44 protein-coding genes and 5 tRNA genes (1 of these 49 cut by a window edge) are annotated in these 53,646 nt (G+C 56.0%); 25 read left to right on the top strand and 24 right to left on the bottom strand.

All coding sequences use genetic code 11. The features are described from left to right. Positions 1-190 precede the first annotated feature (190 nt). Positions 191-2,821, bottom strand: coding sequence for a mannosylglycerate hydrolase (gene mngB, locus ACOTXF_RS07760; protein ID WP_047745278.1), 2,631 nt, complete (start codon positions 2,819-2,821; stop codon positions 191-193). A gap of 23 nt (positions 2,822-2,844) precedes the next feature. Then, positions 2,845-4,761, bottom strand: a complete 1,917-nt coding sequence (gene mngA / locus ACOTXF_RS07755; protein WP_048962397.1) for a PTS 2-O-a-mannosyl-D-glycerate transporter subunit IIABC — start codon at positions 4,759-4,761, stop codon at positions 2,845-2,847. A gap of 170 nt (positions 4,762-4,931) precedes the next feature. Here mngA and ACOTXF_RS07750 point away from each other — a divergent pair, with 170 nt between their 5' ends. Next, positions 4,932-5,648: a GntR family transcriptional regulator gene (locus ACOTXF_RS07750; RefSeq protein WP_048962395.1), complete on the top strand. Its 717-nt coding sequence runs from the start codon at positions 4,932-4,934 to the stop codon at positions 5,646-5,648. Positions 5,649-5,731: 83 nt separating this feature from the next. Here the strand turns inward: ACOTXF_RS07750 and sucD are convergent, their stop codons facing one another. From sucD to sdhC, 8 genes are all read right to left on the bottom strand, one after another. Further along, positions 5,732-6,601, bottom strand: coding sequence for a succinate--CoA ligase subunit alpha (gene sucD, locus ACOTXF_RS07745; protein ID WP_048962393.1), 870 nt, complete (start codon positions 6,599-6,601; stop codon positions 5,732-5,734). Then, the gene (sucC, locus tag ACOTXF_RS07740; RefSeq protein ID WP_047745275.1) at positions 6,601-7,767 is read right to left on the bottom strand and encodes an ADP-forming succinate--CoA ligase subunit beta; all 1,167 of its coding nucleotides are present in this window, start codon (positions 7,765-7,767) and stop codon (positions 6,601-6,603) included. Before sucC ends, sucD begins: the two co-directional genes overlap by 1 nt. A 95-nt stretch (positions 7,768-7,862) precedes the next feature. After that, a complete protein-coding gene (gene odhB / locus ACOTXF_RS07735; protein WP_008501093.1) occupies positions 7,863-9,083 on the bottom strand; it encodes a 2-oxoglutarate dehydrogenase complex dihydrolipoyllysine-residue succinyltransferase in 1,221 nt (406 codons plus the stop codon). Positions 9,084-9,097: 14 nt separating this feature from the next. After that, positions 9,098-11,905, bottom strand: coding sequence for a 2-oxoglutarate dehydrogenase E1 component (sucA, locus tag ACOTXF_RS07730; protein WP_047745273.1), 2,808 nt, complete (start codon positions 11,903-11,905; stop codon positions 9,098-9,100). Between the two features lie 248 nt (positions 11,906-12,153). Continuing rightward, on the bottom strand, positions 12,154-12,870 hold the full coding sequence (sdhB, locus tag ACOTXF_RS07725) for a succinate dehydrogenase iron-sulfur subunit SdhB (RefSeq protein WP_008501090.1): 717 nt from the start codon (positions 12,868-12,870) through the stop codon (positions 12,154-12,156). A gap of 15 nt (positions 12,871-12,885) precedes the next feature. Beyond that, a complete protein-coding gene (gene sdhA / locus ACOTXF_RS07720; RefSeq protein WP_008501089.1) occupies positions 12,886-14,652 on the bottom strand; it encodes a succinate dehydrogenase flavoprotein subunit in 1,767 nt (588 codons plus the stop codon). Continuing rightward, positions 14,652-14,999 (bottom strand): succinate dehydrogenase membrane anchor subunit, encoded by a 348-nt coding sequence (gene sdhD / locus ACOTXF_RS07715; RefSeq protein WP_008501088.1) that lies wholly within the window; start codon positions 14,997-14,999, stop codon positions 14,652-14,654. The genes sdhA and sdhD overlap by 1 nt, the downstream gene beginning before the upstream one ends. Further along, positions 14,993-15,397, bottom strand: a complete 405-nt coding sequence (gene sdhC, locus ACOTXF_RS07710; RefSeq protein WP_020684965.1) for a succinate dehydrogenase cytochrome b556 subunit — start codon at positions 15,395-15,397, stop codon at positions 14,993-14,995. Before sdhC ends, sdhD begins: the two co-directional genes overlap by 7 nt. A 639-nt stretch (positions 15,398-16,036) precedes the next feature. Here sdhC and ACOTXF_RS07705 point away from each other — a divergent pair. Further along, on the top strand, positions 16,037-17,320 hold the full coding sequence (locus tag ACOTXF_RS07705) for a citrate synthase (protein ID WP_008501086.1): 1,284 nt from the start codon (positions 16,037-16,039) through the stop codon (positions 17,318-17,320). Between the two features lie 85 nt (positions 17,321-17,405). On the opposite strand, the gene nei is transcribed toward ACOTXF_RS07705, so the two are convergent. The 7 genes from nei to ACOTXF_RS07670 form a co-directional block, all read right to left on the bottom strand. Continuing rightward, on the bottom strand, positions 17,406-18,197 hold the full coding sequence (gene nei / locus ACOTXF_RS07700) for an endonuclease VIII (RefSeq protein WP_039024415.1): 792 nt from the start codon (positions 18,195-18,197) through the stop codon (positions 17,406-17,408). An 18-nt stretch (positions 18,198-18,215) separates the two neighbouring features. Continuing rightward, the gene (pxpA, locus tag ACOTXF_RS07695; protein WP_025912732.1) at positions 18,216-18,956 is read right to left on the bottom strand and encodes a 5-oxoprolinase subunit PxpA; all 741 of its coding nucleotides are present in this window, start codon (positions 18,954-18,956) and stop codon (positions 18,216-18,218) included. Continuing rightward, complete coding sequence (pxpC, locus tag ACOTXF_RS07690) at positions 18,943-19,875, bottom strand: 5-oxoprolinase subunit PxpC (protein WP_232926732.1); 933 nt, start codon at positions 19,873-19,875, stop codon at positions 18,943-18,945. Before pxpC ends, pxpA begins: the two co-directional genes overlap by 14 nt. After that, the gene (gene pxpB / locus ACOTXF_RS07685; RefSeq protein WP_021241020.1) at positions 19,869-20,525 is read right to left on the bottom strand and encodes a 5-oxoprolinase subunit PxpB; all 657 of its coding nucleotides are present in this window, start codon (positions 20,523-20,525) and stop codon (positions 19,869-19,871) included. The genes pxpC and pxpB overlap by 7 nt, the downstream gene beginning before the upstream one ends. 14 nt (positions 20,526-20,539) lie before the next feature. After that, the gene (locus ACOTXF_RS07680; RefSeq protein ID WP_045407780.1) at positions 20,540-21,283 is read right to left on the bottom strand and encodes a type 2 GTP cyclohydrolase I; all 744 of its coding nucleotides are present in this window, start codon (positions 21,281-21,283) and stop codon (positions 20,540-20,542) included. 10 nt (positions 21,284-21,293) lie between these two features. Then, the gene (phrB, locus tag ACOTXF_RS07675) at positions 21,294-22,706 is read right to left on the bottom strand and encodes a deoxyribodipyrimidine photo-lyase (RefSeq protein ID WP_126324888.1); all 1,413 of its coding nucleotides are present in this window, start codon (positions 22,704-22,706) and stop codon (positions 21,294-21,296) included. A gap of 340 nt (positions 22,707-23,046) precedes the next feature. Further along, the gene (locus ACOTXF_RS07670; RefSeq protein WP_008501079.1) at positions 23,047-23,253 is read right to left on the bottom strand and encodes a YbfA family protein; all 207 of its coding nucleotides are present in this window, start codon (positions 23,251-23,253) and stop codon (positions 23,047-23,049) included. 309 nt (positions 23,254-23,562) lie between these two features. Between ACOTXF_RS07670 and kdpF the strand changes: the two genes are divergently transcribed. From kdpF to potE, 9 genes are all read left to right on the top strand, one after another. After that, a complete protein-coding gene (gene kdpF, locus ACOTXF_RS07665) occupies positions 23,563-23,652 on the top strand; it encodes a K(+)-transporting ATPase subunit F (protein WP_014069365.1) in 90 nt (29 codons plus the stop codon). Continuing rightward, entirely contained in the window at positions 23,652-25,331 is a 1,680-nt protein-coding gene (gene kdpA, locus ACOTXF_RS07660; RefSeq protein ID WP_047745261.1) for a potassium-transporting ATPase subunit KdpA, read from the top strand. The genes kdpF and kdpA overlap by 1 nt, the downstream gene beginning before the upstream one ends. A gap of 18 nt (positions 25,332-25,349) precedes the next feature. Then, entirely contained in the window at positions 25,350-27,398 is a 2,049-nt protein-coding gene (gene kdpB, locus ACOTXF_RS07655) for a potassium-transporting ATPase subunit KdpB (protein ID WP_232926734.1), read from the top strand. A 12-nt stretch (positions 27,399-27,410) separates the two neighbouring features. Further along, positions 27,411-27,986 (top strand): potassium-transporting ATPase subunit KdpC, encoded by a 576-nt coding sequence (gene kdpC, locus ACOTXF_RS07650; RefSeq protein ID WP_023343593.1) that lies wholly within the window; start codon positions 27,411-27,413, stop codon positions 27,984-27,986. After that, the gene (gene kdpD / locus ACOTXF_RS07645; RefSeq protein ID WP_008501075.1) at positions 27,987-30,674 is read left to right on the top strand and encodes a two-component system sensor histidine kinase KdpD; all 2,688 of its coding nucleotides are present in this window, start codon (positions 27,987-27,989) and stop codon (positions 30,672-30,674) included. It abuts the gene before it with no gap. Next, a complete protein-coding gene (kdpE, locus tag ACOTXF_RS07640) occupies positions 30,671-31,348 on the top strand; it encodes a two-component system response regulator KdpE (RefSeq protein ID WP_232926735.1) in 678 nt (225 codons plus the stop codon). Before kdpD ends, kdpE begins: the two co-directional genes overlap by 4 nt. A gap of 278 nt (positions 31,349-31,626) precedes the next feature. Further along, positions 31,627-31,731, top strand: a complete 105-nt coding sequence (gene speFL, locus ACOTXF_RS07635; protein ID WP_003858645.1) for a leader peptide SpeFL — start codon at positions 31,627-31,629, stop codon at positions 31,729-31,731. Between the two features lie 254 nt (positions 31,732-31,985). Next, a complete protein-coding gene (gene speF / locus ACOTXF_RS07630) occupies positions 31,986-34,184 on the top strand; it encodes an ornithine decarboxylase SpeF (protein ID WP_234115183.1) in 2,199 nt (732 codons plus the stop codon). Beyond that, on the top strand, positions 34,181-35,494 hold the full coding sequence (potE, locus tag ACOTXF_RS07625; RefSeq protein WP_008501072.1) for a putrescine-ornithine antiporter: 1,314 nt from the start codon (positions 34,181-34,183) through the stop codon (positions 35,492-35,494). The genes speF and potE overlap by 4 nt, the downstream gene beginning before the upstream one ends. Positions 35,495-35,584: 90 nt before the next feature. Here potE and pgm read toward each other — a convergent pair whose 3' ends face one another. Beyond that, positions 35,585-37,225 carry a phosphoglucomutase (alpha-D-glucose-1,6-bisphosphate-dependent) gene (pgm, locus tag ACOTXF_RS07620; RefSeq protein ID WP_023343591.1) on the bottom strand — a complete coding sequence of 547 codons (1,641 nt, stop codon included), beginning with the start codon at positions 37,223-37,225 and terminating at the stop codon, positions 35,585-35,587. Between the two features lie 24 nt (positions 37,226-37,249). Further along, complete coding sequence (gene seqA, locus ACOTXF_RS07615; RefSeq protein WP_048962377.1) at positions 37,250-37,798, bottom strand: replication initiation negative regulator SeqA; 549 nt, start codon at positions 37,796-37,798, stop codon at positions 37,250-37,252. A 183-nt stretch (positions 37,799-37,981) separates the two neighbouring features. On the opposite strand from seqA, the gene ybfF reads away from it, so the two are divergent. The 4 genes from ybfF (at position 37,982) to fur (ending at position 40,595) form a co-directional block, all read left to right on the top strand. Next, the gene (ybfF, locus tag ACOTXF_RS07610) at positions 37,982-38,755 is read left to right on the top strand and encodes an esterase (RefSeq protein WP_048962375.1); all 774 of its coding nucleotides are present in this window, start codon (positions 37,982-37,984) and stop codon (positions 38,753-38,755) included. Between the two features lie 128 nt (positions 38,756-38,883). Continuing rightward, positions 38,884-39,171, top strand: coding sequence for a LexA regulated protein (gene ybfE / locus ACOTXF_RS07605; RefSeq protein WP_045371892.1), 288 nt, complete (start codon positions 38,884-38,886; stop codon positions 39,169-39,171). A gap of 155 nt (positions 39,172-39,326) precedes the next feature. Continuing rightward, positions 39,327-39,857 carry a flavodoxin FldA gene (fldA, locus tag ACOTXF_RS07600; protein ID WP_008501067.1) on the top strand — a complete coding sequence of 177 codons (531 nt, stop codon included), beginning with the start codon at positions 39,327-39,329 and terminating at the stop codon, positions 39,855-39,857. A 291-nt stretch (positions 39,858-40,148) separates the two neighbouring features. Then, on the top strand, positions 40,149-40,595 hold the full coding sequence (gene fur, locus ACOTXF_RS07595; RefSeq protein WP_008501066.1) for a ferric iron uptake transcriptional regulator: 447 nt from the start codon (positions 40,149-40,151) through the stop codon (positions 40,593-40,595). A gap of 91 nt (positions 40,596-40,686) precedes the next feature. Here the strand turns inward: fur and chiQ are convergent, their stop codons facing one another. From chiQ to nagE, 4 genes are all read right to left on the bottom strand, one after another. Then, the gene (gene chiQ / locus ACOTXF_RS07590) at positions 40,687-41,013 is read right to left on the bottom strand and encodes a ChiQ/YbfN family lipoprotein (RefSeq protein ID WP_025912725.1); all 327 of its coding nucleotides are present in this window, start codon (positions 41,011-41,013) and stop codon (positions 40,687-40,689) included. A gap of 47 nt (positions 41,014-41,060) precedes the next feature. Continuing rightward, complete coding sequence (gene chiP, locus ACOTXF_RS07585) at positions 41,061-42,458, bottom strand: chitoporin ChiP (RefSeq protein WP_234115182.1); 1,398 nt, start codon at positions 42,456-42,458, stop codon at positions 41,061-41,063. A gap of 446 nt (positions 42,459-42,904) precedes the next feature. Next, complete coding sequence (gene glnS / locus ACOTXF_RS07580) at positions 42,905-44,572, bottom strand: glutamine--tRNA ligase (protein WP_021242997.1); 1,668 nt, start codon at positions 44,570-44,572, stop codon at positions 42,905-42,907. 179 nt (positions 44,573-44,751) lie between these two features. Beyond that, a complete protein-coding gene (nagE, locus tag ACOTXF_RS07575) occupies positions 44,752-46,704 on the bottom strand; it encodes a PTS N-acetyl glucosamine transporter subunit IIABC (RefSeq protein ID WP_232926737.1) in 1,953 nt (650 codons plus the stop codon). Between the two features lie 326 nt (positions 46,705-47,030). Here nagE and nagB point away from each other — a divergent pair, with 326 nt between their 5' ends. The 5 genes from nagB (at position 47,031) to asnB (ending at position 52,977) form a co-directional block, all read left to right on the top strand. After that, a complete protein-coding gene (gene nagB, locus ACOTXF_RS07570) occupies positions 47,031-47,831 on the top strand; it encodes a glucosamine-6-phosphate deaminase (protein ID WP_008501061.1) in 801 nt (266 codons plus the stop codon). 55 nt (positions 47,832-47,886) lie between these two features. After that, positions 47,887-49,035, top strand: coding sequence for an N-acetylglucosamine-6-phosphate deacetylase (nagA, locus tag ACOTXF_RS07565; RefSeq protein WP_008501059.1), 1,149 nt, complete (start codon positions 47,887-47,889; stop codon positions 49,033-49,035). An 8-nt stretch (positions 49,036-49,043) separates the two neighbouring features. Then, the gene (nagC, locus tag ACOTXF_RS07560; protein ID WP_021242995.1) at positions 49,044-50,264 is read left to right on the top strand and encodes a DNA-binding transcriptional regulator NagC; all 1,221 of its coding nucleotides are present in this window, start codon (positions 49,044-49,046) and stop codon (positions 50,262-50,264) included. A gap of 46 nt (positions 50,265-50,310) precedes the next feature. Beyond that, a complete protein-coding gene (gene nagD / locus ACOTXF_RS07555; RefSeq protein WP_008501057.1) occupies positions 50,311-51,063 on the top strand; it encodes a ribonucleotide monophosphatase NagD in 753 nt (250 codons plus the stop codon). Positions 51,064-51,312: 249 nt separating this feature from the next. Beyond that, entirely contained in the window at positions 51,313-52,977 is a 1,665-nt protein-coding gene (gene asnB / locus ACOTXF_RS07550) for an asparagine synthase B (protein ID WP_021242994.1), read from the top strand. Here the strand turns inward: asnB and ACOTXF_RS07545 are convergent. After that, on the bottom strand, positions 52,968-53,162 hold the full coding sequence (locus ACOTXF_RS07545; RefSeq protein WP_232926738.1) for a hypothetical protein: 195 nt from the start codon (positions 53,160-53,162) through the stop codon (positions 52,968-52,970). The genes asnB and ACOTXF_RS07545 overlap by 10 nt on opposite strands. 42 nt (positions 53,163-53,204) lie before the next feature. Here ACOTXF_RS07545 and ACOTXF_RS07540 point away from each other — a divergent pair. The 5 genes from ACOTXF_RS07540 to ACOTXF_RS07520 form a co-directional block, all read left to right on the top strand. After that, a tRNA-Met gene (locus ACOTXF_RS07540) sits at positions 53,205-53,281 on the top strand. Positions 53,282-53,290: 9 nt separating this feature from the next. Next, positions 53,291-53,375: transfer RNA gene (locus ACOTXF_RS07535), tRNA-Leu, on the top strand. 23 nt (positions 53,376-53,398) lie between these two features. Then, positions 53,399-53,473, top strand: a tRNA-Gln gene (locus ACOTXF_RS07530). A 32-nt stretch (positions 53,474-53,505) separates the two neighbouring features. Next, positions 53,506-53,580: transfer RNA gene (locus ACOTXF_RS07525), tRNA-Gln, on the top strand. Positions 53,581-53,597: 17 nt separating this feature from the next. Further along, positions 53,598-53,646: transfer RNA gene (locus ACOTXF_RS07520), tRNA-Met, on the top strand; it runs 28 nt beyond the window's last position.

The raw sequence follows: 53,646 nt of genomic DNA, 5'->3' as shown, positions 1-53,646 counted from the left end.
GCTGAACAGGAGGGACAGCTGATAGAAACAGAAGCCACTGGCGCACCTCAAAAACACCATCATACACTAAATCAGTAAGTTGGCACCATTACCTATTTTACTTTTGTCACCCCATAACTTAACACCGCGGAGTGACTATTTAATGAAAAAGGCCGCAAACAGTGCAGCCTTTTAATGATATCAGCGATTCTCAGGCAAGAAGAAGGCTAAAGGTTCGCGACTGTCCCGGTCTGAACGCCCCGACAATGCCTTCGTCTTCACCGTGGTCCATCAGCCGTTCATTCATGTCCGTTTCGCAGCACCGCTTCACCGCCGGATTGACGGATAGCGTCGCGTCACATGCGCTGGACTGTGAAGGGTTGAACAGACGAAGAATGAGCTCATCACGATCTTCCGCTTTTTTGATCGCACTGAGTACGCATCCCGTTGGCGAAAGCGCTAACAGGCTGTAACTTTCCGGCGTGGTCAACGACGCGCGATTCAGCTTCATTGCATCCCAGGGGATCTTGTTATAACACTGCACCGGCGTTAACCACGATTGAGCCTGCTGCGCGACACCCGCGTTTTCCGGCGTGCCGCTGAAGCTGAAGAGGCTAAAGCGACAGCTTAGCGGACCACGCACCTGAGCGTCCGGGACCGGCATTTTGATACCGGATGGTCTGCCGGGGCGCAGGAGCAGATCTTCTTTGCCGAGTACCCCCACGCCGCGCAGCAAGGTCAGAGCAAATGCCTTTTGTTCATCACCCACGACTTCAAATTCACGCAGCCCCTCGGTAAATAGCGCAAGCCCGTTTCGTTTTTCCTGCAGGACGGCGTAGTTGAGTAAATTCCAGACGGGAACCGGCGCTTCTTTCCACCCCTCCTCCTGCCAGTTTTGCATCGCCGCGTCCTGCACCGGACGAGAGATCGTGCCAAACTGTGTATCCGCTAACACCTCCCGGGTCGCAAACGGCGTTGGGATGAGCACGCGAACGCGGTGGTCGTCGGCCTGATTATCCAGGCGCACCGCCACGTCAATGCGTCTGCTGTTGCGGCTTAGCGTAATTTCAAATTCAGCGTCGAGGTAGCCGTTTCGCTGGCGCGCCGCGCGTTCCGCCAGGTTCGCCGGAACGGCGATTCGATGGCGGATAACTGCCCTGCTCTGCCAGCCTTCATGCGTAACCTCAAATTCATGCTCGCCCTGCGCGGAAGTGAGTCTCCACTCTTCCCGCGAAGGCGAGTAGTCGTACTCATCGCCATCATCCGAGCTCTCTTCGATTTCCAGCACGCGGTCATAAATAAGCCCGGTTTCTTTGTCGCGCAGGCGCAGCGAACCGTCGTCATTTATGTCAATCTGCCAGAAGGCGTTTTCAAGTAAGGATTCGGTATTTTCCCCCGCAGAGAGCACCTTCCCGGCCACGTTAGGTTCGATAAACAGCGTACGGTAGCCCATCGACGGCAGTATCTGGCTGAGCTGAATATCAAACTCCATAAACGGTTCGTAATTGCCGTAGTGGACAATCTGTCGGTCAATGAGGCCCGGGTCGAGCTCTCGCGCGCTGCGGATGAAATACGGGATCTCGTTGCCTTTGTCATCCCGCAGACGGAACTGGCTGGCGCGCAGTCGAATCGTGGTGTTCATCACCTCCTCACGCGGCCAGGGCATCAGGTTGAACATCACCAGCTTATCGGCATCGCTTTGCGGCATGTTGTCGACAATCTTGCGCATATAGAAACGCGCCAGGTTGTCTGCCATGTCCTCAGCCAGCTCGAAGCGGGAGACAATCTCGCGATGCACCTTGTCGCTGCAGCAGCAGCCTATGCTGTCGTGAGCGTGGTTTTTGAGGATCTCTTTCCACATCTTCTCCAGCAGGCCGTGGCGGTAGTCGAAGCCCAGCGTCCAGGCAAGCGTCGCCAGCGGCTCGAGGATGTTGACAATTTTGTTCTCAATACGCGCATGGGCAATTTTGATATCCATGCGCGTGGAGCCGATGGTCCGGTGCACGCGCATGTATTTCCCGTCGATAAACTCGCCTTTTAAGGTCGCCAGGTCATCGCGGTGCGCGTCGATGCGATCAAAGACCTCCTCAAACCGGCTCATCACAAATTGACGCTGCGGATAGATTTCACGCAGCTTCTCCATCACCGCGAAAATGTTCTGCTGCAGCGGCATCTGGTCGTGTCCGTTGGGCAGCAAAATCGCTTTGGTGACGGACGCCTTTTCCAGAACCTCGAAATAGCTGTCGAGCCGTTTTCGCAGCCCCGCTTCGTCCTCCGGTAAGTACTTACCAATCGCGTAGCCCAGCGGCAGCACCTGTGCCGTCACTTCACTGCCGTCCTGGCTCTGCCAGAGAAATTCGGTTTTATCGGTCCCGTGGCGTTCAGAACAGCCGCGCCAGAACATCGTGCGGGTAATGCCAAACCCGTTATAGATATGCGGAAGCTGGCCGGACATGCCAAACGAATCCGGCAGATAGCCGATCTTCATCGGTTCGCCGAAGGCCATACAATCCCGGATGCCGTACATCAGGTTGCGGACAATCGACTCGCCGCTCACAATGGTGGTATCGGTCTGGGTATACCAGGGGCCGATAATCAGCTTTCCACGCTCGACAAGCGCCTTCACGCGAGAGCGGTTTTCGGGCACAACGGCAAAATAATCCTCCAGTACCGCCGTCTGTCCATCGAGAACATAGTATTTGTACTCATCATCCTGCTCCAGACGGGTCAGGATCTCTTCCATATTATTGACCAGAAGAATACGCGACTCTTCGGTGGTGAAGTACCACTCACGGTCCCAGTGCATATGCGGCGTGATATGAACGCGAGATACAGCTTTCATCTTCGTTTCCTGTTTGTGCGTTTTTACGATAAGGCGTCTTCAGTGATGTAGTTGCCCTTTTTTACCGCCTGGCGTCGCCAGAGCAGCAGAACCAGGGTGGAGATAGCGGTCCCCACCAGCGCCGCGCCAAACCAGCCCGCCGCCGCAACCACACCGCCCAACCCGGCATCGTGAAGTAAAAAGAGAGAGAAAATCCCGGCCCCCGGCGTAGACAGCCCGATCCCCATCGCACCGACAGCCGCGCCCGTCACCATGGATCCGAGGACAAATGAGCCAATAACGCGAAGCGGATCTTCAATCGCCATCGGAATCGCCCCTTCGGTAATGCCCGCGAGGCCGAGCAGCCAGGTCGATTTACCGGTTTCAATTTCAAACGACTTAAACAGCTTCGGTGCCAGCATCGTTGACGCCGTGACGGTGAAGGCTGAGACCATTTTGACGGAGGCAAAGATGGCATAGGGACCGTATACGCCGTTCGCCATCGCCCCCAGGCAAAACGCGTAAGAGGCTTTGTTGACCGGGCCGCCCAAATCGAATGAGCACATAAACCCGAGGATTGCCCCCAGAAGCAGCGCATTCGCGCCGGAGAGACCGTTAAGCCAGACGGTGAGCGTGTTATTGAGCCAGGCCACCGGTTCGCCAATCACAAACAGCATCAGGCTGCCCGCGCCCAGCACGCCAATCACCGGATAGAGATAAAAAGTCAGAAAGCCGTTGTAGCGGCTACTGAGCCGGATATGGTTTTTCACCCAGCGCATCAGATAGCCCGCGATCAGCCCACCGACGATAGCGCCGAGAAAACCGGAGCCGATCATGTTGGCAGCCAGACCGGCCGCAAAGCCCGGCGTCAGCGCGGGTTTATCCGCCAGCGAGTAGGCGGTGTAGGCCGAGAGAACAGGCACCATCAAAATGCCAAGCATGCCGCCGCCAAGCTTGCGGTACATCCACAGCCACGAGTTTTCCTGGTCAAACAGGTGCTGCAGGCCAAGGATCTGCGCCAGCAGTACCGATACGGCCAGCACCGTACCGCCGGCAACGATCAGCGGCACCGCAAAAGAGATGCCGCTGAGAAGCGCCTGCTTGAGTTCAGTTTTAACGCGCTTTTTCGTTTCGGTATCGACCTGCGCATGGCGCGCATCGGTAGAAGGCTTTAGCGCCAGCGCGCGCTCAATCAACGCTTCAGCATGACGCAGGGGTTCCGCAACGGGAACGGAAATGGCGGGGATCCCCTGAAAGCGCTCGCTCTCTTTGATCGCCACTTCAGCGGCAAAAATACACGCTTTCGCCTCCAGCAACTGCTGGGCAGTAATTCGCCCTTCGATGCCGTTCGCCCCCTGCTTTTCGACCACCACGTTGACGCCGAGCTTACGTCCCGCTTTCTCCAGGTACTCTGCGGCCATATAGGTATGCGCGATCCCGGCCGGACAGGCGGTGACACAGACGACGGTTGGTGCATTCACCGGCGTATCAGCCTCGTCTTCCTTCGAGACACCGTTCAGCGCATCAAGCAGATCCTCCGCCGTCGCTGCAGCCATAACGCGTTCCCGGAGGACATCATCGGCCAGGCGAGACGTCAGCGCCGTCAGCACCTGGATATGCGTGGATCCCGCTTCAGCTGGCGGGATGGCAAGCAGGACGATCAGCTCTACGCGTTCAGGGCCGTCCACCCCCTCCCACTCCAGCGGTTCGCGCAGCGTAGCAACCGCAAAAGCCGCTTCGTTCACCGCGTTCGATTTACCATGCGGGACAGCCAGCCCTTCACCCAGTGCGGTTGGCCCCTGAGATTCGCGGCGGTAGACCTCCGCCAGAAATGCCTCGCCATCTGTGATTTTGCCCAGCGCCACCAGCCGCATTGTAAGCTGGCGAATGGCCTCATCACGACTGGCATAGTGTGCCTGCACGCAGACAGCACTGGTGTGGGTCAGAGTCGTCAGGTTCATAAGATCCTCACACATACGTTGTTATTGTCTGGCGGCAATTGTGGCAGGCCGTACAATACATTTATGTGATCATTTTCACTAACAACGAAAATTTGTATTTAAGTTGTATTATTTACAAATTTTAAGCGGGAGGCATAATTCCATGAAAAGGTATTAGAAAGGCAGATTCGATGGGTAACAAACCGATGTACCGGCAAATAGCCGATGCGCTTCGCGAAAAAATCAGTGCGGGAGAGTTAAAGCCTGGCGATGCGTTACCGACGGAATCCAGCCTTCAGGAGGCATTCAACGTGAGTCGCGTCACGGTGAGACAGGCGCTGAAGCTGCTTACGGAAGAGCATATCGTCGAGAGCATTCAGGGCAGCGGCACCTACGTAAAAGAAGAGCGCGTCAATTACGACATTTACCAGCTCACCGGGTTTTACGAAAAACTGGCGGACCGGAACGTGGATACCCACAGTGAGGTGAGCATTTTCGAAGTGCTGAAGGCCGATGCAAAACTTGCCGAAAAGCTGAATCTCTCTCATGACGATAAAGTCTGGCACATCAAACGCGTCCGCTTTATCAAACAAAAACCGGTAAATCTGGAAGAGACGTGGATGCCGCTGGCCCTGTTCCCCGACCTCACCTGGGAAGTGATGGAGAATTCGAAATACCACTACGTTGAGCAGATCAAAAAGCTGGTTATCGATCGCAGCGAGCAGGAGCTGGTGCCGATCATGCCGTCAGAGGAGGCGATCGCCGCGCTGTCGCTCGATCCGGCAAAGCCGATCCTGGAAAAAGTCTCCCGCGGGTTTCTGAAGGACGGGCGGGTATTTGAATACAGCCGCAACGTGTTCAATACCGATGATTACAAGTTCACGCTAGTCGCCAGACGCAGGCAATAAAAAAGGCCGCTTTACAGCGGCCAACCATGTCGAAACGGACATTTTTATACTGCAACGCCCCCCTTTCGGGGAGCAGAGAGGACTTACTTAATGATGGATTTCAGTGCTTCGCCGATATCCGCCAGGCTGCGAACGGTCTTCACGCCTGCGGCTTCCAGCGCTGCGAATTTCTCATCAGCCGTACCTTTACCACCGGCGATGATCGCGCCTGCGTGACCCATACGCTTGCCTTTCGGCGCGGTCACACCCGCGATGTAACCCACAACTGGCTTGGTCACGTGTTCTTTGATGTAAGCAGCCGCTTCTTCTTCCGCGCTACCACCGATCTCACCGATCATCACGATCGCTTCGGTCTGTGGATCTTCCTGGAACAGCTTCAGGATGTCGATGAAGTTAGAACCCGGGATCGGGTCACCGCCGATGCCCACGCAGGTGGACTGGCCGAAACCGTAGTCGGTGGTCTGCTTAACCGCTTCATAGGTCAGGGTACCGGAACGGGACACGATGCCCACTTTACCCGGCTTGTGAATGTGGCCCGGCATGATGCCGATTTTGCATTCGCCCGGGGTGATAACGCCTGGGCAGTTCGGGCCGATCATACGTACGCCGGCTTCATCCAGCTTCACCTTCACGGTCAGCATATCCAGCGTCGGGATACCTTCGGTGATGGTGATGATCAGTTTGATGCCTGCGTCGATCGCTTCCAGAATGGAGTCTTTGCAGAACGGCGCCGGAACGTAGATCACGGTCGCGGTTGCGCCCGTCGCTTCTACGGCTTCACGCACGGTGTTGAACACCTGCAGGCCCAGGTGGGTGGTGCCGCCTTTACCTGGCGTTACGCCGCCAACCATCTGCGTGCCGTAGGCAATCGCCTGTTCGGAGTGGAAAGTCCCCTGGCTACCGGTGAAGCCCTGGCAGATAACCTTGGTATCTTTATTAATTAAAACTGACATTATTTCCCCTCCACTGCGGCAACAACCTGCTGAGCTGCATCCGTCAGACTTTTCGCTGCAATAATATTCAGGCCGCTGTCAGCCAGTTTTTTCGCGCCGAGTTCAGCGTTGTTACCTTCCAGACGCACAACCACCGGAACGTTAACACCCACTTCTTCTACCGCACCGATGATACCGTCGGCGATCAGGTCGCAACGGACGATGCCGCCGAAGATGTTAACCAGAACGGCCTTCACGTTGTCGTCGGAGAGAATGATTTTGAACGCTTCGGTTACGCGCTCTTTGGTTGCGCCACCGCCCACGTCGAGGAAGTTCGCTGGCTCACCGCCGTGCAGCTTAACGATGTCCATGGTGCCCATCGCCAGGCCCGCACCGTTAACCATGCAGCCGATGTTACCGTCCAGCGCCACGTAGTTCAGCTCCCACTGAGCCGCCTGCGCTTCACGCGGGTCTTCCTGAGACTGGTCGCGCATTTCGCGCAGATCCGGCTGGCGGAACAGCGCGTTGCCGTCAGCGCCCAGCTTGCCGTCGAGGCAGATCAGATCGCCCTGGGTCGTGATCACCAGCGGGTTGATCTCGATCAGCGCCAGATCGCGCTCCAGGAAAATGGTCGCCAGACCCATGAAAATCTTGGTGAACTGCTGAACCAGCTTGCCTTCCAGACCCAGTTTGAACGCCAGCTCGCGACCCTGGTAAGGCATTGGGCCTGCCAGCGGATCGATAGCCACTTTGTGGATCAGGTGCGGGGTCTCTTCCGCCACTTTTTCGATTTCCACGCCGCCTTCGGTAGATGCCATGAACACCACGCGACGGGAGCTACGGTCAACCACCGCGCCCAGGTACAGCTCTTTCTCGATGTCGGTTGCCGCTTCAACCAGGATCTGGTTAACCGGCTGGCCGTTCGCATCTGTCTGGTACGTTACCAGACGCTTGCCGAGCCAATGTTCAGCAAACGCACGAATCTCTTCTTTGCTCTTAACAACCTTCACACCGCCCGCTTTACCACGGCCACCAGCGTGAACCTGACACTTAACTACCCACGGGCCGGAACCGATTTTAGATGCGGCTTCTTCTGCTTCACGCGGGGTAGTACAGGCATAACCCACCGGAGCCGGTAAGCCATACCGGGCAAACAGCTGTTTGGCCTGATATTCATGTAAGTTCATGTGTTCTATCCATCCTTCAGGGTAATCGTTATCTTCAAACCTGTAGACCGGCGCAGCGTGTGCCGGTCTACGGGGCAGGTGATGCTAAATCGTGACTAGACGTCCAGCAGCAGACGCGTTGGATCTTCGAGCAGCTCTTTAATGGCTACCAGGAAGCCCACGGACTCGCGGCCGTCGATCAGGCGGTGGTCGTAAGAGAGCGCCAGGTACATCATCGGCAGGATCTCAACTTTACCGTCTACCGCCATAGGACGATCTTTGATGGCATGCATACCCAGGATCGCGCTCTGCGGCGGGTTAATGATCGGGGTAGACATCAGCGAGCCGAAGACGCCGCCGTTGGTAATGGTGAAGTTACCGCCGGTCAGGTCGTCTACGGTCAGCTTGCCGTCGCGGCCTTTCACCGCCAGCTCTTTAATGTTTTTCTCGATGTCGGCCATACCCAGGGTATCCACATCACGCAGAACCGGGGTCACCAGGCCACGTGGGGTCGAAACCGCCATGCTGACGTCGAAGTAGTTGTGGTAAACCACGTCATCGCCATCGATGGACGCGTTCACTTCCGGGTAGCGTTTCAGCGCCTCAACCACCGCCTTCACGTAGAAGGACATAAAGCCCAGACGGATACCGTGACGTTTTTCAAACGCGTCACCGTACTGCTTACGCAGGTCCATGATTGGCTTCATGTTCACTTCGTTGAAGGTAGTCAGCATCGCGGTAGAGTTTTTCGCTTCCAGCAGACGCTCGGCCACGCGCTTACGCAGGCGGGTCATCGGCACGCGTTTTTCGCTGCGAGCGCCCAGAGCAGGCTGTGCTGCCGGTGCTGCCGCAGGGGCTTTCGCTTCGGCCTGAGCAGGCGCTTTCGCCAGATGCTTGTCGATGTCTTCACGGGTCAGACGACCGCCCACACCGGTGCCTTTAATGGCTGCCGGGTCAAGGCTGTGTTCCGCCAGCAGGCGACGGATCGCCGGGCTGAGGGCGTCATTAGACTGCTCTTCCAGAGAGGCCTGCTGGCGCTGCGCTGGCGTAGAGGCTTTCTCTTCAGATTTCGCGCTGGACTCTTTGCCCGCGCTGTTGCCTTCACGCAGGCGACCCAGGATCTGACGAGAGGTGACGGTGGTGCCTTCGTCTTCCAGCACCGCGTCCAGAACGCCATCCGCCGAAGCCGGTACTTCCAGTACCACTTTGTCAGTTTCGATTTCTACCAGCACTTCATCGCGCTTAACGGCATCGCCTGGTTTTTTGTGCCAGGTAGCGACGGTCGCATCTGCTACAGATTCAGGCAGGTCGGGAACAAGAATATCTACGCTACTCATTATGTATCCTTTAATTAATCGACGTTCAGCGCGTCATTGACCAGATCTTGTTGCTGCTTCTGGTGAACGGACATATACCCTACCGCCGGAGAGGCGGAGGCCGGGCGACCTGCATAGCGCAGGGCTGACCCAAATGGAATCACTTCACGGAAATGATGCTGGCTGCAGTACCATGCGCCCTGGTTGAGCGGCTCTTCCTGGCACCAGACAAAATCATGAACGTGAGCGTACGGTTTCAGCGCTTCCTGCACCGCCTGGTGCGGGAACGGATAAAGCTGTTCGATACGCACGATGGCGACATCTTTCTGATCGTTCTTACGGCGCTGTTCCAGCAGGTCGTAATAAACCTTACCAGAACACATCACTACACGCTTCACGGCCTGCGGATCCAGCTCGTCAATTTCACCGATGGCCGGCAGGAAGGTACCGTTCGCCAGCTCTTCCAGGCTCGACACCGCCAGCGGGTGACGCAGCAGGGATTTCGGCGACATCACCACCAGCGGACGACGCATACCGCGCAGCGCCTGACGACGCAGCATGTGATAAACCTGCGCCGGGGTCGACGGTACGCAAACCTGCATGTTCTGCTCCGCGCAGAGCTGCAGATAACGTTCCAGACGCGCGGAGGAGTGCTCCGGACCCTGGCCTTCATAGCCGTGCGGCAGCAGCATCACCAGGCCACACATACGGCCCCATTTCTGTTCGCCGGAGGAGATGAACTGGTCGATCACCACCTGCGCACCGTTGGCGAAGTCGCCGAACTGCGCTTCCCAGATGGTCAGGGTGCGCGGTTCAGCCGTGGCGTAACCGTATTCGAAGGCCAGCACCGCTTCTTCAGACAGCACGGAGTCCCAGACCTTGAACTGGCCCTGACCGTTGTGCACGTGCTGCAACGGCGTGTACGTTGAACCGTTGGTCTGGTTATGCACGACTGCGTGACGGTGGAAGAAGGTGCCACGGCCCGCATCTTCACCGGACAGACGAACAGGAATGCCTTCGTCAACCAGCGTCGCGTAAGCCAGCGTTTCCGCGCCGCCCCAGTCGAACAGCTTCTCGCCTGCCGCCATGGCCTGACGGTCAGCATAAATTTTCGCCACGCGAGACTGCATCTCGATAGCGTCCGGCACGGTGCTGATGCGTTTAGCCAGCTCCTGCAGGCGCTTCATCTCCACCTTGTTCGGATAGCTCTCATCCCACTCGTGGTTGAGGTACGGCGACCAGGTAAAGGAGTGCATGTTCATCGGGCGCAGCTCTTTCACTACGCATTCACCCGCGTCCAGCGCGTCGCGGTAGAGGTTGACCATTTCGGTCGCATCTTCCAGCGTCGCCACTTTGTCGCTTTCCAGCTTGTCAGCATAGATTTTGCGCGGCGTCGGGTGTTTTTTGATTTTCTGGTACATCAGCGGCTGGGTTGCACTTGGCTCATCCGCTTCGTTGTGGCCGTGACGGCGGTAGCAGAAGAGGTCAATGAACACATCGCGTTTGAAGGTGTTACGGAAGTCCAGCGCCAGACGGGTCACGAAAGCCACGGCTTCCGGGTCATCCGCGTTAACGTGGAAGATCGGCGCCTGCACCATCTTACCGATGTCGGTGCAGTACGGGGTAGAACGTGCGTCCAGCGGGTTAGAGGTGGTGAAGCCCACCTGGTTGTTGATCACGATGCGAACGGTACCGCCCACTTCGTAACCACGCGCTTTGGACATGTTCAGGGTTTCCTGCACCACGCCCTGCCCTGTCACCGCCGCATCACCGTGGATGGTGATTGGCAGAACTTTGTTGCTGCTCGGCTCGTCCAGACGATCCAGACGCGCGCGCACGGAACCGATAACCACCGGGCTGACGATTTCCAGGTGTGACGGGTTAAACGCCAGCGCCAGGTGAACCAGACCGCCTTCGGTTTCGATATCAGACGAGAAGCCCATGTGGTACTTCACGTCGCCGGTGCCGAGGTGTTCTTTATGTTTGCCCGCGAATTCATCGAACAGGTCCTGCGGTTTTTTACCCAGCACGTTGACCAGTACGTTCAGACGACCACGGTGTGCCATGCCCAGCACCACTTCACGGGTGCCGCTCTTGCCTGCGTGACGAATCAGCTCTTTCAGCATCGGCACCAGGGCGTCACCGCCTTCCAGCGAGAAGCGTTTTGCGCCCGGGAACTTCGCGCCCAGATAGCGCTCAAGGCCTTCTGCTGCAGTCAGTTCGCTGAGGAAGCGTTTTTTCTCGTCAGCCGAGAAGGTCGCGTGGCCCGCTACGGATTCGATGCGCTGCTGGATCCAGCGCTTCTCTTCGGTAGAGGTAATGTGCATGTATTCCGCGCCGATGGAGCCGCAGTAGGTTTGCTTGAGCGCGTCAATCAGATCGCCCAGCTTCATCGTATCTTTGCCGATGGCAAAGGAACCTACGTTAAAGCTTTCCTGGAAATCGGCCTCGGTCAGATCGTGATACGCCGGATCGAGATCGGCCACACGGTCTTGTTTCCACAGTCCCAGCGGATCGAGATTCGCATGCTGGTGACCACGGAAGCGATAAGCGTTGATAAGCTGCAGGACTTTAACCTGCTTCGCATTGGTGTCAGGGTCGGAAATCGCAGAAGAGTAACGTGAGGCATCCTTCGCCAGACGACGGAAATAATCACGTGTTTTGGAATGGAATTGATCCGGTTTGACCCCTGTACCAGGCAACTGCTGGAACATGGAACGCCAGTTTGCGTCCACTGAGTCAGGATCGGTTAAGAAGTCTTCATAGAGCTGTTCTATCCAGCTCTGGTTGGCACCAGAGAGGTAAGAAGAGTCCAGCCAGGCTTTCATTGCGCCGTTCTGCATCGTGATCCCTTAAGCATTTTTATGCTTACTTTCGCCGTAGAAACTACCACGCACACCACGTGTACGTGCCGGGGTTCACCTGCGAGCTCTTTTCATTTGGCCCGCGAAGGAACCTTTAGAAACTGTCTGGACTTCAGGGTAGTACAGGGCAGTTTTTAAAGGTTTCTGCATTTTGCCCGGTGGCGCTACGCTTACCGGGCCTACAGTTTCGTAGGCCGGATAAGCGCAGCGCCATCCGGCAACGTTACTTACGCACTGCGCTGCAGCAGCATCGACTTAATATGGCCGATGGCGCGCGTCGGGTTCAGCCCCTTCGGACACACACTGACGCAGTTCATGATGCTATGGCAGCGGAATACGCTGAAAGCGTCACTCAGTCCTTCCAGACGGCTGTCGGTTTCGGTGTCGCGGCTATCGATCAGGAAGCGATAGGCAGCCAGCAGACCGGCCGGGCCGATAAACTTGTCCGGGTTCCACCAGAACGACGGGCAGGACGTAGAACAGCATGCGCAGAGAATACACTCGTACAGACCATCGAGTTTTTCACGCTGCTCAGGAGACTGTAAGTGCTCACGAGCCGGTGGATTTTGCCCATTATTCAATAAGTAAGGCTTAATCTTCTCATATTGTGCATAGAATTGCCCCATGTCTACCACCAAATCACGCACGACCGGCAGGCCTGGCAGAGGACGGATAACAATTTTCTGACCAGGACGCTGCAACGCTGAAATTGGCGTGATGCAGGCCAGGCCATTTTTGCCGTTCATGTTCACACCGTCAGAACCACACACCCCTTCACGGCAGGAGCGACGGAACGACAGGGTTGGATCTTTTTCTTTCAGCTGGATTAAGGCATCCAGCAGCATCATGTCGCGACCTTCTTCCGCTTCCAGGGTGTAGTCCTGCATGCGCGGAGCGTCATCAACATCCGGGTTATAACGATAAACTGAGAATTCGAGTTTCATTATCCTGTCTCCGCATTAGTAAGTACGAATCTTCGGCGGGAACGCCGGACGCAGTTTCGGTTCCATGTTGACGCTACGACGCGTCATGGTTTCCGACTCTGGCAGATACAGGGAATGGCACAGCCAGTTTTCGTCATCACGCTCCGGGAAGTCGAAGCGGCTATGCGCGCCACGGCTTTCGGTACGGAAGTTTGCCGACATCGCGGTCGCGAACGCGGTTTCCATCAGGTTATCCAGCTCCAGGCACTCAACGCGCTGGGTGTTGAACTCGCTGGAGGTGTCGTCCAGACGGGCATTTTTCAGACGCTCGCGGATCGCTTTCAGTTGCTCAAGACCTTTGGCCATCGCGTCGCCTTCACGGAATACCGAGAAGTTGTGCTGCATGCATTCCTGCAGCGCTTTACGGATTTCCACCGGATCTTCGCCGTTACGGTTGCCGTTCCAGCGGTTGAGGCGCTCAAGAGAGGCATCAATTTCGTCGTCGGTCGCGTCACGCAGCGCGCCCTGCTCCGCAATGGATTCCTGCAGATGCAGACCCACTGCACGACCAAACACCACCAGGTCCAGCAGGGAGTTGCCGCCCAGACGGTTTGCGCCGTGTACGGATACGCAGGCAATTTCGCCCACCGCGAACAGGCCAGGAATGACCACGTCTTCGCCCTGCTCGTTCACGGTCAGCGCCTGACCGGTCACTTTGGTCGGAATACCGCCCATCATGTAGTGGCAGGTTGGGATAACCGGAATCGGCTCTTTCACCGGATCGACGTGCGCGAAGGTGCGGGACAGTTCCAGGATGCCCGGCAGACGGGACTCCAGCACTTCTTTACCCAGGTGGTCGAGCTTCAGCTTGGCGTGTGGACCCCAAGGGCCGTCACAGCCGCGGCCTTCACGGATTTCGATCATGATGGAACGCGCCACCACGTCACGACCCGCCAGGTCTTTCGCATTCGGGGCATAACGCTCCATGAAGCGCTCGCCGTGTTTATTCAGCAGGTAGCCACCTTCACCACGGCAGCCTTCTGTTACCAGCACGCCTGCACCGGCGATGCCGGTCGGGTGGAACTGCCACATCTCCATATCCTGCACCGGCACGCCCGCGCGGATAGCCATACCGACACCGTCACCGGTGTTGATGTGGGCGTTGGTGGTGGACTGGTAAATACGGCCTGCACCGCCGGTCGCCAGCACGGTTGCGCGGGCTTTGAAGTAGACCACTTCACCGGTTTCGATGCACAGCGCGGTACAACCAACGATGGCGCCATCGGCGTTTTTCACCAGATCCAGCGCATACCATTCGGAGAAGATGGTGGTGTGGTTTTTCAGGTTCTGCTGATACAGGGTGTGTAGCAGCGCGTGACCGGTACGGTCAGCCGCCGCCGCGGTGCGTGCCGCCTGCTCGCCGCCGAAGTTTTTCGACTGGCCGCCAAACGGACGCTGATAGATGGTGCCATTTTCCAGACGGGAGAACGGCAGACCCATGTGGTCCAGCTCCAGAATCGCTTCCGGGCCAGTTTTACACATATATTCGATGGCATCCTGGTCACCGATGTAATCGGAACCTTTTACCGTGTCATACATGTGCCATTCCCAGTTATCTTCATGGGAGTTACCCAGCGCAACGGTAATACCGCCCTGCGCAGACACAGTATGGGAACGGGTTGGGAAGACTTTAGAGAGCAGCGCACAGCTCTGGCCACTCTGGGAAATTTGCAGTGCGGCACGCATACCTGCGCCACCGGCACCAATCACAACAGCATCAAATTCTCTGACTGGCAGTTTCATTACACACCCCACACCACAACGAATCCATAAATAACGTAAACCACCAGTGCAACCACAATGGCCAGCTGCAGTGGAAGGCGAATCGCCAGCGGTTTAACGTAATCGGTCAACACCTGCCACATGCCAATCCAGGCATGAATAAGAATGGAGAAAAGGGCCAGCAGGGTGAACACTTTGGTGAAGGCGGATCCGAAGAACCCACTCCAGATTTCCCACGTCAGCGTGCCGCTGGTCGCGAAGAAACCGATCATATAGATGATGTAGAGGGTGAGAACGATGGCGGTAGCACGGACCAGAATGAAGTCATGTACGCCGTTGCGTCCTAATGCGGAGGCGTTGCTTACCATACGAGAACTCCTGCGAGAAGTGAAAGCACGACTGTAATCACAAATGAAATGTTAGCGGAGCGCTTCCCGGCTTCGAAAGTCTCTTCCAGGTAGCCAAAGTCCATCAGCATATGGCGAACACCCACCACAACGTGGTACGCCAGCGCGGTCAGAATGCCCCACATGATGAATTTCACGAAGAAGCTGTTCATGATGGCAGAGGCCTGGAGGAATCCTTCAGGGGAAGAGAGGCTGGTGCCCAGTAACCACAGCAGAATACCGACCGCCACAAACGTAATCACACCAGAAACACGGTGCAGAATGGACGCTATTGCTGTTACGGGGAACCGGATCGTTTTGAGATCCAGATTGACAGGTCTTTGTTTTTTCACATTTCTTATCATGAATAACGCCCACATGCTGTTCTTATTGTTTCCTTCCTCCGGACTGCGATGCGGGTCAGACAGCGTTCCTTTTCTATAACTGCGCGTCATGCAAAACAGTGCTTCCAGATGCTTAAACGACACATTACAACGCTGGGTGGCTCGGGATTGCAGGGTGTTCCGGAGACCTGGCGGCAGTATAGGCCGTTCACAAAATCATTACAATTAACCTACATACAGTTTGTCGGGTTTTCTCTGGAACAGTGATCAGGGTCACGATAACAACATCTTTTTAATTTTTAATCATCTGATTTGACAAATGTTAAACAATATTGTTACAAACGTCATCAGAAAAGGCATATAATGCGCAAAAGTTATGAGGTCTCTCTTTCACCTGACAAATAGTTATGTAACAGTGTGATGGTATTGACCGAAGTTATCAGGACAGTTATTAGTGATATACAGGTTTGAATAATTCGGACTGCAAAAACGCTGATTTGCTGTTGTTTCACTGATATTTCATTCGTTTACCTGCAAGGCGCCATAGCTCTGTACCCTGGTTTGTCCTCGTGAGCTGAGCGGTAAGCCAAATAACAATCTGGTAACGGTGATTAACAGCTGAAAGCAAATCCGGTAAAGCGCAGTCTTAAGCATAAGGCGCTAAGGAGACCGTAAATGGCTGATACAAAGGCAACGCTCACCCTAAATGGTGACACTGCTATTGAACTGGATGTGCTAAAAGGCACGCTCGGTCAGGATGTTATTGATATCCGTACGCTGGGTTCCAAAGGGGTATTCACCTTTGACCCTGGATTTACCTCTACCGCATCTTGCGAATCCAAAATCACCTTTATCGACGGTGACGAAGGTATCCTGCTCCATCGCGGCTTCCCTATCGATCAGTTAGCCACCGAATCCAACTATCTGGAAGTGTGCTACATCCTGCTGAACGGCGAAAAACCGACGCAGGCCCAGTTCGATGAATTTAAAACCACCGTGACCCGTCACACCATGATCCATGAGCAGATTACCCGTCTGTTCCATGCGTTCCGTCGTGACTCTCACCCAATGGCGGTGATGTGCGGTATTACCGGTGCGCTGGCCGCGTTCTACCACGACTCCCTTGACGTGAATAACCCGCGTCACCGTGAAATCGCCGCTTACCGTCTGCTGTCCAAAATGCCTACCATGGCGGCGATGTGTTACAAATACTCCATCGGCCAGCCGTTTGTGTATCCGCGTAACGACCTCTCCTACGCGGGCAACTTCCTGCGCATGATGTTCTCCACGCCGTGCGAAGAGTACGAAGTGAACCCGGTTCTGGAACGCGCGATGGACCGTATTCTGATCCTGCATGCTGACCACGAACAGAACGCCTCGACCTCAACCGTTCGTACCGCAGGCTCTTCAGGCGCGAACCCGTTCGCCTGTATCGCTGCGGGCATTGCCTCCCTGTGGGGACCGGCGCACGGCGGCGCCAACGAAGCGGCGCTGAAGATGCTGGAAGAGATCAGCACCGTTGAGCACATTCCTGAGTTCGTGCGTCGCGCGAAAGACAAGAATGACTCCTTCCGCCTGATGGGCTTCGGTCACCGTGTTTACAAAAACTATGACCCGCGCGCCACCGTGATGCGTGAAACCTGCCACGAAGTGCTGAAAGAGCTGGGTACCAAAGATGACCTGCTGGAAGTGGCGATGGAGCTGGAACACATCGCGCTGAACGACCCGTACTTCATCGAGAAGAAACTCTACCCGAACGTCGATTTCTACTCTGGCATTATTCTGAAAGCGATGGGCATTCCGTCTTCCATGTTCACCGTGATCTTCGCCATGGCCCGTACCGTAGGCTGGATTGCGCACTGGAACGAAATGCACAGCGAAGGCATGAAGATCGCCCGTCCTCGTCAGCTGTATACCGGCTACGAGCAGCGTGATTTTAAGTCTGACCTGAAGCGCTAAAAGTTAAGCCCGGTGGCGCTACCGCTTACCGGGCCTACAAATGCGAAACATAGGCCGGGTAAGGCGTAGCCGCCACCCGGCTTTTTTATTTTTGACAATGTGGACACCAGTAAAAGGGTCTCGAAGAGAGCATAATCCTGTCGATAATCCCGCCGCACCGCTCGCACTTCTTCCCCGCCCGATGAAACACCTTGAACCGGAACAGCGCCCCGTGGTGCTTGTTTTCATCTACGATGCCACGCGTGTTGTACGACAGCCGCGGGATGTCCAGCAGCGCGTGGGACAGCGCCTCCAGCTGTTCATCGCTCAGCTGAGAAGCTTTGTGCTGCGGTGCCAGCCCGACTTCCCAGAGGATCTCCACCCGCAGGTAGTTGCCAAGCCCGGCGAGAAAGGCCTGGTCAAGGAACAGGCCGGAAAACTGCCGGTTGCGGAATGTGGGCGATAGCAGTCGGGCCTTCACGTCGCTCGCCGTCAGGCGCATATCCAGCACGTCCGGCCCAACCCGCTGTAAGAACGGGTGCGTGAGCAACTGCTCAGGCGTTAACATTTCGATATCAGAAGCGCTATAGAGCAGGATCGCCTTATCCGCCGTTTGCAGCCTGACGCGCAGCACGCGGGTCGTTTGCGGCCGTTCACCCGCCTCCACCACGCGCCACACGCCGTAAAGCTGGTTATGGCTATATAACGTCAGGTTATGGGAAAAGTGCGTGAGCAACGCTTTGCCGCGCGTTTCAATATGCGTTACCGACTGCCCCACCAGCTGTGATTCAAACGGTTTCAGTTGAGGAAAAGCAAACCAGACCTCCGTCAGCGGTTTGCCCTTTATCGCCGCCTCGAGGCTATCCGCCGCGCGGCGGATCTCCGGGCCTTCTGGCATTTTTCTGTCCTTTTATGATTAATCTGCGCTGACAAGAATGCCCTCTTCAGCGAACGCGGCCCGCAGGCGGCGCGCGAACTGGAGCGCATGCTCGCCATCGCCGTGTAAACATACCGTATCAGCCTGAACGTGCGCCGTTGTGCCATCCACGGCGGTCACTCGCCCGTAGCGCACCATCTCCAGCGTCTGCGCCAGCGCTTTCGCTTCATCGGTAATCAGCGCACCGGCTTGCGTGCGCGGAACCAGACTGCCGTCCGGCATGTATCCCCGATCGGCAAACACCTCCTGCCGCGTGGTCAGCCCCAGCCGTTCTCCGGCACGAATAAGCTCACTGCCCGCCAGGCCGACCAGAATCAGCTGCGGATTACAGTCCCGCACCGCACGGGCAATCGCCGCCGCCAGTACCGGGTCTTTTGCCGCCTGGTTATAGAGCATACCGTGCGGCTTCACGTGACGCAGTACGCCCTTCCCGGCGCGAACCATCGCCTCCAGTGCGCCAGTCTGGTAGAGCACCTGAGCGTAGACCGTCTCAGGCGGCAGGTCCATCGCGGTGCGGCCAAAGTTATCCCGGTCAGGGAAGCTCGGGTGAGCGCCAATCGCCACGCCATTTTTGATGGCATGACGCACGCTCTCCAGCATGGTTTGCGCATCGCCCGCGTGAAAGCCGCAGGCAATATTGACCGAAGAGACCAGCGTCATTAGCGCCGCGTCGGCGCTGCCGCCCTCGCCCAGATCGGCGTTTAAATCAATCTTTACCATCGAGCCTCCACGCCAGCTGTTCGAGATAGCGCTGCTGATCCTGCCGCGCCTTTAGCGCTTCCTCCAGCGAACACTGCACGAAGTGAATCGGCTGACCGAGGGGAATTTGCGCCAGATGGTAGCGATCGGCTTCAATAATGCAGGCAATTCGCGGATAGCCCCCCGTCGTCTGCGCGTCGTTCATTAAGACGATCGGTTGCCCGTTGCCTGGAACCTGAATCACGCCGGGCAACAAACCGTGGGAGAGCAGTTCCCGGTCGGTGGTCCGGATCAGCGGCTGCCCCTGCAGACGATAGCCCATTCGGTTACTCTGCGGACTAAGCTTCCACGGCGCGCGCCACAAAGACTCTTTTGAGGCCTCGTCGAACTCATGATATTCCGGCCCCGGTAAGGCGCGGATCTGGTTTCCCCAGAGAAGTTGTTTCACCCCCTGAGCCGTCGAGAAGTGACGCGAAGAGGGCTTAATCGCCAGGCGATCGCCGTCGCGCAACAGACGTCCTTCGTGACCGCCTATCCCGGCTTTCTGATCGGTACTGGATGAGCCCAGCACCTCAGGCACATCAATGCCGCCAGCCACCGCGAGATAGCTACGCACGCCGTGCAGAGGACGCTTTAAGGTCAGACGCTGCCCGGCTTTCGCCCGCAGACGCCAGCCGGTCCACACCGCTTTGCCGTCCAGCGTGGCATCACAGCCTGCGCCGGTAAGTGCGAACCAGGTCTCCTGACCAAACTCAATGACACACTGGCCGAGCGTAATTTCGAGCGCCGCCGTGCTGCCGGGGTTGCCCACCAGCACGTTAGCGATTTCCAGCGCTGGACGGTCCAGCGCGCCACAATAGCTCACGCCGGACTGGCGCATGCCAAAGCGCCCGGCATCCTGTACGGAGGTGTAAAGCCCGGCGCGAATAAGCGTTAACATACCCCCTCCTTCTGCGGGATAAAGCGAAGGGTGTCGCCCGGGCGCAGGAGTATTGGCGACGCCAGCGCGGGGTCAAATAACGGGGTGGCGGTATGCCCAATAAGCTGCCAACCACCGGGCGAAGCCAGCGGATAGACGCCGGTCTGCTCGCCACCAATCGCGACCGTCCCCGCCGGTACGCTCAGGCGCGGTTCAGCGCGGCGCGGCGTATGCAGCCGGGGAGATAATCCCCCCAGATACGGGAATCCGGGCTGGAATCCCAGGAACCAGACGACGTAATCCACCGAACTGTGCAGCTCAACCACCTGCTTTTCGGTGAGCCCGCAATGGTCTGCGACCACACCAAGATCCGGTCCCCCCGTACCGCCATAAACGACCGGGATCTCAATGGCACGCGATTCCGGCTCCAGCGCCTCGCTCTCTTCCCACCAGCGCTGTAAACGCTCGATGGCATCCAGCGCCAGCGTATGCGGACTACGCAGCACCACCGTGATGTTATTCATCCCCGGAATGGCTTCAACCACGTCCGGCAGATCGACCAGACGCTGGGTTAGCCGCCAGATACGCTTTTGCGTGGCAAGGGTCACCGGCGGCTCGAGCTCCAGAACCACTGCCGTTTCTCCCAGAAGATAACAACGCGCTCGCTGCACTCAGGCACCTCTCATCAGGCCGGATTAGGGATATCAATAAAGGTTACATCCAGATCGGTATTTTCCGTCAGCCACTCGCTGAGGGCCCGAATGCCGCCGCGCTCGGTGGCATGATGACCGGCCGCGTAGAAATGCAGCCCCTGTTCACGCGCCGAGTGAATGGTCTGCTCGGAAACCTCGCCGGTGATAAAGGCATCAACACCGAAGCGCGCGGCGCTGTCGATAAAGCCCTGCCCGCCCCCGGTGCACCAGGCAACGCGTTTTACCTGGTCCGCGCCCGTATCGCCGCACCACAGCGGGCGACGCCCCAGGCGCGCTTCAATCCACGAGGCCAGCTCCAGTCCGGGAACCGGCATCGCCAGCTCGCCCCACGGCACCAGCGGCTCGATTTCGCCCATTACGGTTATCCCCAACAGCTGCGCAAGCTGAACGTTGTTGCCCAGTTCCGGGTGTGCGTCCAGCGGCAGGTGGTAACCGTACAGGTTGATGTCATTTGCCAGCAACGTTTTCAGGCGGTTGCGCTTCATGCCGCGAATAATCGGTGATTCGTTTTTCCAGAAGTAGCCGTGATGGACAATCACCGCATCGGCTTCCTGACGGACAGCCTCGTCCAGCAGCGCCTGGCTTGCCGTGACGCCGGTGATAATTTTCTGCACCGTTTCGCGCCCTTCTACCTGCAGGCCATTTGGGCCGTAGTCGCTGAAGGAGGCGGTATTGAGTTTTTCGTTAATCAGGCGTTCCAGTTCACTGTTTTTCATCTTTATGCTCTCAAACTTTTCGGGCGGCTTCGTACGCCGCCAGCGTGGCGGTGCGCGCCTGTTTATGGTCAACAATCGGGCGGGGATAATCGAGCTTTACGCCCTGTTTATCCGCCCATGCCCACGGGTCGTGGATCGCTTTTGCAGGAACGTTCCTGAGCGCGGGCAACCAGCGGCGGATAAAGTCGCCGTTGGCATCAAATTTTTGCCCCTGAGTGGTCGGATTAAAAATCCTGAAATAGGGAGCCGCATCGGTGCCGGTAGAGGCCGCCCACTGCCAGCCGCCGTTATTCGCAGCGAGATCGCCGTCGATCAGCTGAGAGATAAAATAGCGCTCTCCGATACGCCAGTCGATAAGCAGATCCTTCACCAGAAAGCTGGCGGTAATCATTCGCAGGCGGTTGTGCATCCACCCTGTTTCATTCAGCTGGCGCATGGCAGCATCAACAATCGGATAGCCCGTTTCCCCTTTTTGCCAGGCCTGTAAACGTGCCTCATCGTGCTGCCATTTTACGTTGTCGGTCCAGGGAATGAACGGACGATGCTTACAGAGATCGGGATGATACGTCATCAGATGGCGATAGAATTCACGCCAGATGAGTTCGTTCAGCCACACCGAACCCGCCCCACCGTCCATCGCCTGCGGCTGCTCGGCCAGAAGACGATGTAAACACTGGCGAGGAGAGAGTACGCCCAGCGCCAGGCTTGCCGATAAGCGGCTTGTCCCTTCAATCGCCGGGAAATCCCTGCGCGCGTCGTACTCTCCCGCGCCCTGTTTGCAAAACTGGCGCAGCTTCGCCATTGCTGCCTTCTCGTTTGCGGGGAACAGAAGCTCATCGAATGTCTGTTGGGGATAGTTAAACGTTAATTCAGGCAGCGTGGTTATAGCTTCCCCTCTGGCTGCGGGTGCGGGTACGCACTCCGGCAGCGCCTCTTTCAGACGTTTAACAAAAGCATTTTTAAACGGCGTGAACACTTTATACATTTCATGGCCGCCGGTCATGACGCTGCCCGGTGCCAGCATTACGCTGTCATCAAATCCTTCACAAACCACCTCGCCCAGAATGTTCTCCAGTTGGCGATCCCGCAGCCGTTCGTTCAGCTCGTACTGGTAGTTATAAAAAAGATGCGTGACGCCGTTCTGCTGACATACCTCCCGCAACATCTTAAGCTGCGCGGCAAAGTCACTGACCTCTTTGTAGATCAGCGGGATACCTTTTTCAGCCAGTGAGTGTTGCAGATCGTTCAGATGCGATTTGAGGTAAGCCGCCTGCCGCGGGGCCATATCATGCTGCTGCCACTGTTCAGGCGTAGCGATAAACAGCGCCAGCACGCTGGCGTCATCGGAACGGCAGGCTGCCGCGAGTGCGAAGTTGTCATGTACGCGCAGGTCCGCGCGAAACCAAACCAGATGGGTGGGCATAAAACTCCAGGCAAATATCCATTATGTCCGTAAGGGCATGCCGTAAAAGGAAAAAGCATGCATTGAACTACTTTGCCATGAAGTGTAGACGGGATGAAATAAAAAAGGCCGCCCAAGGCGGCCTTACAGACTGATGACAAGGTGCATGCTGTGCATTTCGCCCGGCGGCGCTACGCTTGCAAGGGCCTACAATGAAACATGCAATGCATTGATCTCTTTGCCCTGTGTAGGCCGGGTAAGCGCAGCGTCACCCGGCAAGAAAGACGACTATTATGTGCCTGTAAACCCTGACGAGGGGCTATCCCTCCCCCGGCGTTTTTTTCTGGGTGTCGTCTTAGTATCAATAAAAATCGCAGGTCGCTTTCTCGGCCTGATCCATCCACACCGGCTTCTCGCTGGTTTTCGCCCAGACGCGGTGCAGATAGCTATAAAAACGTGCACGATCTTTCCAGAACAGCATCACCGGCAGAGCCAGCACGCCAGCCACTACGGCGAAAGCGCGGCGCATGAACACGATATGAGCCGGAAACTCTTTATAAAGATCCATATTTTTCTCCCCTATAGTTGGCCGGAAACGTCATCCGGAAAATTCAAAATCTGTGACCTGGCTAAAATAATATCGCTTTGTTTGTAATTTTACTACTCATCCGACCACTTATTTTCGTCCGTTTAGCCAAAATTTACATTCACGCCGTAATTAAGTTACAAAAAAGTTAACGATTTACTTATCAATAGTTAAATTGTGGGCTTTGCCATTTTTATACTTTTTTTACACCCGCCCTTCTCATTTTTGCGAAATCTTTGCGCCATAAATCCTACCGTTAGCACAACAACAAAAGTCACCCGGAGGTGGATTGTGAGTGCAGGTCTTATTGCCGGCATCGTGCTGGTGTTCCTGTTATTGGGTTATCTGGTTTATGCCCTGATTAATGCGGAGGCATTCTGATGGCTGCTCAGGCGTTTTTGCTTATTGCCAGTTTCTTAGTGGTGTTGTTCGTCCTGGCAAGGCCACTGGGCTCGGGGCTGGCACGGCTGATCAATAACGTTCCCCTGCCCGGCATGGGAGGCGTTGAAAAAGGGATCTGGCGCGTACTGGGTATAGACGAGCGGGAGATGAACTGGCGTGACTATCTGATCGCTATTCTGCTGCTGAATATCGTTGGCCTCATCGCGCTTTTTGCCATGCTGATGTTGCAGGGTGTCCTGCCTTTGAATCCGCAGCAGTTACCGGGCCTGTCCTGGCATCTGGCGCTAAACACGGCGGTCAGTTTTGTCACCAACACCAACTGGCAGTCCTATGCCGGTGAAACCACGCTCAGCTACTTCAGCCAGATGGTCGGGCTAACCGTGCAGAACTTCCTCTCTGCCGCCAGCGGTATTGCGGTGATCTTCGCGCTAACGCGTGCGTTTGCGCGCCAGAAAGTGAGCACGCTGGGTAACGCGTGGGTAGACCTGACGCGCATTACCCTGTGGATCCTGCTGCCGATTGCGCTGCTGATCGCGCTGTTCTTCATTCAGCAGGGCAGCCTGCAAAACCTGCTGCCTTACGCACCTTATACCTCGCTGGAAGGCGCAAAACAGCTCCTGCCGATGGGGCCAGTGGCGTCGCAGGAAGCCATCAAAATGCTCGGAACGAACGGTGGCGGCTTCTTCAATGCCAACTCGTCGCACCCGTTCGAAAACCCGACCGCCCTGACCAATTTTGTGCAGATGCTGGCGATTTTCCTGATCCCCGCCGCGCTCTGCTTTGCCTTTGGCGACGTGGTCAACGATCGCCGTCAGGGGCGAACCCTGCTCTGGACCATGTCGCTTATTTTCGTGGTCTGTGTTGCGCTGGTGATGTGGGCCGAATGGCAGGGTAATCCGCACTTCCTCTCACTGGGTGCAGATAGCGCAATCAACATGGAAGGTAAAGAGAGCCGCTTTGGCATTCTCGCCAGCAGCCTGTATGCGGTGGTCACCACGGCAGCGTCGTGCGGGGCCGTCAATGCCATGCATGATTCCTTTACGGCGCTGGGCGGCATGATCCCGATGTGGCTGATGCAGATTGGCGAGGTGGTGTTTGGCGGCGTGGGCTCCGGTCTTTACGGCATGCTGCTGTTCGTGCTGCTGGCGGTGTTTATTGCCGGTCTGATGATTGGCCGCACCCCGGAGTATCTGGGTAAAAAGATCGACGTTCGCGAAATGAAATTAACCGCGCTGGCAATTCTGGTCACCCCGGCCCTCGTGCTGCTCGGCACCGCGCTGGCGTTGATGACCGAGGCTGGACGCAGCGGCATCTTTAACCCTGGCATTCACGGTTTTAGCGAAGTGCTGTATGCCGTCTCCTCTGCCGCCAACAACAACGGCAGCGCCTTTGCAGGCCTAAGCGCCAACTCTCCATTCTGGAACTGTCTGCTGGCGTTCTGCATGTTTGTGGGTCGCTTCGGGATCATTGTGCCGGTTATGGCGATAGCCGGATCGCTGGTGAACAAAAAAATCCAACCGACCACCACCGGAACGTTACCGACCCACGGCGCGCTGTTTATCGGCCTGCTGACGGGCACCGTGTTGCTGGTCGGCGCCCTGACCTTTATCCCCGCCCTCGCGTTAGGCCCGGTCGCGGAATACCTCTCTTTACGCTGATTTTGCGGAGAAATTGTCATGAGTCGTAAACAACTGGCCCTGTTCGAACCGTCATTAGTTCGCCAGGCGCTCATGGATGCGGTGAAAAAGCTGAGCCCGCGCGTGCAGTGGCACAACCCGGTGATGTTTATCGTCTGGGCGGGAAGCGTCCTGACCACCGCCCTGGCGATTGCCATGGGAACAGGCCATATGCCGGGAAATGCGATGTTTACCGGCGCCATCAGCCTGTGGCTGTGGTTTACCGTGCTGTTCGCCAACTTTGCGGAAGCGCTGGCGGAAGGCCGGAGCAAAGCCCAGGCCAACAGCCTGAAAGGGGTGAAAAAGACCGCCTTCGCACGCAAGCTACGTGAACCGAAGTACGGTGCCCAGATGGACCACGTTCCGGCAGATGAACTGCGTAAAGGCGATGTGGTGCTGGTGGAAGCCGGTGACATCATCCCTTGCGACGGCGAAGTTATTGAAGGGGGCGCATCGGTCGATGAGAGCGCTATTACCGGCGAATCCGCGCCGGTGATCCGTGAGTCCGGCGGCGATTTCGCCTCCGTGACGGGCGGGACGCGCATTCTCTCCGACTGGCTGGTGATCCAGTGCAGCGTTAACCCGGGTGAAACCTTCCTCGACCGGATGATCGCCATGGTGGAAGGCGCACAGCGCCGTAAAACGCCAAACGAGATTGCCCTGACCATCCTGCTGGTGGCCCTGACCATTGTCTTCCTGCTGGCAACCGCGACGCTGTGGCCGTTCTCTGCCTATGGCGGTACCGCGGTCACCGTCACGGTGCTGGTGGCGCTGCTGGTTTGTCTGATCCCCACCACCATCGGCGGCCTGCTGTCGGCCATCGGCGTGGCCGGTATGAGCCGTATGCTCGGTGCCAACGTCATCGCCACCAGCGGGCGTGCGGTAGAAGCCGCCGGTGACGTGGACGTCTTGCTGCTGGATAAAACCGGGACCATTACCCTCGGTAACCGCCAGGCGTCGGATTTCTTACCCGCCCCGGGCGTGGATGAAAAAACGCTGGCGGATGCCGCGCAGCTCTCATCCCTTGCCGATGAAACCCCAGAAGGCCGCAGCATTGTGATCCTCGCCAAGCAGCGCTTTAACCTGCGCCAGCGCGACGTTCAGAGCCTGCACGCCACGTTCGTGCCCTTCACGGCGCAAACCCGCATGAGCGGCATTGACATTCAGGATCGCATGATCCGTAAAGGCTCGGTTGACGCGATTCGCCGCCACATTGAGGCCAACAACGGTCATTTCCCGCCGGAAGTGGACAGCCTGGTCGAAAGCGTGGCCCGTCAGGGGGCGACGCCGCTGGTGGTGGCCGAAGGCGCGCGCGTGCTCGGGGTCATTGCCCTGAAGGACATCGTCAAAGGCGGCATCAAAGAGCGCTTTGCCCAGCTGCGTAAAATGGGGATCAAAACGGTGATGATCACCGGGGATAACCGTCTTACCGCCGCGGCGATTGCCGCCGAAGCGGGCGTGGATGATTTCCTTTCCGAAGCCACACCGGAAGCCAAGCTGGCACTGATTCGTCAGTATCAGGCGGAAGGCCGTCTGGTGGCGATGACCGGTGACGGGACCAACGATGCCCCTGCCCTCGCGCAGGCCGACGTGGCGGTGGCGATGAACTCCGGTACCCAGGCCGCAAAAGAGGCGGGCAACATGGTCGACCTCGACTCTAACCCGACCAAGCTGATTGAAGTGGTGCACATCGGCAAGCAGATGCTGATGACGCGCGGTTCGCTGACCACGTTCAGTATCGCCAACGACGTGGCGAAGTATTTCGCCATCATTCCGGCCGCGTTTGCTGCGACCTATCCGCAATTAAACGCGTTGAACGTGATGCACCTGCACTCTCCGGCCTCGGCCATTCTGAGCGCAGTGATTTTTAACGCCCTGATTATTGTCTTCCTGATCCCGCTGGCGCTGAAGGGCGTGAGCTATAAGCCGCTCACGGCGGCCACCATGCTGCGCCGCAACCTGTGGATTTACGGCCTGGGCGGGCTGGTGGTGCCCTTCGTCGGTATCAAGGTTATCGACCTGCTGTTGACGCTGTTCGGCCTGGTTTAAAAGGTGAATCAAATGACCATGTTACGCCCCGCTATACTTCTGTTCATACTGCTGTCTCTCATTACCGGCGGGCTGTACCCGCTGGTGACCACCGCGCTGGGCCAGTGGTGGTTTAAGGATCAGGCCAACGGCTCGCTGATACTGCAAAACGGTGAAAACCGCGGCTCTCGCCTGATTGGTCAGAACTTTACGGATGCTCGCTACTTCCAGGGACGCCCTTCCGCCACTGCCGAAAGCCCGTATAATCCGATGGCATCCGGCGGCAGCAACCTGGCGGGCAGCAACCCCGAGCTGGACAAAGCCGTCGCTGAGCGCGTGGCAGCCCTGCGCGCCGCGAATCCGCAGGCCAGCCGTGACGTTCCCGTGGAGCTGGTAACCGCCTCGGCCAGCGGACTAGACTACAGCCTGACGCCAGCAGCCGTGGCATGGCAGATCCCGCGCGTCGCCGCTGCCCGTCAGCTGACCGTCGAACAGGTGAGCAGGCTTGTGGCAGAGCACACGCAAAAGCCGCTGGTCAGCTTCATCGGCATGCCCGTGGTAAATATTGTTGAGCTGAATCTGGCGCTGGACGCGCTAAGGAAAAACTAAATGACCGACGAGCCCATGCGCCCGGATCCGGACAGGCTGCTCGAACAAACAGCTGAGGCCCATCGCGGCAAACTGAAAATTTTCTTCGGTGCCTGCGCGGGCGTCGGGAAAACCTTCGCCATGCTGACGGAAGCCCAGCGGCTTCGGGCGCAGGGGCTCGATATTCTGATCGGCGTGGTTGAAACCCACGGACGTAAAGAGACGGCATCGCTGCTGAAGGGGCTGGCTACCCAGCCGCCCCGCCGCATCAGCCACCGCGGTCGGTTAGTCACCGAATTCGATCTCGATGCCGCCCTCGCCCGCCGCCCCGCGCTTATCCTGATGGACGAGCTGGCGCACAGCAATGCGCCAGGCTCGCGCCACCCCAAACGCTGGCAGGACGTTGAAGAATTACTTGAAGCCGGTATCGATGTGTTCACCACGGTTAACGTTCAGCATCTGGAAAGCCTGAACGACGTGGTCAGCGGCGTGACCGGCATTCAGGTACGCGAGACGGTGCCCGATCCCTTCTTCGATTCCGCCGATGAGGTGGTGCTGGTCGACCTGCCGCCCGATGATTTACGCCAGCGCCTGCATGAAGGCAAGGTTTATATTGCCGGCCAGGCAGAGCGCGCCATCGAACATTTCTTCCGTAAAGGCAACCTGATTGCCCTGCGCGAGCTGGCCCTGCGCCGAACCGCCGACCGTGTGGACGATCAGATGCGCGCCTGGCGCGATTTACAGGGACAGGAACGCGTCTGGCACACGCGGGACGCCATCCTGCTGTGCGTGGGCCACGGCAGCGGCAATGAAAAGCTTGTCCGCACCGCCGCGCGCCTGGCGGCCAAATTTGGCAGCGTCTGGCATGCGGTATATGTCGAAACGCCGCAGCTGCACGCGCTGCCCGAAAACCAGCGCCGCGCGATCCTGAGTTCGCTGCGCCTGGCGCAGGAGCTGGGCGCGGAAACCGCCACCCTTTCCGATCCGCAGGAAGATAAAGCCATTCTGCGCTACGCGCGCGAGCATAACCTGGGGAAAATCGTCATTGGCCGTCGTCAGCATCGGCGCTGGTTTAGCCGAGAATCCTTTGCCGACAAGCTGGCCCGTCGCGCGCCGGATCTGGATCTGGTGATCGTGGCGCTGGACGACAAACCTACCCCCTTACCCAATCGCGCGCCGGACAGCCGTACCTTCAGCGATAAATGGCGTATTCAGCTTCGCGGCTGTCTTGTCGCCGTCGTGCTCTGCGCCCTGATTACCGTGATTGCCAGCCAGTGGCTGATTGCGTTTGATGCCGCCAACCTGGTGATGATCTACCTTTTGGGCGTGGTGGTGGTGGCGCTCTTCTACGGGCGCTGGCCGTCGGTCCTGGCGACGGTGATCAACGTCATCAGCTTCGATCTGTTCTTTATTGCCCCCCGCGGGACGCTCGCCGTCTCGGACGTGCAGTACATCCTCACCTTTGCCGTCATGCTCACCGTCGGGCTGGTGATCGGCAATCTGACGGCGGGCGTGCGCTATCAGGCGCGCATCGCCCGCTATCGCGAACAGCGCACGCGCCATCTCTATGAGATGTCGAAATCGCTGGCGGTGGGCCGCACGCCGCTGGATATCGTGCAGACCAGCGAGCAGTTTATCCGCTCGACGTTTCATGCCAGCAACCTGATTTTACTCCCGGACGAACACGGCAAGCTGCGCCCGCTGACCTCCGCCACAGGCATGACGCCCTGGGACGAAGCCATCGCGCGCTGGAGCTTTGACAAAGGCTTACCGGCGGGCGCAGGGACCGACACCCTCCCCGGCGTGCCCTACCAAATTCTGCCCCTGCGCAGCGCCGATAAAAATCAGGGGCTGGTCATCGTGGAGCCTTCCAACCTGCGCCAGCTGATGATCCCCGAACAGCAGCGTTTACTGGAGACGTTTACGCTGCTGGTTGCCAGCGCGCTGGAACGACTGGCCCTCACCGCCAGCGAGGAACAGGCCCGGCTGGCAAGCGAGCGTGAAAGCATTCGTAACTCGCTGCTGGCGGCGCTGTCTCACGATCTGCGTACCCCGCTCACCGTCCTGTTCGGTCAGTCAGAAATTCTGACGCTGGACCTGGCGGCGGAAGGCTCGAAGCATGCCCTTCAGGCCAGCGAGATCCGCCAGCACGTGCTGAATACCACGCGCCTGGTGAATAACCTGCTCGACATGGCGCGTATCCAGTCGGGCGGTTTTAACCTCAAAAAAGAGTGGCTCACGCTGGAAGAGGTGGTGGGCAGCGCGCTGAAAATGCTCGAACCCGGCCTGGGCGGGCGACATATTGCGCTGAACATGCCCGAACCCCTGACCTTAATTCACGTTGATGGTCCGCTGTTTGAACGGGTGCTGATCAACCTGCTTGAAAATGCCGCCAAATATGCGGGCGCCAGCGCGCAGATTGGCGTGGATGCGACGGTGGACGACGGCGCGCTTCGCCTTAACGTCTGGGATACCGGCCCGGGCATTCCTGCCGGGCAGGAGTTGGCTATTTTCGAGAAATTCGCGCGCGGCAATAAGGAGTCGGCCATTCCGGGCGTGGGGCTGGGGCTGGCCATTTGCCAGGCGATCATTGACGTGCATGGCGGCTCCATTTCCGCGGAGAATCGTCCGGAAGGCGGTGCGCGTTTTTGTGTTACACTTCCTCTGGAAACCCCGCCAGAACTTAATGAATTACCAGAGGATTTGTGATCAACGTTCTGATTGTTGAAGATGAGATCGCCATTAGCCGTTTTCTGCGCGCTGCGCTGGAAGGAGACGGTCTGCGCGTCCATGATGCAGGTACGCTTCAGCGGGGGTTAATTGAAGCCGCCACCCGCAAGCCGGACCTGGTGATCCTCGATCTGGGTCTCCCGGACGGTGACGGCATCGATTTTATTCGTGAAGTCCGTCAGTGGAGCCAGATGCCGATTCTGGTGCTCTCCGCCCGTACTGAAGAGACGGATAAAATCGCCGCGCTGGATGCCGGGGCGGATGACTACCTGATTAAACCGTTTGGCATCGGCGAGCTACAGGCTCGCCTGCGCGTGGCGCTGCGTCGCCACAGCGCCACCACGCCTGCCGATCCAACCTACACGTTTGGGGATATCCGGGTTGACCTGGCCGCGCGGTGCATTGTGCGCGGCGAAGAGGAAATTCACCTCACGCCCATTGAATTTCGCCTGCTCGCCGTGCTGCTCAACAATCACGGCAAGGTTCTCACCCAGCGCCAGCTGTTAAGTCAGGTGTGGGGGCCCAACGCCGTGGAACATAGTCACTATTTACGCATATATATGGGGCACCTTCGTCAGAAACTCGAAGTCGACCCCGCTCGCCCTCGCCATTTATTAACTGAAACCGGTATCGGTTATCGGTTTATGCTCTGAATAACTATTCAATTTATTTTTAAATAAAATCAAAACCCCTCAGAAAATATTTCATAAATAATCCACTCGATATTTTTTTGGTTATTTATGCCCATTTAAAACATTTGCAATACATCCTGTTAACCCGATATCAACAAATCAGAATTTTGATCTGCGATATTCATCAAAAACGACTATTTATTTCCAAAATGATCGGTTAACGGTGATCTCCTTCACAGTTAATCGCGTTTTCCTGGATAAAATGACCGTGCTTTCAATTACTGAAAGGAAAATAAATCATGGAAAACAACAATCGTTTAATGCCCCATATAAGGCGGACAACACATATCATGATGTTTGCCCACCGAAACTGCTTTGACTTTCATCTCTTTAATGCCCGGTAGTCCTTCGACTTCTGGCGCACTCGCTTACAGGTTATCCTGAAACATCTTATTTTACAGGCCATTGCCTGTGAACACGTGCGCTCATTCATTTTGATTCAGACCCATCCGCACCGGGCGGACTGAATTTCAATCATCAAAAAAGCAATGTACTGATTTTAATCAGCGGCCACCCTTTGCTTTTTTTCCGGAAAATTATCGATTTCTTTTTTGCAAGAAATCGAGGGACGCTTATTACCTAAAATAAAGAGAGAAAGATGAAAAGTTTAAAAATCGCAGCCAGCCGCGCCTGTCCGGATTGCTTTACCACCCAGCGTGAACTGGTGGATGTCCGGGCCTCGGATTATATCGACGTTGCCGCTATTGTGCTGGCGGTCAGTGATATTACCGATGGCATACTGGAAGAAATAGAAGCCACCGGATTTGGCATTCCTGTTTTTGTCGCGACGCATAAAGAAGAATTCATTCCGGCAGATTATTTATCGCGCATTCATGGCGTATTTGAGTATTCAGACACCAGCAACGACTTTTATGGACGACAGCTGGAGGCGGCTGCCCTGAAGTATGAAACCCAGCTGCGCCCGCCGTTTTTCCGCGCCCTTGTCGACTATGTAAAACAGGGCAACAGCGCGTTTGACTGTCCGGGGCATCAGGGCGGCCAGTTCTTCCGCCGCCATCCTGCCGGTAATCAGTTCGTTGATTTCTTTGGCGAGACGCTTTTCCGCGCCGATCTGTGCAACGCCGACGTGGCAATGGGCGATCTGCTGATTCACGAGGGCGCGCCGTGCATCGCACAGCAGTATGCGGCGAAGGTCTTTAATGCCGATAAGACCTACTTCGTTCTCAACGGCACCTCGTCATCCAACAAAGTGGTGCTTAACACCCTGCTCACCCCGGGCGACCTGGTGCTGTTCGACCGTAATAACCACAAATCCAACCATCACGGTGCCCTCCTTCAGGCAGGCGCAACGCCGGTCTATCTGGAAACCGCGCGCAACCCGTACGGCTTTATCGGCGGCATTGACGCCCACTGTTTTGAAGAAAGCTATCTTCGCGAGCTGGTGGCAGAAGTCGCACCCGGTCGTGCACGCGATGCGCGTCCGTTCCGTCTGGCGGTGATCCAGCTGGGCACCTACGATGGCACCATCTACAACGCCCGCCAGGTGGTGGATAAGATTGGGCACCTGTGTGATTACATCCTGTTTGACTCGGCCTGGGTGGGTTACGAGCAGTTTATTCCAATGATGGCCGACTGCTCGCCGCTGCTGCTGGAGCTGAACGAAAACGACCCGGGGATTTTGGTTACCCAGTCCGTGCATAAACAGCAGGCCGGCTTCTCCCAGACCTCGCAAATTCACAAGAAAGACAGCCACATCAAAGGTCAGCAGCGCTATGTCCCGCATAAGCGGCTGAATAATGCCTTTATGATGCACGCCTCAACCAGCCCGTTCTATCCGCTGTTTGCCGCGCTGGACATCAACGCCCGTATGCATGAAGGCCAGAGCGGCCGCAACATGTGGATGGACTGCGTGGTGAACGGGATTGAGACGCGAAAACTAATCCTGGAGAACTGCCAGTATCTGCGACCGTTCGTGCCGGAGACGGTGGATGGCCGTCCGTGGGAAAGCTGGGACACGGCGGAGATTGCGACCGATCTGCGCTTCTTCCACTTCGTACCGGGTGAAAACTGGCACGCTTTTGAAGGCTACGCCGAGCATCAGTATTTTATCGACCCGTGCAAGCTCCTGCTGACCACGCCGGGCATTAACGCCCGCACCGGGGAGTATGACGACTTCGGCGTGCCTGCCACCATCCTCGCCAACTTCCTGCGTGAAAACGGCATCGTGCCGGAGAAATGCGATCTCAACTCGATCCTGTTCCTGCTCACGCCTGCGGAAGATATGGGCAAGCTGCAGCAGCTGGTGGCGCAGCTGGTGCGTTTCGAAAAACTGCTCGAGAGCGATGCTCCATTAAAAGAGGTGCTGCCTTCCATCTGCAGACAACATCCGGAACGTTACGCGGATTACACCCTGCGCCAGATCTGCCAGGAGATGCATGACCTGTACGCCCGTCACAATGTCAAACAGCTGCAGAAAGAGATGTTCCGCAAGTCTCACTTCCCGCGCGTGATGATGAACCCGCAGGACGCGAACTACGCCTATCTGCGCGGAGAAGTGGAACTGGTCTCCCTGCGCGACGCGGAAGGCCGCATCGCCGCGGAAGGCGCCCTCCCTTATCCACCGGGGGTATTGTGCGTGGTTCCAGGGGAGGTCTGGGGCGGCTCCGTGCTGCGCTACTTCGCCGCGCTGGAAGAAGGCATCAACCTGCTGCCGGGCTTCGCGCCGGAGCTGCAGGGTGTGTACGTCGAAGAGTGCGAGGGCCGCAAACAGGTTCGCTGTAACGTCATCAAACAACCCGCCGCTCAGCCCGCGCTGCTGAAAGGAGAGAAATTATGAGTAAGTCCAATAAGATGGGCGTGGTGCAGCTGACCATCCTCACCATGGTGAACATGATGGGTTCAGGGATCATTATGCTGCCCACCAAGCTTGCCGAAGTAGGAACCATTTCAATTATCTCCTGGCTGGTGACCGCCGTCGGCTCGATGGCGCTGGCGTGGGCGTTTGCCAAGTGCGGGATGTTCAGCCGCAAGTCAGGCGGCATGGGGGGCTACGCCGAGTATGCCTTTGGTAAGTCTGGCAACTTTATGGCCAACTATACCTACGGGGTGTCACTGCTGATCGCCAACGTGGCGATTGCCATCTCCGCCGTGGGCTACGGTACGGAGCTGTTTGGCGCGACGCTTAGCCCGGTACAGATTGGCCTGGCCACCATCGGCGTGCTGTGGATCTGCACCGTGGCTAACTTTGGCGGGGCGCGTATCACCGGACAGCTCTCCAGCATCACCGTCTGGGGCGTAATTATTCCAGTCGTCGGCCTGTGCATCATCGGCTGGTTCTGGTTCAGCCCGACCCTGTACGCCAACTCCTGGAACCCGCACCATGTGCCGTTCTTCAGCGCAGTCGGCTCTTCTATCGCCATGACGCTCTGGGCCTTCCTGGGCCTGGAATCCGCCTGCGCGAACGCAGAAGTGGTTGATAACCCTGAAAAGAACGTGCCGATTGCGGTCCTCGGCGGTACGCTGGGTGCAGCGGTGATCTATATCGTCTCGACAAACGTCATCGCGGGCATCGTTCCGAACATGGATCTGGCCAACTCCACGGCGCCGTTCGGACTGGCCTTCGCGCAGATGTTCACGCCGGAAGTCGGGAAAGTGATTATGGGTCTGATGGTCATGTCATGCTGCGGTTCACTGCTTGGCTGGCAATTCACCATCGCACAGGTATTTAAATCTTCGGCTGATGAAGGTTACTTCCCAAAAATCTTCTCCCGCGTCACCAAAGCCGATGCACCGGTGCAGGGCATGCTGGCGATTGTTATCTTCCAGAGCGGATTGTCGCTGATGACCATTAGCCCGTCGCTGAACAGCCAGTTCAACGTGCTGGTCAACCTGGCGGTGGTGACGAACATCATTCCGTATATTCTGTCGATGGCGGCGCTGGTGATTATTCAGAAGGTTGCGAAGGTGGATCCGCGCAAGGCGCGTGCGGCCAATATCGTGGCGCTGATTGGCGCAATCTACAGCTTCTATGCGCTCTATTCCTCCGGACAGGAAGCGATGCTGTATGGTGCGATGGTGACCTTTATGGGCTGGACGCTGTACGGTCTGGTGTCACCACGGTTTGAATTGAAGAATAAGCACAGTTGAAAAAAAGCCCGGTGGCGCTAGCGCTTACCGGGCCTACGATCGTTGTTGTAGGCCGGGCAAACGCAGTGCCGCCCGGCACACAAACCGCACTTACGCGTTTTTCAGCACTTCGCTGACAATCTCTACCGCTTCTTTCTCAATCTGCTGACGATGCTCAGCGCCGAGGAAGCTTTCGCAATAGATTTTATACGCATCTTCCGTACCGGATGGACGCGCAGCGAACCAGCCGTTTTCGGTCATCACTTTCAGACCACCAATAGACGCACCGTTACCCGGTGCCGCCGTCAGACGCGCAGTGATCGGATCGCCCGCCAGGGTGCTTGCACTGACCATCTCCGGAGAGAGTTTGGACAGGGCCGCTTTCTGGGCAGACGTTGCGCTGGCCTGAATACGGTTATAGCTTGGCGCACCAAAGCGTGCTGCCAGGTCGTTGTAATGTTCCTGCGGGTTTTTACCGGTGACCGCGGTGATTTCTGCCGCCAGCAGGCACATGATGATGCCGTCTTTATCGGTTGACCACGGCGTGCCGTCGAAGCGCAGGAAAGAGGCCCCCGCGCTCTCTTCACCACCGAAGCCAAAGCTGCCGTCGTGCAGACCGTCAACAAACCATTTGAAGCCCACAGGTACTTCCACCAGCTTGCGGCCCAGCGCCTCGACCACGCGGTCGATCATCGCGGAGGACACCAGCGTCTTACCGACAGCCACCTCTTTGCCCCACTGCGGACGGTGCTGGAACAGGTAGTTGATCGCAACGGCCAGATAGTGGTTCGGGTTCATCAGCCCGGCAGGAGTGACGATACCGTGGCGGTCGTAATCCGGGTCGTTTGCAAACGCCAGATCGAATTTATCACGCAGCGCCAGCAGGCCCGCCATCGCGCACTCGGAGGAGCAGTCCATACGGATCGCGCCGTCTTTGTCCAGGTGCATAAAGCGGAAGGTCTGATCGACGTGATCGTTCACGATGGTCAGATCCAGCTTGTAGTGCTCGGCAATACGTTTCCAGTATTCAATACCGGAGCCGCCCAGCGGATCCACGCCCAGCTTCAGGCCGGCTTTCTGGATAGCCGCCATATCGACGATCTCCGCCAGCCCTTCCACGAACGGCTGAACCAGATCCTGCTCTTTTACGTGGCCGGACGCCATGGCCGCATCCAGAGAGATGCGCTTCACGCCTTTCAGACCGTCAGCCAGCAGGGCGTTCGCACGATCTTCCACCACTTTGGTGACGTTGGTGTCTGCCGGGCCACCGTTAGGCGGGTTGTATTTGATGCCGCCGTCTTCCGGCGGGTTGTGGGATGGCGTGATCACGATACCGTCAGCCAGCGCGCCACCTTTTTTGTTGTGCACCAGGATGGCGTTAGAGACCGCAGGCGTTGGGGTGAAGCCGTTGTTCTCCTGAACAATCACATCGACGCCGTTCGCAGTCAGAACTTCCAGCACGGAGATAAAGGCCGGTTCAGACAGCGCATGGGTATCTTTCCCCACGTAGCAAGGACCGGTAACGCCATTTTTAGCGCGCTCTTCCGCAATGGCCTGAGCAATCGCCAGAATGTGCGGTTCGTTAAAGCTGTGGCGAGCCGCGCTGCCGCGGTGACCAGATGTACCAAACTTCACTGCGTGTTCTGCGTTGCCCACGACCGGCTTCAGCACGTAATACTGCGCGGTCAGCTGAGCGACGTTAATCAAATCGCTTTGTTGTGCAGGTTGGCCTGCACGGCTGTGATTTGCCATTACCGGGTCCTTCTGATGCAAGGGTTAAATTGTACCGCAAACCTTCTCAATCAATTCCGCCGGGAACTGCATGGACTGCATGATGTGTTCAATCATGCTGCACTTGCGGCCCGTATTGGTATTGGTGATCACCCAGTACGGGGTGCCAGGAACATGTTTGGGTTTGGTTTGATTGCCATTTTGCAGCAGCGTCTGCTCGTCGCCCGCGAAGTAGACGCGAGTACGACCGTGCAGCGACTCGGTCGCTTCAGCAAACGCTTTGTTATCCAGTGAATAAAGTGTAGAAAGCACCAGCATAAAGCGGTTAACCGCCTTTTTTTGCTCCGCATATTCATCGGAAAGCAGCAGCTCGCGCATCGCGCGCACTTTATCTTTTGCCGGTGTCACGGCAGGTTTTGCTTGTGCAACAACGCTTGGCTGAGACACGACATCTTTGATGACTGGGGTAGCAGGCTGTGAAGCGGCGGAAATTTTAAGCATGCGCCGTAAAATGTCGGACGCGCTCTCCCCGATATGCCGCGTCTGGCTGGCAATATACTGATAGAGTTCGTCATCAACTTCGATTGTTTTCATCTTAATCCAGTGCGATATCTTATCTGAATACAAGTCATTGGGATTATAAGATCAAATCCCAACAGCGGATAGCGTCAAACCAGGTTGGCGGCAAAAGTCAGATTAAACTGGAACCTTGCAGCCGGGCGGCAGAATGGTCAACATGATACCCTAACCTGACATACGTAAAAAAAGAACTTTGCCATGAAATTGAATACCCGAGCGCAAACTGCACAATCGCCGAACAATAATTCTCCCATCGTACTGGTTCACGGGCTTTTTGGCAGCCTGGATAACCTGGGCGTGCTGGCGCGCGATCTGGTTACCGACCACGATATTCTTCAGGTCGATATGCGCAACCACGGTCTTTCCGGCCGTTCCGACGAGATGACCTACGCCGCGATGGCGCAGGATCTGCTGGATACGCTGGATGCCAACGACTTGCAAAAGGTGACCCTCATCGGGCATTCAATGGGCGGTAAAGCGGTGATGGCCCTGACGGCGCTGGCCCCGGAGCGTATTAACGGCCTGGTGGTGATTGATGTTGCGCCCGTGGATTACGACGTCCGCCGTCACGACGAAATTTTTGCCGCCATCAATGCGGTCACCGAAGCGGGTGCCGCGACGCGTCAGCAGGCGGCTGCCGTCATGCGTGAGCATCTTGATGAAGAAGGCGTCGTCCAGTTCCTGCTGAAGTCATTTGTTGACGGCCAGTGGCGTTTTAACGTGCCGGTACTCTGGGACCAATACAACAATATCGTGGGCTGGCAAACCGTACCCGCCTGGCCACACCCTACCCTCTTTATTCGCGGCGGCAATTCCCCTTACGTTACCGACGCGTACCGCGACGCCATACTGGCGCAATTCCCGCAGGCTCGTGCCCACGTCATTGCCGGAGCCGGACACTGGGTGCATGCAGAAAAACCTGACGCCGTGCAGCGCGCCATTCGCCGCTATCTTGCTGATACTGCAAATTGATTAAAAAGAGAGCGACTGGAAGGCTGCGGGCTTCTAGTCGTTGGCGCGCCGTTTTTGGTGATGTATGATGGCGCGCTTATCGCCCGGGCATTAGCAGGGCGGCGTGTTTCCCCCGAAGTCTCAGAATCATGGCCAAAGAACAAACGGACCGTACGACACTAGATCTGTTCGCGAATGAGCGTCGCCCGGGACGACCGAAGACGAATCCGCTTTCGCGCGATGAACAGCTGCGTATCAATAAACGCAATCAGCTTAAACGCGATAAAAATCGTGGGCTTAAGCGTGTCGAACTGAAGCTCAACGCCGACGCGGTCGATGCGCTTAACGAGCTGGCCGACGCGCGAAAGATTAGCCGCAGCGAGCTCATTGAAGAGATGTTGATCGCCCAGCTTGAGATGCTGCGCAGCCAGGCATAAGTCTGAAAATTCCCTTAATTACCCTTTTCATGTAGCACAGAGTGCAGTCCTGCGCGATAGCTGTTTCCGCAGGGTTGCCAGTTCTGCTATTATTGCCCTTATCCGTGGCCGAATTGCGCCACCATACTATTAAGTTTCAAGAGGTTATTTTACTCATGGCAATCATCGGCATTTTCTTTGGCAGTGATACCGGCAATACCGAAAATATCGCGAAAAACATTCAAAAACAGCTCGGTAAAGACGTTGCTGATGTGCATGACATCGCCAAGAGCAGCAAAGAAGATCTCGAAGGCTATGACATTCTGCTGCTGGGTATTCCGACCTGGTACTACGGCGAAGCCCAGTGCGACTGGGATGATTTCTTCCCGACGCTGGAAGAAGTGGACTTCAACGGTAAGCTGGTTGCCCTGTTTGGCTGTGGCGACCAGGAAGACTACGCCGAGTACTTCTGTGACGCGCTGGGTACCATCCGCGACATCATTGAGCCGAATGGCGCTGTGATCGTCGGCCACTGGCCAACCGCCGGTTACCACTTCGAAGCGTCCAAAGGTCTGGCCGATGACGATCACTTCGTGGGTCTGGCCATCGACGAAGACCGTCAGCCAGAACTGACTGCAGAGCGCGTCGAGAAATGGGTTAAGCAGATCCGTGAAGAACTGCACCTGGACGATATTCTCAACGCCTGATTTTTATCGCGGCGCAACGGCGGTTGCGCCCGCGCATCAGGTCAAACCGATTAAATTAATTGCTACAATCTTTTAACTTTTTCGCCCAGACCTGTACAATGTCTCCCTGATAAAATGTGGTTTTCCACCGAGCAAGTTTGTTGGTGATACCCCATTTTTATAAGCCTATTTTGCCTGAGACTTGCAGTTTTCATTTAGCCATGGCAGTTCTATAATGAGACGCATTATCCCGGGTGCATTTTCTGTCACTTCCTACAGAAGTGAATCGTTTAGCAACAGGACAGATTCCGCATGACTGACAACAATACCGCATTAAAGAAGGCTGGCCTGAAAGTTACGCTTCCTCGGTTAAAAATCCTCGAAGTGCTTCAGGGTCCAGACAATCACCATGTCAGTGCGGAAGACCTTTATAAACGTCTTATCGACATGGGTGAAGAGATTGGGCTGGCTACCGTCTATCGCGTGCTGAACCAGTTTGATGACGCGGGCATTGTCACCCGTCATAATTTCGAAGGTGGTAAATCTGTCTTCGAACTGACCCAGCAGCAGCACCACGATCACCTGATCTGCCTCGACTGTGGCAAGGTCATTGAATTTAGCGATGACTCTATCGAAGCGCGCCAGCGTGAAATCGCCGCGCGTCACGGCATCCGTCTGACCAACCACAGCCTGTACCTTTATGGTCACTGCGCTGAAGGCGATTGCCGCGAAAATGAACATGCGCATGACGCAAAATAAGTGAGTGTTCATACTCTGAGCCAGCCGTAAGGTTGGCTTTTTTTTGCCAGAAAAAAGCCCGGTGGCACAGTGCCACCGGGCGTAAAGCAACTTATTTATTATTATTGCGTATCTCGTTCCAGATCTTATCGCAACGCTTCGCCACTTCCTGATCGTTACCGGTTTTACGTGCCTGGATACAGGCCTGGTAATCCATCACGCGGACATTCTCCTGCGTCGCGAACTGCTCGTGCGCTTTCTCTTTCTTCAGCACGTTCAGCACGCTCTGGCAGGCTTCAATTTTCTCCGGCGAACCTTCCGCAGTATTAATACAGGCGCTGTAGGCCTCCTTGAGACGGGAGTCCTCTTTCGGTGCCTGAGTCTGGGCACACGCCACCAGCCCCGATGCCAACAGCGCGACGATTACGATTTTTTTCATCATTTGCAGTCTCCGGTCCGGCGGGATCTAACCCGCCGGACGATTCATCAGAAGATGGTGAACGGTGCGATAACCATGAATTTCACGTCACGTTCATCCTGGAAGATGTTGCCGTAACCGCCCGCGTAGCTCGGGATATCGGAGTGGTTGTCGTACTGGGTGAAGTGCAGTTTGAACATCGTGCCTTTCGCGCGGCCATCCTGCAGGGTATAGATAGCATCCAGGCTGTAGGAAGACTCTTTCAGGCGATAGTTTGGATCGTAGTAAGCATCCGGTGTTGCCATGTCGGCTGGTTTTGCATCCCAGGCGTAAGCATAAGAAGCGCCCACGGCCCAGCCCGGCAGGTTCCAGTTTTTCAGGTCATACATCGCGCCGAAGAAGACTGCTTTCTCACCGTCGGCGTTGAAGTCGGAGCGGTTATCCCACCAGATATCAAGACGACCGTTGGAGGAAGCATAGGTCGGGGTCATACGCTGCAGGAAGTAGCCCTGCTGCCCTTCCGCTTTCACCCATGTGCCTTCCAGACGCAAATCAACCTGACCGACCTTGTAGCCGAAGGTTAACGCCTGCAGCCACGCGGTGCCGTCGTAGATATCATTGACGCCACCGTTACTGACTTTGTCGCGCGTACCGTAGAACTGGTAGCTGGTACTCAGCGGGCTACCCGCAATATCAAACTTATAGCTGGCCTTGGCAAAGTATTGATCGATATAACCTTGCGCCTGGCCGAATGCCGCTTCGAGAACCAGATCGTTTTTGAAGTCGTATTTCGCACCCAGCGAGTGAAGGTAATCGACTTTGGTTTTCTTATCGTTCTGGTAGAACTTGTCCATTTCAATGTGCCACGGTGCTTTGTACTCGTTGGTCCACATATAGGAGAAGCTCAGCGCACCTGCGTCACCGTAGTCAAAGTTAGCCCCGGCTTCTGCACCCTGATAGGTACCCGGCATAAAGCTCCAGTGTGGGGCTAAGAGCGTCTGGCCGGTTGGCTGAATATAGCCCCCACACGCCCAGACCGGGCCGTATTTGAATTTCGCTGCGGCTTTGTAGAGGCTGATACCGCTCTTATCCCCGGACCAGTCTTCATCATAGGCTTTGTTGCTGGAGGAGAAGGCGATTTCGTTCGGGTGGCCGCTGTCGCCGTTTTCCGCCATTTCGATCGCGGTGAACGCGGCGATATCCAGACCGAACATATCCGCGGCGTAGCCTGACTGGAAGTCCAGGTTGGCGTTCCAGGTGGCGTGCGAGAGGTTGGTTTTGTATTTATCTTCAGTGACGTCTTTACGGTCACGCTCACGCTGCCAGTAATAAATACCGCCCGTGAGGGTAGAATCTTCGATGAAACCCGCTGCTTTTGCCTCTGGCGCAATCACCAGGCCCGACATTGCTGTCACACCGGCAATAGCCAGCGCCAGCGCACTACGTTTGCCACTGAACGTACGCATAGATTATTCCTCTTTGACGAATTAAAACGCCTGAAACGGCGTAAATAAAAAAGACCAAATGGTCAGGGGTAGTGTTAAATACCCTCGAATTAACTACCGTCTTTAGGTTATTTTTCGCGACGCGAATTATCAATGCTTTTCAGCGGGCAAAAGTCAGGATTATGACGAAGTGCACATAATTGGTAGTGCTTTGTAACATTTACAGGAAGGCGAGGAATGACGGGAAATTCTCAGCTATTTCAGTGTCCAGGCATGGGATCGGTTTCCTTTTTTATAACCCTTTTGAATTTCGTAATGACACAAACTTTTTTTAAAAAAATAAGTAGCACCTCATTGACCTGTTATTTTCATGACGCCACTTTAACCCCTGGCTTAATACTCTGATCGTTAAATAAAAAAACGCCGCATAATGCGGCGTTTGTTTCTCATTGACCAGAGCAGCAATATTATTCGCCGATCTTCGTCCAGGTATCACGCAGACCCACGGTACGGTTAAATACCGGTTTTTCCGCCGTGCTGTGACGGCTGTCCAGGCAGAAGTAACCTTCACGTTCGAACTGGAACGCTTTGCCTGCTTCAGCCGCTTTCAGAGAAGGCTCCGCATAACCCTGCTTGATCACCAAAGATTCCGGGTTAATGGTCGCCAGGAAGTCTTCCGCCGCACCTGGGTTAGGCACGCTGAACAGGCGATCGTACAGACGAATCTCTACCGGCAGCGCGTGGGATGCGCTCACCCAGTGGATAACGCCTTTCACCTTGCGGCCATCCGCCGGATCTTTACTCAGCGTCTCAGCGTCATAAGAACAGAAGATGGTGGTGATATTCCCTTCCGCATCTTTTTCAACGCGCTCGGCTTTGATGACGTAAGCATTACGCAGACGCACTTCTTTACCCAGCACCAGACGCTTGTACTGCTTGTTAGCTTCTTCGCGGAAGTCAGCGCGGTCAATCCAGATCTCGCCGCTGAACGGCACGTCGCGGCTTCCCATTTCCGGTTTGTTCGGATGGTTAGGCATGGAGACCAGCTCGCTCTCGCCCTGCGGATAGTTTTCGATAACCAGCTTCACCGGGTCGATAACGGCCATCGCGCGCGGGGCATTTTCATTGAGGTCTTCACGAATGCAGGATTCCAGAGACGCCATCTCAATGGTGTTGTCCTGCTTGGTCACGCCGATACGCTTGCAGAACTCACGGATTGACGCAGCGGTGTAGCCACGGCGGCGCAGACCAGAGATGGTTGGCATACGCGGGTCGTCCCAGCCCTCAACGTGCTTGTCGGTGACCAGCAGGTTCAGCTTACGCTTGGACATCACGGTGTATTCCAGATTCAGACGAGAGAACTCGTACTGACGCGGATGCACAGGAATGGTGATGTTATCCAGCACCCAGTCGTACAGACGACGGTTGTCCTGGAACTCCAGCGTACACAGGGAGTGCGTAATGCCTTCCAGCGCATCGCTAATGCAGTGGGTGAAGTCGTACATCGGGTAGATGCACCACTTGTTGCCGGTCTGGTGGTGTTCCGCAAATTTAATGCGGTACAGCACCGGGTCGCGCATCACGATGAACGGAGACGCCATATCGATTTTGGCACGCAGGCACGCTTTGCCTTCTTCGAAACCACCGGCACGCATTTTTTCAAACAGCGCCAGGTTCTCTTCCACGCTGCGATCGCGGAACGGGCTGTTTTTACCCGGTGCGGTCAGCGTACCGCGGTACTCACGGATCTCATCTGCAGACAGTTCGTCTACATACGCCAGACCTTTGTTGATGAGCTCTACCGCGTAGGCATACAGCTGATCAAAATAGTCAGAGGAGTAGCAGATATCGCCAGACCAGTTGAAGCCCAGCCATTGCACGTCATTTTTGATGGACTCAACGTATTCGATGTCTTCTTTTACTGGGTTGGTGTCATCGAAACGCAGGTTGCACTGTCCCTGGTAGTCTTGCGCAATGCCAAAGTTCAGGCAGATGGACTTCGCATGCCCGATATGCAGGTAGCCATTCGGCTCCGGCGGGAAACGGGTATGAATTGTGGTGTGCTTACCACTGGCCAGATCTTCATCGATGATCTGACGAATAAAGTTACTCGGGCGGGCTTCTGCCTCACTCATCGTGGATTCCTCAAAGCGTAAACAACGTATAACGGCATATGATCTTATAAGCCGGACGTAGTGACAACCCTTAGTTACGGAAAATACGTATCAGATGAAAATAATGGGGGCATTTGCTGCAAAAAAAAGCGGCGGAGGATATCCCCCGCCGCTTAAGGCATGACTCTACTCAGGAGCGATTACTTGCCTTTAATCTCATACAGCGGGGTTTGACCCGCAACAACCTGACCTTTCGCCTGGATGACCAGACCGCTGAAGTCGTCAATGTTGCTGCAAACCACCGGGCTTATCATGGAACGCGCGTTGGCATTCAGGAAGTCCAGATCCATTTCCAGAATCGGCTGCCCGACCACCACTTCAGCGCCCTCATCCACCAGGCGAGTAAAGCCCTGACCATTCAGCGCAACGGTATCGATACCCATGTGGACAACGATCTCCGCACCCTTTTCGGTTTCGAGGCAGAACGCGTGGTTGGTGTTGAAGATTTTCACGATGGTACCGGCAGCAGGAGACACCACGGTTTTATCCGTTGGTTTCACCGCCACACCGTCACCGACCGCTTTGCTGGCGAACGCTTCATCAGGCACCTGCTCAAGGTCAACCACGTCACCCGTTACCGGAGAGACCAGCGCGGCCACCGTCACGGCGTTAGGCACGGCTTGCGGTTTCGCTACCGGGGCAGCCGTCGACGCAGGCGCGCTGTCGGTTGATGCCGCCGCGACCGGTCCACGGGCAACCACTTTCTTCATTTCGTCACCGATGGATTCCGCTTTGGCACCCACGATAACCTGGATAGTTTGTTTGTTCAGTTTAACCACGCCCGATGCACCAAGGCGTTTACACATTGCGTCGCTGACGCGCGCCGAGTCACCTACCGTCAGACGCAGACGGGTGATACAGGCATCAATGGCTTTCAGGTTGTCAGTCCCCCCAACGGCAGCGATATAGCTGGTCGCCAGCTGGGTCAGACCCTCTTCGGTATTGCTGTTGGCTTCGCTGGTGACCACTTCGTCTTTGGTGTCTTCGCGGCCCGGCGTTTTGAGGTTAAACATACGAATAACCGCAGTGAACAGCACGAAGTAGATGACGAAGAAGACCAGACCCATTACCACCAGCATCCAGACGTTCTTGCTTGCCGCCGGCAGGTTGTACATCAACACGTAGTCGATCGCGCCTGCAGAGAAGGAGAAGCCAGCATGGATACCCAGCAGCGTCGCCACAAACAGGCTGATACCGGTCAGGACCGCATGCATGAGGTACAGCACCGGCGCCAGGAACATGAACAGGAATTCCAGCGGCTCGGTTACGCCGGTCAGGAACGCGGTAATCGCAACGGACAGCAGCATGCCGCCAACCATTGGGCGACGCGCTTTTGGCGCAGCCAGGTACATTGCCAGCGCAGCGCCCGGCAGACCAAACATCATGATTGGGAAGAAGCCAGACATGAACATGCCTGCGGTGCCGTCACCCGCGTAGAAGCGGTTGATGTCGCCGTGGAATACGGTGCCCGCAGCATTGGTGAACTCACCAATCTGGAACCATGCGATAGTGTTCAGCACCTGATGCAGACCGGTTGGGATCAGCAGACGGTTGATAAAACCAAAGATACCTGAGCCAAGTGCACCCGCTGAAACAATCCACTCACCACCCGCATGGATCGCATGCTGTACCGGTGGCCAGACGTAGCCAAAGATAGCGGCCAGAACCAGACAGAAGAAACCGGTCGCGATCGGCACGAAACGTTTGCCGCCAAAGAAACTCAGGAAGTCTGGCAGCTTAATGTTTGCCCAGCGGTTGTACACAGCACCACCCACCAGACCGGTAATGATACCTGCCAGCACGCCCATGTTGATTTCTGGGTTAATGGTTACCATCGCTTTCGTCAGGATGAAATAACCGACTGCCCCTGCCAGCGCTGCGGCACCCGCGCTGTCTTTTGACCAGCTAGAGGCAACACCGATGGCGAAAATCAGCGCCAGGTTGTCAAAAATGGCACCGCCAGCCTGAGCAATAAACGGTACGTTGAGAAGATCGGGTTGCCCGAATCGCAGCAGCAGCGCTGCAACCGGTAGCACGGCGATAGGGAGCTGCAAAGCCCTACCGAGGCGCTGGAAAAAACCTAAAATATTCATCCTATTCCCCCTACGAGACCCTTTTTCAGGCTCGCGCATAAACTATGTTTTTATTGTGTCACGAACGATAGATACCGTTGATAATTCACTGGCAGTCTGAGTGTGTGAAAAATTAATTCGTATCGCAAATTAAACACCTATTTTTTGTGATTTTTGTCACCAAATATCGTATTCAGCCCTCCCTTACACTGGCTAACAGTGAAAACTTATTTTATCATTCAAAAAATCAAGACGGATTGATCCGGCCTGAAAGTTTCCAGGTTACGCTTTAGTATCAGGTTCCGAAGCCATCCGCCCACTCTTCTACTTAAACTTTGAGGTGAACAATGAGACTGATTCCCCTGGCAACTGCAGAACAAGTTGGTAAATGGGCCGCTCGCCATATCGTAAACCGCATTAACGCGTTCAAACCGACCGCCGATCGTCCTTTCGTTCTGGGCCTTCCAACCGGCGGCACACCGCTGACCGCTTACAAGGCGCTGGTTGAGATGCATAAAGCAGGCCAGGTTAGCTTCAAACATGTTGTGACCTTCAATATGGATGAATATGTTGGCTTACCGAAAGACCACCCGGAAAGCTACCATAGCTTTATGCACCGCAATTTCTTTGATCACGTTGATATCCCAGCTGAAAATATTAACCTGCTGAATGGAAACGCGCCGGATATTGACGCAGAATGCCGTCAGTATGAAGAAAAAATCCGTTCCTACGGTAAAATCCACCTGTTCATGGGTGGTGTAGGTAATGATGGTCATATCGCGTTTAACGAACCGGCGTCCTCTCTGGCTTCCCGTACCCGTATTAAAACGCTGACCCATGACACGCGCGTGGCGAACTCCCGCTTCTTTGACGGTGACGTTAACCAGGTTCCAAAATACGCCCTGACCGTAGGCGTAGGCACCCTGCTGGATGCTGAAGAAGTGATGATTCTGGTGCTGGGCGGCGTGAAAGCGCAGGCGCTCCAGGCTGCTGTTGAAGGCAACGTTAACCATATGTGGACCATCAGCTGTCTGCAGCTGCATCCTAAATCAGTCATCGTCTGCGACGAACCGTCCACGATGGAGCTGAAGGTTAAAACGCTGAAATACTTCAACGAGTTAGAAGCCGAGAACATCAAAGGTCTGTAATTGAATAACCGCCTCTTTATCAAGAGGCGGCCGCTTTTTTTAACCGGGGGTCGTTATGTACGCTTTAACCCACGGTCGGATTTATACCGGCCATGAAATTCTGGATGACCACGCGATTGTTATCGCGAATGGCCTGATTGAACGTGTTTGCCCGCTGGCAGAACTGCCGCCGGAGATTGAACAGCGCTCACTCAATGGAGCAGTAATCTCCCCCGGTTTCATCGACGTACAGCTCAACGGCTGCGGCGGTGTCCAATTCAATGATACCGCCGATGCGGTAACGGTCGAAACGCTGGAGATCATGCAGAAAGCCAACGAGAAATCGGGCTGCACCAGCTATCTGCCAACGCTCATCACCAGCAGTGATGACCTGATGAAGCAGGGTATCCGCGTGATGCGCGAATACCTGGCCAAACATCCGAATCAGGCGCTCGGTCTGCACCTGGAAGGGCCATGGCTGAACATGGTCAAGAAAGGAACGCATAACCCGGACTACGTGCGTAAACCTGATGCGGAGCTGGTTGACTACATGTGTGCCAACGCCGATGTGATCACCAAGGTGACGCTGGCACCGGAAATGACCGGCACGGACGTCATCAGCAAACTGGCCGCCGCCGGAATTGTGGTTTCAGCGGGCCACTCAAATGCCACGCTGAAAGAAGCGAAAGCCGGTTTCCGTGCGGGCATTACCTTTGCGACGCACCTTTATAACGCCATGCCATACATCACAGGTCGTGAACCGGGTCTGGTTGGCGCGATTCTGGATGAGCCAGACGTTTACTGCGGCATTATCGCGGACGGCTTACACGTTGATTACACCAACATTCGCAACGCCAAGCGGCTGAAAGGTGACAAGCTCTGCCTGGTAACGGACGCTACCGCACCGGCAGGTGCAAATATTGAGCAGTTCATTTTTGCCGGTAAAACAATATACTACCGCAATGGACTGTGTGTGGATGAAAACGGTACGCTGAGCGGTTCCTCTTTGACCATGATTGAAGGGGTGCGTAACCTGGTTGAGCATTGCGGGATTGCGCTTGATGAAGTCCTGCGCATGGCCACCCTTTATCCTGCGCGCGCTATCGGCGTGGATAAACAGCTTGGCGGAATTGCACCAGGTATGGTTGCAAACCTGACGGCATTCACACACGATTATAAAATTATTAAGACCATCGTTAATGGTAACGAGGTCGTCACTGAGTAAGTAAAAGTATGACACCTGGCGGACAAGCTCAAATCGGTAATGTCGATCTCGTTAAACAGCTTAACAGCGCGGCGGTATATCGCCTGATTGACCAACACGGGCCAATCTCACGTATTCAGATAGCCGAACAAAGCCAGCTTGCTCCCGCCAGCGTGACAAAAATTACCCGCCAGCTCATTGAGCGCGGTTTGATCAAAGAAGTCGATCAGCAGGCCTCCACCGGGGGCCGCCGCGCTATCTCCATTATTACCGAAACCCGCAATTTTCAGGCAATTGGCGTCCGTCTGGGCCGTCATGACACCACGCTCACGCTGTACGATCTGAGCAGCAAAGCCATTGCGGAAGAGCACTATCCCCTTCCGGAACGCACCCAGGAGACGCTGGAGCATGCGCTGCTGAATACCATCGCGCAGTTTATTGAAAGCTGTCAGCGCAAGATCCGCGAACTCATCGCCATCTCGGTGATTCTGCCCGGTCTGGTCGACCCGGAAAGCGGCGTGATCCGCTATATGCCGCACATTCAGGTTGAAAACTGGGGGCTGGTCGACGCGCTGGAAAAGCGCTTTAAAGTGACCTGCTTTGTGGGCCATGACATTCGCTCTCTGGCGCTGGCAGAGCACTACTTTGGTGCGAGCCAGGACTGTGAAGACTCTATTCTGGTGCGCGTTCACCGCGGTACGGGCGCAGGCATTATCTCTAACGGCCGAATTTTTATTGGTCGCAACGGTAACGTCGGTGAGATCGGCCACATTCAGGTTGAACCGCTCGGGGAGCGCTGCCACTGCGGCAACTTTGGCTGCCTTGAAACCATTGCCGCCAACACCGCCATCGAGCAGCGCGTTCGCCATCTGCTTGAACAGGGGTACCAAAGCCGCGTCACGCTGGACGACTGCAAGATAGGCACCATCTGCAAAGCCGCTAATAAAGGCGACGCGCTGGCCTGTGAAGTGATCGAGCAGGTGGGGCGCCATCTGGGGAAAACCATCGCCATCGCCATTAACCTGTTTAACCCACAAAAAGTGGTGATCGCGGGTGAAATTGTGGAAGCGGAAAAGGTGCTGCTCCCCGCGATTGAAGGCTGTATTAACACCCAGGCGCTGAAAGCATTCCGCCAGAATCTTCCGGTGGTTCGTTCAAAGCTTGACCATCGTTCGGCGATTGGCGCGTTCGCGCTGGTCAAACGCGCCATGCTCAACGGAATTCTGCTGCAGCATTTGCTGGAAAGTTGATCGGACCTTATAGTAACGCCTTCTTTTTTTTAATGTCGGACTGTCCATGACCATTAAGAATGTAATTTGTGATATCGACGGCGTGCTGATGCACGACAACGTTGCCGTGCCGGGTGCTGCGGAGTTTCTTCACCGCATCATCGACAAAGGAATGCCTCTGGTTCTTCTCACGAACTACCCTTCTCAGACCGGTCAGGATCTGGCAAACCGCTTTGCCACGGCGGGGGTCGACGTCCCGGACAGCGTGTTTTATACCTCGGCGATGGCCACGGCGGATTTTCTGAAGCGTCAGGAAGGAAAAAAAGCCTATGTGGTCGGTGAAGGCGCGCTGATCCATGAGCTGTATAAAGCGGGCTTTACCATCACCGACGTCAACCCGGACTTTGTGATTGTGGGTGAAACGCGTTCCTACAACTGGGAGATGATGCATAAGGCATCCTTCTTTGTGGCTAACGGCGCGCGCTTTATTGCGACCAACCCGGATACCCACGGTCGCGGTTTTTATCCGGCCTGCGGCGCGCTGTGTGCCGGTATCGAGAAGATCTCCGGGCGCAAGCCGTTCTATGTCGGCAAGCCCAGCCCGTGGATCATTCGCGCCGCACTCAACAAGATGCAGGCCCACTCTGAAGAGACCGTGATTGTCGGCGACAACCTGCGCACCGATATTCTGGCCGGTTTCCAGGCAGGCCTGGAGACGATTCTGGTCCTGTCAGGCGTCTCTCAGCTTGATGACATTGACTCAATGCCGTTCCGCCCAAGCTGGATTTACCCCTCCGTCGATGAAATTGACATCATCTGATACCGAACCACGCCTCAGGGCGTGGTTTTTTATTTTCTCGCCTGCAAAACACGACCACATCTAACGAAAAAGCACTTTTATTGCATAATCTTCAACAAAATCGCTCATGGCATACGCGTTTTTCACCGATCCGCAACCACCATTGCACTATTTCCGTTTTCACCCGTAAAACGCTTGCGCGTCCTGTCCCTTTGCGGCATTTTCATAAGCAAGCAACATTACAAAGCAACAGGGTTAACGGAGAAGGTTATGTGTTCAATTTTTGGCGTACTGGATATTAAAACTGACGCGGGCGAACTGCGTAAAAAGGCACTCGAACTGTCCCGCCTGATGCGCCATCGCGGCCCGGACTGGTCCGGCGTTTACGCCAGTGACAAAGCAATTCTGGCTCACGAACGTCTGTCTATTGTTGACGTCAACGCCGGTGCACAGCCGCTGTATAACGAGAAAAAAACGCACGCGCTGGCTGTCAACGGTGAGATCTATAACCACCAGGCGCTGCGCGCCGAGTACGGCGACCGCTACGCGTTCCAGACCGGGTCCGACTGTGAAGTGATCCTGGCGCTGTATCAGGAGAAAGGTCCCGAGTTTCTGGACGACCTGCAGGGTATGTTTGCCTTCGCCCTGTACGACAGCGAAAAAGACGCCTACCTGATTGGCCGCGACCACATCGGTATTATCCCGCTGTACATGGGCCACGATGAACACGGCAACTTCTACGTTGCGTCTGAAATGAAAGCCCTGGTGCCGGTCTGCCGCACCATCAAAGAGTTCCCGGCAGGCAGTTACCTGTGGAGCAAAGACGGCGAGATCCGTCCGTACTACCAGCGCGACTGGTTCGACTACGACGCGGTAAAAGACAACGTGACGGACAAAGCCGAGCTGCGTCAGGCGCTGGAAGATTCCGTGAAAAGCCACCTGATGTCAGACGTACCTTACGGCGTGCTGCTCTCCGGCGGTCTGGACTCCTCCGTGATCTCTGCCATCACCAAGAAATTTGCGGCGCGTCGCGTGGAAGATCAGGAGCGCTCAGAAGCCTGGTGGCCACAGCTGCACTCCTTTGCCGTGGGCCTGGAAGGCGCGCCGGATCTGAAAGCCGCGCAGGAAGTGGCAAACCACCTCGGCACCGTGCACCATGAAATTCACTTCACCGTGCAGGAAGGCCTGGATGCGATCCGCGATGTGATCTATCACATTGAAACCTATGACGTAACGACAATTCGCGCCTCCACGCCGATGTACCTGATGTCGCGTAAGATCAAGGCGATGGGCATCAAAATGGTGCTCTCCGGTGAAGGTTCTGACGAAGTGTTTGGCGGCTACCTGTACTTCCACAAAGCGCCAAATGCCAAAGAACTGCACGAAGAGACCGTGCGTAAACTCCAGGCGCTGCATATGTTTGACTGCGCGCGTGCCAACAAAGCGATGTCGGCATGGGGTGTCGAAGCGCGTGTACCGTTCCTGGATAAGAAATTCCTCGACGTGGCGATGCGCATCAACCCGCAGGATAAAATGTGCGGCAACGGTAAAATGGAAAAACATATCCTGCGCGAATGTTTTGAATCCTACCTGCCGGCGAGCGTGGCATGGCGTCAGAAAGAGCAGTTCTCCGATGGCGTAGGCTACAGCTGGATCGACACCCTGAAAGAGGTGGCGGCGAAACAGGTTTCTGACCAACAGCTGGAAACCGCAAGCTTCCGCTTCCCGTACAACACGCCGGGCTCGAAAGAAGCGTACCTCTACCGTGAAATTTTTGAAGAACTGTTCCCGGTACCGAGCGCTGCGGAGTGTGTGCCGGGTGGTCCATCCGTCGCCTGCTCGTCTGCCAAAGCGATTGAATGGGATGAATCGTTCAAATCCATGAACGATCCGTCAGGACGTGCGGTAGGCGTTCACCAGTCAGCCTACAAATAATCACGCATTTCATCATCAGGCCCTGCAGGGCCTTTTTTTTTTTGCCCCGCTTTTGCACAGCTAAAACCGGTTAATAACCAATAATTGCCGAATATTCGGTCACGCTGTTCGCAACCTAACCAAACAGTCACATTCCGGCTATTTTCGTTGAAAAAGGTGTTGACGCTGCAAGGGTCTATACGCATAATGCGCCCCGCAACGCCGATAAGGTAACGCGAAAAAAAGATGGCTACGTAGCTCAGTTGGTTAGAGCACATCACTCATAATGATGGGGTCACAGGTTCGAATCCCGTCGTAGCCACCATCTTTTTTTGCGGGAGTGGCGAAATTGGTAGACGCACCAGATTTAGGTTCTGGCGCCGCAAGGTGTGCGAGTTCAAGTCTCGCCTCCCGCACCATTCCCGGGTAAGCGTTGCACGGATGGGGTATCGCCAAGCGGTAAGGCACCGGTTTTTGATACCGGCATTCCCTGGTTCGAATCCAGGTACCCCAGCCATATTTCTTCGATTTTGCGGTTCTCCGCGGTATTGGGGTATCGCCAAGCGGTAAGGCACCGGTTTTTGATACCGGCATTCCCTGGTTCGAATCCAGGTACCCCAGCCATCGAAGATTGCAGTACTGGCTACGTAGCTCAGTTGGTTAGAGCACATCACTCATAATGATGGGGTC

The sequence above is a fragment of the Enterobacter cloacae complex sp. IR53041 genome (assembly GCF_049238285.1).
Taxonomy (GTDB): domain Bacteria; phylum Pseudomonadota; class Gammaproteobacteria; order Enterobacterales; family Enterobacteriaceae; genus Enterobacter; species Enterobacter roggenkampii.
The sequence above is the reverse complement of the archived record's forward strand: the minus strand, read 5'-3'. Positions and strand labels throughout refer to the sequence as shown.

Bases quoted from the DNA above. Each gene is read 5' to 3' on its own strand.
- pxpC (WP_232926732.1), bottom strand. From the start codon at position 19,875: ATGTTAACGCTTATTCGCGCCGGGCTTTACACCTCCGTACAGGATGCC.
- sdhA (WP_008501089.1), bottom strand. From the start codon at position 14,652: ATGAAACTGCCAGTCAGAGAATTTGATGCTGTTGTGATTGGTGCCGGT.
- ACOTXF_RS07680 (WP_045407780.1), bottom strand. From the start codon at position 21,283: ATGAAAAACAGTGAACTGGAACGCCTGATTAACGAAAAACTCAATACC.
- asnB (WP_021242994.1), top strand. From the start codon at position 51,313: ATGTGTTCAATTTTTGGCGTACTGGATATTAAAACTGACGCGGGCGAA.
- mngB (WP_047745278.1), bottom strand. From the start codon at position 2,821: ATGAAAGCTGTATCTCGCGTTCATATCACGCCGCATATGCACTGGGAC.
- odhB (WP_008501093.1), bottom strand. From the start codon at position 9,083: ATGAGTAGCGTAGATATTCTTGTTCCCGACCTGCCTGAATCTGTAGCA.
- nagB (WP_008501061.1), top strand. From the start codon at position 47,031: ATGAGACTGATTCCCCTGGCAACTGCAGAACAAGTTGGTAAATGGGCC.
- sucC (WP_047745275.1), bottom strand. From the start codon at position 7,767: ATGAACTTACATGAATATCAGGCCAAACAGCTGTTTGCCCGGTATGGC.
- sucA (WP_047745273.1), bottom strand. From the start codon at position 11,905: ATGCAGAACGGCGCAATGAAAGCCTGGCTGGACTCTTCTTACCTCTCT.
- chiQ (WP_025912725.1), bottom strand. From the start codon at position 41,013: ATGAAAAAAATCGTAATCGTCGCGCTGTTGGCATCGGGGCTGGTGGCG.
- nagA (WP_008501059.1), top strand. From the start codon at position 47,887: ATGTACGCTTTAACCCACGGTCGGATTTATACCGGCCATGAAATTCTG.
- speFL (WP_003858645.1), top strand. From the start codon at position 31,627: ATGGAAAACAACAATCGTTTAATGCCCCATATAAGGCGGACAACACAT.
- fur (WP_008501066.1), top strand. From the start codon at position 40,149: ATGACTGACAACAATACCGCATTAAAGAAGGCTGGCCTGAAAGTTACG.
- pxpA (WP_025912732.1), bottom strand. From the start codon at position 18,956: ATGGTAAAGATTGATTTAAACGCCGATCTGGGCGAGGGCGGCAGCGCC.
- pgm (WP_023343591.1), bottom strand. From the start codon at position 37,225: ATGGCAAATCACAGCCGTGCAGGCCAACCTGCACAACAAAGCGATTTG.
- potE (WP_008501072.1), top strand. From the start codon at position 34,181: ATGAGTAAGTCCAATAAGATGGGCGTGGTGCAGCTGACCATCCTCACC.
- nei (WP_039024415.1), bottom strand. From the start codon at position 18,197: ATGCCAGAAGGCCCGGAGATCCGCCGCGCGGCGGATAGCCTCGAGGCG.
- sdhB (WP_008501090.1), bottom strand. From the start codon at position 12,870: ATGAAACTCGAATTCTCAGTTTATCGTTATAACCCGGATGTTGATGAC.
- phrB (WP_126324888.1), bottom strand. From the start codon at position 22,706: ATGCCCACCCATCTGGTTTGGTTTCGCGCGGACCTGCGCGTACATGAC.
- nagD (WP_008501057.1), top strand. From the start codon at position 50,311: ATGACCATTAAGAATGTAATTTGTGATATCGACGGCGTGCTGATGCAC.
- glnS (WP_021242997.1), bottom strand. From the start codon at position 44,572: ATGAGTGAGGCAGAAGCCCGCCCGAGTAACTTTATTCGTCAGATCATC.
- fldA (WP_008501067.1), top strand. From the start codon at position 39,327: ATGGCAATCATCGGCATTTTCTTTGGCAGTGATACCGGCAATACCGAA.
- ACOTXF_RS07705 (WP_008501086.1), top strand. From the start codon at position 16,037: ATGGCTGATACAAAGGCAACGCTCACCCTAAATGGTGACACTGCTATT.
- nagE (WP_232926737.1), bottom strand. From the start codon at position 46,704: ATGAATATTTTAGGTTTTTTCCAGCGCCTCGGTAGGGCTTTGCAGCTC.
- mngA (WP_048962397.1), bottom strand. From the start codon at position 4,761: ATGAACCTGACGACTCTGACCCACACCAGTGCTGTCTGCGTGCAGGCA.
- kdpD (WP_008501075.1), top strand. From the start codon at position 27,987: ATGACCGACGAGCCCATGCGCCCGGATCCGGACAGGCTGCTCGAACAA.
- nagC (WP_021242995.1), top strand. From the start codon at position 49,044: ATGACACCTGGCGGACAAGCTCAAATCGGTAATGTCGATCTCGTTAAA.
- kdpC (WP_023343593.1), top strand. From the start codon at position 27,411: ATGACCATGTTACGCCCCGCTATACTTCTGTTCATACTGCTGTCTCTC.
- kdpA (WP_047745261.1), top strand. From the start codon at position 23,652: ATGGCTGCTCAGGCGTTTTTGCTTATTGCCAGTTTCTTAGTGGTGTTG.
- ybfE (WP_045371892.1), top strand. From the start codon at position 38,884: ATGGCCAAAGAACAAACGGACCGTACGACACTAGATCTGTTCGCGAAT.
- sdhD (WP_008501088.1), bottom strand. From the start codon at position 14,999: ATGGTAAGCAACGCCTCCGCATTAGGACGCAACGGCGTACATGACTTC.
- seqA (WP_048962377.1), bottom strand. From the start codon at position 37,798: ATGAAAACAATCGAAGTTGATGACGAACTCTATCAGTATATTGCCAGC.
- ACOTXF_RS07750 (WP_048962395.1), top strand. From the start codon at position 4,932: ATGGGTAACAAACCGATGTACCGGCAAATAGCCGATGCGCTTCGCGAA.
- sucD (WP_048962393.1), bottom strand. From the start codon at position 6,601: ATGTCAGTTTTAATTAATAAAGATACCAAGGTTATCTGCCAGGGCTTC.
- chiP (WP_234115182.1), bottom strand. From the start codon at position 42,458: ATGCGTACGTTCAGTGGCAAACGTAGTGCGCTGGCGCTGGCTATTGCC.
- ybfF (WP_048962375.1), top strand. From the start codon at position 37,982: ATGAAATTGAATACCCGAGCGCAAACTGCACAATCGCCGAACAATAAT.
- ACOTXF_RS07670 (WP_008501079.1), bottom strand. From the start codon at position 23,253: ATGGATCTTTATAAAGAGTTTCCGGCTCATATCGTGTTCATGCGCCGC.
- sdhC (WP_020684965.1), bottom strand. From the start codon at position 15,397: ATGTGGGCGTTATTCATGATAAGAAATGTGAAAAAACAAAGACCTGTC.
- kdpB (WP_232926734.1), top strand. From the start codon at position 25,350: ATGAGTCGTAAACAACTGGCCCTGTTCGAACCGTCATTAGTTCGCCAG.
- ACOTXF_RS07545 (WP_232926738.1), bottom strand. From the start codon at position 53,162: ATGCGTATAGACCCTTGCAGCGTCAACACCTTTTTCAACGAAAATAGC.
- speF (WP_234115183.1), top strand. From the start codon at position 31,986: ATGAAAAGTTTAAAAATCGCAGCCAGCCGCGCCTGTCCGGATTGCTTT.